Origin of the sequence: Arthrobacter sp. E44 (assembly GCF_041877125.1) — a bacterium.
In the GTDB taxonomy this organism is placed as follows: domain Bacteria; phylum Actinomycetota; class Actinomycetes; order Actinomycetales; family Micrococcaceae; genus Arthrobacter.
In genome coordinates, this window is sequence record NZ_JBHDJA010000011.1 from 111526 (window position 1) to 153757 (window position 42232).

The following is a 42232-nucleotide window of genomic DNA, read 5'->3' on the forward strand; positions in this document are numbered from 1 at the left end:
CGTGGACACCGCTGCCGCCGAAGCCTTCGAACAGGCCAACCCCAAGGAAGCCCGCGCCATCAACCGCAAGATCAAGCGCCTGCTCGGCGGGGCCTGGGAACTGTGGTGGCTCAAGACCCCCATCGAGGGCGTGGTGTGGTGCAACGCCCCGCACATGACCGGCTTCGACGGCGTGGATCCGGCAGACATGACCGCCGCAGAGTTCGCCGCCCGGGACAAGATCTCCGAGGCCGTGGACTACGTCCGGGCCAACCTCCCCGGCTTCGAAAAGTGCTACATGCTCGATGTCGCCTCCCAAATGGGCGTCCGCCAGACCCGCCTTCTGCAGGGCGAGTACGTCATGACCAAGGAAGACGTCACCTCCCGCCGCCACTTCCAGGACAGCGTGGCCCGCGGCCGCGACTACTACTACCCCTACCGCTCGCTGCTGCCCAAGGAAGTGGACCAGCTCCTGGTGGCCGGCCGCCACTACTCCGCCACCCCCGAGGCGCAGAAGATGTCCCGCGAAATCCCGCCCTGCATGGCCATGGGACAGGCCGTCGGCGTCGCCGCAGCGCTCGCCGTCGAGTCCGGCGTGCTGGTCCGCGATGTGGCGGCAGCGGACATCCAGCAGGGCATGCGCCGGCACGGCGCGGACCCGGGCGACGTCCCGTCGTCGAACGCCACCCTGGACGCCGAAGCAGCGGTGCCGGCGTGAGCGCGGCAACGGTAGAGCGGGTGGAACGCCCGACGGCGGCGGGCGCCAATGCGGCTGCCTCACCCGTGCCCCTTCCGCTGGAAGGCATCCGGATCGTGGACTTCACCCAGGTGTTCATGGGCCCGTCCTGCACCCAGCTGCTGGGCGACTACGGTGCGGACATCATCAAGGTGGAGCGCCCGGGCGCGGGTGACATCTCCCGCAACTCGTTCCCGGACCAGGACGGCCAGGACAACCCGATCTTCCTGTCCATCAACCGCAACAAGCGCAGCGTCTCGGTGGACACCCGCACGGAGGAAGGCCGCGAGGTGCTGCACCGGATTCTGGCCGACGCGGACGTGGTGGTCAGCAACTTCCGCTCCGGCGTCATGGAGCGGATGGGCTTCGGCTATGAGCACCTGAAGGCGAAGAACCCGGGCATCATCTGGGCCTCCGGCACCGGGTTCGGCCCGGTGGGACCGTACTCGCACAAGGGCGGGCAGGACGCGATCGCCCAGGCCTACTCGGGCGTGATGTGGCGCCGCGAATCGGATGACCAGAAGCCGGCCATCTACCCCACCACCCTCTGCGACTACATCACCGGCATGCACCTCATGCAGGGCATCCTGCTGGCGCTGCGCACCCGGCAGGCATCGGGCGTGGGGCAGAAGGTGGAGGTGACCATGTACGACTCCATGCTGCACCTGCAGATGCAGGAGGCGTGCATGCAGCTCAACCGCGGCTACGAGGTCAACTGGGGCGCCATGCCGCTGAGCGGCGTCTTCGAAACCACCGACGGCGCCGTGTGCATGGTGGGCGGCTTCACCCCCGACCCGCTGGCGCGGATCTCCGACGCCCTGGGCCTGGACGAGGACCTGACCGAGCGGCCCGGGTTCGCCACCCTGGAGCAGCAGTTCAAGAACAAGCCCGCCCTCCAGGCCATCTTCCAGGAGCACTTCGCCACCAACACCACCGAATACTGGACCGGGAAACTGGAGGAACAGGGGCTCCTCAACGCCCCCGTCCACACCCTGGAACAGGCGCTCGCCGACGCCCAGACCGAGGCCAACGGCATGATCGTGGAGGCCGAACACCCGCGGGTGGGCACCGTGAAAATGCTCAATGCGCCCATCCGGCTCTCCGCCACCCCGCCCACGGTCCGCCGCGTGGCGCCCCGCCTCGGCGAACACAACGTGGAGGTCCTGCTGGAAAACGGCTTCGACGCCGAAACGATTGAACGCCTGCAGCAGTTGGGGGTCCTGCGGTGACGGCCCTGGCGGAGCGGGTAGACGAAGTCACTCTCAGCATCAACGACGGCGTCGCAACCGTCACCATCGACCGCCAGCACGTCCTCAACGCTGTTGACGGCACCGCGCAGGCCCGGCTCAACGACATCTGGGACCAGCTGGAGCAGGATCCGTCCGTGCGGGCTGTGGTCGTCACCGGGGCAGGGGCACGCGCGTTCTGCGTGGGCGCGGACATGTCCGCCTCCGCCGTGGACAAGACCGGCCTGGAGTACTGGGCCGGCCTGGACCCCAACGGGTTCGGCGGCCTGAGCCTGCGCACCACCCTGGACATCCCCGTGATCGCCAAGGTCAACGGCTACGCATTGGGCGGCGGCATGGAGATCGTGCTGGGCGCGGACATCGTGGTGGCGGCGGACAGCGCCAAGTTCGGATTGACGGAGCCCCGGGTTGGGCGGTTGGCGCTCGACGGCGGCATCCACCAGCTGCTGCGCCGCGTCCCCTACACCCAGGCCATGGGCATGCTCCTCACCGGCCGGAAAGCCGGCGCGGCCGAGATGCAGGCCATGGGCCTGGTCAACGAAGTGGTGCCGGCCGAGGAGCTCGACGCCGCCGTGCAGCGCTGGGTGGACCAGATCCTCGCCTGCGCCCCCACCTCCGTCCGGGCGGTCAAGCAGATGGCTGCCCGGACTTCGCACCTGACGGCCGCCGAAGCGCGCGGCCTCCGGCTCCCGGCCCTCATGGCCGCCCTGGACAGCGAGGACTCCGCCGAAGGCGTCCGGGCGTTCCAGGAAAAACGGCAGCCGGTGTGGCCGGGCCGCTGACCGGGCCGCCGCCGTCGAACCTCTTCCCGCTTCATCTTCCTTGAAAGGAAACAACCATGCCGCAATCCGCCGCGCCTGAAAAGCGTGAATCCCTGGCCCCGGGCGTGTGGGGCGTCGTCGCCACCCCGTTCCAGGGCAGCACCCTGGACGTGGACCTGGACAGCCTCTCCGACCTCGTGGAGCGCTACGAAACCATCGGTGCCACCGGCCTCACCGTCCTGGGTGTGTTCGGCGAAGCAGCTGCACTTGCGGCGGAGGAGCGGCGGCAGGTCCTGGAAATCGCCGTCGAATGCACCAGCCTGCCGCTGGTGGTGGGCGTGACCGCCCTGGCCACCCGGCCCGCCATCGAGGAGATCCGTGCTGCCCAGGAGGCTGCCGGCCAGCGTCTCGCCGCCGTTATGGTGCAGGCCAACTCGCCAAAACCTGAAGTTGTCGCCGCCCACCTGGACGCCATCCTCCGTGCCACCGGCGCCAAGGTGGTGCTGCAGGACTACCCCCTGGCCAGCGGGGTCACCATCTCCACGGAGGCGCTGATCGCGGTGGTCAGGGCAAGCCCGTCCGTTATCGCCATCAAGGCCGAGGCGCCGCCCACCAGCGTGGCCATCGCAACCCTCAGCGCCGCCACCGGCATCTCGGTGTTCGGCGGCCTTGGCGGCCAGGGCCTGCTGGATGAACTCCTGGCCGGGGCCGCAGGAGCCATGACCGGATTCTCCTATCCGGAAGCTCTGATTGCCTGCGTCCGGGCCTGGCAGCGGGAGGGCTACGCGGCGGCCGCCGCCCAGCTGGTGCCTTACCTGCCGCTCATCAACTTCGAGCAGCAGGCCAAGGTGGCCCTGGCCATCCGCAAGGAATGCCTGCGCGAACGCGGCTGGATCAAGGACTCCGGCGTCCGCGCCCCGGCGCCGGGCTTCCCGGAGAACCTGCGGCACGCCATGACGGCGCACCTCCGCGAAGCGGCCACGGCACTGAAACTCACCCGGACGCCCGTCCCGGCCGGGAGCCTCTGATGGATCTGGGCATTGCGGGACGCACAGCGCTGGTGGCGGCCTCCACCGGCGGACTGGGGCTCGCCGTGGCGCGGGCACTCGCAGCGGAAGGAGCCAAGGTGGCCATCGTGGGCCGGCGACATGACCGGGCCCAGGAGATCGTGGGCGAACTGCACGCAGCATACGGTGACCTCCCAGGGTTCGGCGCCATTGCCGTCGAGGCCGACCTCACCGCCCCCGGGGGAGTGGAAGCGGCAGTGGCGCAGACCGAAGCCGGCCTGGGCCAGATCGACATCCTGGTCCTCAACGGGCCCGGACCCAAACCCGGCGCCGCAGCGACCCTGGGCTCCGAGGACATCGCCGCAGCGTTCGACGCCCTGGTCAAGCCCCACCAGGCCCTGGTGGCCCTGGCCCTCCCGGGAATGCGCGAGCGGCGGTGGGGGAGGATCCTGGCCGTCGGGTCCAGCGGGGTGGCCGCGCCCCTGCCCAACCTGGCCATCTCCAACACCGGCCGCGCAGCCCTGGCCGCGTACCTCAAGACCCTCGCGGCGGAGGTGGCGCTGGACGGGGTGACCGTCAACCTGCTCCTGCCCGGCAGGATCGCCACCGACCGCGTCACCGAACTGGACCAGGCAGCCGCCAAGCGCCGCGGCACCACCCTGGAGGAGATCCGGCTCGAATCCCGCAAAACCATCCCCGCGCGGCGGTATGGGGAACCCGCCGAGTTCGGTGCCGCAGCCGCCTTCCTGTGCAGCGCACCGGCGTCGTACATCACCGGCGTGGCACTGCGGTGCGACGGCGGCCTCATCCGCAGCCTCTAGCCCCACCCACCATCTTCCCAAGGAACGCCATGACCTCCTCCGCCCTGGACCCCCAAACCACTGCCCACGCACACCTGACCGCCCAGCACCTCATCAATGGCCAATGGCTGGGCGAGGCAGAAACCCGGCGCATGAACCCCGCCCGGCCGGACGAGCTCGCCGCACTGTCACCCAGCGGCACCGCCGAGGACGTGGACGCCGCTGTCACCGCAGCAGCAGCCGCGCAGCCCGCCTGGGCGGCGCTGCCCGCACCATCCCGCGGCGCCGTCCTCCTGGCCGCCGGAAACCTGCTGATCGAACGGCAGGCGGCCATTGCCGAGGACCTGGTCCGCGAGGAAGGCAAGACCCTGGCCGAGGCCAAGGGCGAAGTGAAGCGCGCCTCCGACGTGCTGCGGTTCTTCGGCTCGCTCGGCTGGGCCGCGACCGGTGAGGTGCTGTCCAGCGGGCTGCCTGACACCACCATCACCACCCGGCGCGAGCCGCTGGGCGTGGTTGGCCTGATCACCCCTTGGAACTTCCCCATCGCCATCCCGGCCTGGAAAACGGCGCCGGCACTGATCAGCGGCAACGCCGTGGTCATCAAGCCCGCCGAGCTCACGCCGCTGTCCGCCACCCACCTGGCCCGCGCCCTGCAGGACGCGGGACTGCCGGCCGGCGTATTCAACGTGGTGCACGGCAAGGGCCGCGTGGTGGGCGATGCCCTGGCCCGCGATCCGCGCATTGCCGGAATGTCCTTCACCGGTTCCACCAAGGTGGGCCTGGGCCTGCAGGAGATCCTCAACGGCCGGCGCGCCCGGGTGCAGCTGGAGATGGGCGGCAAGAACGGCGTCCTGGTCCTGGACGACGCCGATCCAGCGAAGGCCGCACAGGTGGTGGCGGCAGGCGCCTTCGGCCTTACCGGCCAGGCCTGCACGGCCACGTCGCGCGTTTACGTCACCCCCGGCATCCGCCCCGCGTTCCTGGAGGCGCTGGTGGCAGAAGCCGCCAAATACACGCCGGGCGATGGCCTGGAGTCTGCCATGGGGGCCGTGGTGAGCCAGCAGCAGTTCGAGCAGGACCAGGCAGCGGTGCGTGGCGCCGTCGAACGCGGTGCCACCCTCCTGCATGGAAGGTACGACGGCGATTCCTCCGGAGCGCTGTCCTTCCCCGCCGCCGTGCTCACCGACCTGGCCTTCGACGATCCGGCCGTGACCGAGGAAATCTTCGGCCCCGTGGTGGCCGTCCTGGAAGTGCCAGGCTACGAGGCCGGACTGGCCGCCATCAACGACTCCCGCTACGGCCTCACCGCCGGTATCTGCACCGACTCGCTGGCCCTGGCCACCGATTTCTCCGCCAGGGCGCAGGCGGGCGTCATCAAGGTCAACCGGCCCACGGCGGGACTGGACCTGAATGTGCCGTTTGGCGGCGTCAAGGACTCCTCCACCAACACATTCCGCGAGCAGGGCAGGTCCGCCCTGGAGTTCTTCACCTGGGGCAAGACCGTCTACACGGGTGTGTAGCTGCCATGACGTACGTGATCGCCCAGCCCTGCGTGGACGTAAAGGACAAGGCCTGCATCCAGGAGTGCCCGGTGGACTGCATCTACGAGGGCGAACGCTCGCTCTACATCCACCCGTCCGAATGCGTGGACTGCGGTGCGTGTGATCCCGTGTGCCCGGTGGAAGCCATCTACTACTCCGACGACGTGCCGGACGAGTGGGCAGACTACGTCCGCGCCAACGTGGAGTTCTTCTCCGACCTGGGGTCACCGCAGGGGGCCTCGGCCTTGGGGAACCTGCACCGGGACCACTCGGTAATCGCCGCGGAACCTGTTCCTGCGAGATAAGCCCTCCAGCACATCCCTGCCGTTGAATGGCCGCCAAGCGCTCCCGCTTGGCGGCCATTTCTGCGTTGAAGCCCAAGTTCCGCTCTTGTTTACAACCCCGTTGCCTTCGATGCAACGAGTTGGATCGTTTTGGTGTGGACTCTGAAGTGTGCGACTTCCGGTCCATCCATCCGATGGGCGCAGGATTAATCATTCCAAAACCTATTGACTGTGTTGCGCATCACGGCCTATCTTGAAACAACCACGTTGCAAGCAATGCAACTCCAACTTTCAATTGGTGGTTTCATGAGTACCCAACAAAACTCACCCCGGGCCGGAATCGTTGCCGCTGACGCCAACGGTCCCGCCCGGGCTGGCAATGCTGCGGACAGTACCATTGCCAGCAAGGACGTCCGACGCCGGGTGGTCACCGCGAGCTTCATCGGCAACTTCGTCGAATGGTTCGACTACGCCGTGTACGGTTACCTGGCAGCAGTCATCTCCTCGGTGTTCTTTCCCGAAGCGGACAGGCAGACCGCGCTCCTGGCAACCTTCGCAGTCTTTGCCATTTCCTTCTTCGTCCGTCCCTTGGGCGGCTTCTTCTGGGGCCACATTGGTGACAAGCTGGGCCGCCGCAAAGCGCTGTCCCTCTCCATCGTCATCATGTCCGTCTCCACCTTCTGCATCGCACTCATCCCCGGCTACGGCACCATCGGCATGCTGGCCCCGATCCTGCTGCTCCTGGTCCGCGTGGTCCAGGGATTTTCGGCCGCAGGGGAGTACGCCGGAGCCTCGGCCTTCCTGGTGGAATACGCACCGGCCAACCGCCGCGGCCTCTATGCCGCCGTCGTTCCGGCCAGCACCGCTGCTGGCCTGCTCCTGGGCTCACTGATCGCGGCACTCCTCAGCTCGGTGCTCAGCACCGAACAGCTGCACGACTGGGGCTGGCGGCTGCCGTTCCTCCTGGCAGCCCCCATGGGCCTGATCGGGCGCTACATCCGCACCAAGCTGGAGGACACCCCGGCCTTCCGCGCCCTGGCCGACCAGGAGGAAAACGCCCCCAAGGCTCCCGCGCTGGACATGTTCCGGACGTACCGCAAGCAGCTGGTCATCGCGTGCGGCGCGGTGCTGCTCAACGCCGTCGGCTTCTACGTCATCCTCAGCTACATGCCCACCTACCTGTCCGAGGAACTGGGCTTTGGACCCACCGAGTCCTTCCTGGCCACCACCATCGCCCTGGCCAGCTACATCGGCTTCATCTTCCTGACCGGCATCGCCTCGGACCGGTTCGGCCGGAAGCGCATGCTCATCACCGCCTCGGTGCTCTTCATGGTCCTGACCGTCCCTGCCTTCATGCTGCTGGACACCGGCAACTTCCTGGTGATCGTCCTGGTCCAGATCCTGCTGGGCGGCATGCTCACCCTGAATGACGGGACCCTGCCCAGCTTCCTGGCCGAACTGTTCCCCACCAAGGTCCGGTACAGCGGCTTCGCCGTCAGCTTCAACCTCTCCAACGCGCTCTTCGGCGGCACCGCACCGTTCATGGCCACCCTCCTGATCGGCATGACCCAGAGCAAGCTCGCGCCCGGCTGGTACCTGGTGGCCGCGTCCGCAGTGTCCCTTGTAGCGGTGCTGTTCGCCGCCGAGACTTCCCGGAAACCCCTCAAGCACCTCTGACCAAGAGGTCTTCCCAAGACCAACCTCATCACGCAAACCAACACCGGCTGCAGCAGCTGCCGGCACCCATTAGAAAGGCACACCTTCGTGACTATCACCGCTGACAACGCGTCCTCCATTGCCGAACTCGAGCGCCTCAAGGTCCTGCACATCGGCTCCAAGGGCAAGCTGACGTTCTCCGACGCGGAGTTCGAGCGCCGCCTGGGCGGCCTGCGCCAGATCATGGCCGCCAAGGACCTGGACGCCGTCATCCTCACCAGCTACCACGGCATCAAGTACTACTCCGACTTCCTGTACACCACGTTCGGCCGCAACTACGCCCTGGTGGTCACCGCCGACGACTCGGTCACCGTCACCGCCAACATCGACGCCGGCATGCCCTGGCGCACTTCCTACGGCGAAAACATCGTCTACACCGACTGGCGCCGGGACAACTTCTACTTCGGCCTGCAGGAAGCGCTGCGCCAGCGCGGCGTCAAAGCCAACCGGATCGGCGTCGAGGATGACTTCCTCCCGGGCCTGACCCGCGAAAAGATCGCCGCCGCCTTCCCGGGCGCCCAGCTCCTGGACGTGTCCCAGGACGCCATGCGCCAGCGCATGATCAAGTCCGCCGAGGAAATCGAAGTCATCAAGCACGGCGCCCGCATCGGAGACCTGGGCGGCGAGGCTATCCGCAACGCCATCCGCGAAGGCATCAGCGAGTACGAGGTTGCCCTGGTTGGCACCGAGGCCATGGTCCACGAGATCGCCAGGACCTTCCCGCACCGCGAGGTCCGGGACACCTGGGTGTGGTTCCAGTCCGGCATCAACACCGACGGCGCGCACAACTGGGCCACCACCCGGAAGCTGCAGCAGGGAGACATCCTCTCGCTCAACTGCTTCCCCATGACTTCCGGCTACTACACCGCCCTGGAGCGCACCCTCTTCCTGGGCCAGCCGGACGAGCGCTCACTGGAGCTGTGGAACATCAACGTGGAGGTGCACCGCCGGGGCCTGGAACTCATCAAGCCCGGCGCCGTCTGCAAGGACATCGCCGCGGAGCTCAACGAGATCTACATCAGCCACGGCCTGCTGGCCAACCGCACCTTCGGTTACGGCCACTCCTTCGGCGTCCTCAGCCACTACTACGGCCGCGAAGCCGGCCTGGAGCTGCGCGAGGACATCGACACCGTCCTGGAACCGGGCATGGTGGTGTCCATGGAGCCCATGATCACGGTTGCGGACGGCCTGCCCGGCGCCGGCGGCTACCGCGAGCACGACATCCTGGTCATCGGCGAGGACAACTCTGTCGAGAACATCACCAAGTTCCCGTTCGGTCCTGAGCACAACATCATCAAGGGATAACCCACTGAACAGCCAGAGCGGCGCCGTGGACTGAGCAGCTCAGGCCACGGCGCCGCTTTCGGCGTCTGCCGCCAACGATAGGGAAAGATGGTATCCACCATGACTCCTGCAAAGACCCCCGACAGCAACGGCAACGGAAGCGGCACCAACGGCGGGCCGGACGCGAAGGGCGCCTCCGTCGTCGTCAATGCCATCGCCGTCCTGCGCACCTTCACCGCGGATGAGCCGCTGCTGGGCGTTACGGAAATCGCCAACCGGGTGGGCATGCACAAGAGCAGCGTGTCCCGGATCCTCGCCACCTTCGAGCAGGAAAACCTGGTGGAACGGGACCCGGAGACCAAGCGCTTCCGGCTGGGCCTTGGGCTCATCGCCGTTGCCGGGCCGCTGCTCGCCGAGATGGAGGAACGCCGGGTGGCCTACCCGGTCCTGCGGCAGTTGACGGAGCAGACGGGGGAAACCAGCGCGCTCATGCTGTGGAACGGCGACGAAGCCATCTGCGTGGAACAGATCGCCAGCCACCACCAGATCAAGCACACCACCCCGCTGGGCGCGCGCTACCGGGACGCCATGAGCGCGTCCGTCCAGGTCTTCCTGTCCACCCTGCCGGCGGAGCGGGTGCGGGAGCTGTTGAGGAGTGGCACCATCACTTTTCCAGGCATGGACGACGCCGGCCTTGCCGCCTACGAGGCCCGGCTCCAGGATGTTGTGCGGCGGGGGTGGGCGGGCAACTACGGGGAATCGTCCATGGACGAGGTGGGCGTGGCAGCGCCCGTCCGCGACCACCGCGGCGACGTGGTGGCGGCCGTGTTGATCCCGGCACCCCGGTTCCGGGTATCCAAGGAGCAATTCGAGAGCCTGGGCGAGGCCTGTGTGACCGCCGCAGCGAAGGTAACCACACGGCTGGGCGGGCGGACGGCAAGCTGACCTCGGCAGGTCTGTACAACTAGCCGTGGCCCACGGGAGACTGGCGCCATGCGCAAACTGGCCTTTGGCATGAACGTGAGCCTGGACGGTTACATCGCCGCGCCCGGCGACGACATCGCCTGGAGCACACCGAGTGACGAACTGTTCCAATGGTGGTCCGACCGGGTGGGGGCGACCGGCCTGGCGCTGTATGGGCGCAAACTTTGGGAGACGATGAGCTCCCACTGGCCTACCGCGGATCAGCAGCCTGACGCCACACCGGCACAGGTCGAGTTCGCCCATCGCTGGCGCGATATGCCGAAGGTGGTTTTCTCTTCGACGATCAGCGCGGTCGACTGGAACGCCCGTTTGGTCTCGAGCGATGCGGTTGCCGAGATCACCCGGCTCAAGGACGGCGACGGCGGTCCCATGGATATCGGCGGCGCCACACTCGCCGCGGCGGCTATGCGGGCTGGACTGATTGACGAGTATGCGGTGGTCACCCATCCGGTCCTGGTAGGCGGCGGCACACCGTTCTTCACAGCCCTGGACAACTGGGTGAACCTGGCCCTGGTGGAGACCCGCACGTTTCCCGGCGGTGTGGTCCTAACGAGGTACGAGGCCAGGCGTTGAGCCGTACGACAACCGCGTCCACGAGTCTGTATAGCTGTAAAACCGGACGATGCCTTAGGTGCCGTCGGCTAGCTTTTTCATTCGCAGACGCTGCTCTTCCCACTGATCGGGCGTGAGGTCTGGAATGTTCGGCGCGGATGGGCGCCAACCGATGAAACCGTCCAACTGCTCGCGCACGATGTCCAGGTGTCCGGCATGACGGTGAGACTCGGCGATCATATGCACCAGAAGGCGTTCGACCGTAGTGTGCCGATGCTTTACCCACCACTGCACCACGGCCGGTGAATCCAGCTCCATTTCGTCGAGCACTGCATCCGCCGCGACGTTTGTCTCCCGATAGACCTTAACCGTATCGATCAGCGTCATATTCGGCGGCGGGAGGAAGTCTGCCTGAGGGTCCTCGGCGTCGATAACGCCCCGGATAATGGGGTTCTCAATTTTGCGTCCAAGACATGAAATGAAGTACTGGGATTCGGTGACGGCCAGGTGGAGCAGTAGGCCCATGACATGGGTGCCTGTCGGAGTAAGGGGAGTACGTGCCTGGGCATCACTCAGGCCCTCACATTTCCACAGGATTGCTTCGCGGGCATCGTTCAGATATTCACGAAGCTGTGCACCTCTGTCATTTCTATCGATTGGCATGAACTGAACGTTATGTCCTTTTTAGAAGCTGACTGCACAACCTTCCGCAGACTTCCTGGTTTCACGGCAGCCCGGCCACCCGGGCCGCCAGGTGCAGTGCCGCCAGCCGGCCCGTGCCGCGCGGATCGCCCCCACACAACTCGAAAATCCGCTGCAGCCGGTGGTGCATTGACTGCCGTTCCAGATGCAGTTCGCGGGCAGACTGCGCCGTGTTGCAGCCGGAGTCCAGCCACACCTGCAGGGTCTCCAACAATTGGGACTGCCGCTGCGCATCATGCTCCAGCACGGCCCGCAGCTGCCGGTTGACGAACGCGTCACGGGCTGAGGCATCGAGGCAGGTCAGGGCGAGGCTTTCAACGGCGGTGTCCTGGGCATCAACCACCACCAGGCCGCGCGCCGGAAACCGCCTGCGCGCCGAGGCATTGCGCCGCCGGATCTGTCGCACGTCCAGGGCACGGCGCGCCTCCGCCAGCGACCAGGCCGCCTCCGCAACACGGCCTACCGGCGGTCCCAGGGCTATCACGGCATCATGGTCGCCCTCCAGCCCCCGCAGGGATTCCAGAAGCTCCCGCCGCTCGCCCGGGGGCTCGGTGCAGGGCAAACCGATCATCACCACCAGCTCTGCGTCGTCCAGGTAAGCGGCGCACGGAATCCTGCGCGAGCTCAGGAAGCTTTCGACGGCCCCACGCAGCTCCTGCGGCGCCGCAGCATGAATGGCCGCCACCACGGCCGGGGAGTCTGTCGGAAAGCCGGCACCTGGAGCAAGTTGTTCAAGCCGCCACTCGGGAGCGGAATTGAGCACTGCGCGCATCAGTTCAGCACCTGCCAGGGCATGCAGCCCGGGAGGCGTATGCTGCAGCAGGGCCAGGCCCAGGATGTCGACTGCGCGTTCCCCGGCCACCTGTGCCAGTGCCGTGTCGGCTACCTCCGGCACCAGCACCTCCAACCGGCCCATGAGGACGCCGCGCACGGGGATGTCCACGCTGAGCACTCTTCCAGCAGGAGTCCCGCCGAAGTTGGCATCCCCGCCCGGCCCGGAGCCGGCGTCGTCCGCTGCTCCTTCCTCGGCCGCCCCGGCCGCGCCATCCGCACTAACCTCGCTGCTCCACCCCTCCGGCACCGCGCTCCCCATGGTGACGCCCCACGGGGAGGTGAGCTTCACGGCGGAACCGGTGATCCCCGCCAGCACGGCCAGGATCTTGTCCAGCGAGGCGCCGTGGGCCAGCTCCGAAGCCATGGCGCGGGTGGCGGCATCCGCTTGCTGAAGGTGGCCCACCGACTCGCTCACCAGCATGGAGTTGATGGCCTGCATGACGCCCACAAAGGGCACCACCTTGCGCAGCTCCACCACTGGCAGGCCGAACTCCTCAGCCTTCTGCAGCATGTCGGCAGGAATCTCCGGCAGTGCGCCGCCGGTCTCGATGGCCAGCGCGGCAATGCCGCGCTGCGCCAGTTCGCGGACATACTCCTCGCGTTTGGCGGGCGTGGCGGTGGCAAGTGTGATGCCGCCGCAGAGCAGCAGCTCGCCGCCGCGGAGCAGGGGAGCGATGTCCAGCACCTCGCTGGAGTGGACCCAGCGGACCGGCTGGCTATCCGCGGCTACCCCAAGGGGATGGACCACGGGGTCTGCGGCGGCGAGCGCGGGATGGGCGAGTATTTCGCCAAGAAACACTGACACGACATTCCGTAACGTAGTAGGAGAATCTATTCGACAGATCGTATCTTGTTCCTTGTGATGGGGGCCACATAGCCTTTTGGTACTTATCCACCTCACGGAGGCCCCCATGCAAGAAAAGCTTTCAACAGCCACGCACGGCCAACCTGCCCAGGCACCCGAGGACCACAACGCCGTGGACCACGAAGCCTGGCTGCAGCCCATTCCCGAATCAGCGAGAACACGCAAGGTATCCGGCCAGTTCTGGATCTGGGCGGGCGCCAACCTGGCGCCCATCAACTGGGTGCTGGGGGCACTCGGGATCCAGCTGGGACTCGGACTCGCGGACACCATCACCGTCCTGGTGCTGGGCAACCTGATCGGCATGCTGCTCTTCGGCTGCTTCGTCCTCCTGGGACAAAAGACCGGAGCCACCGGCATGGTCCTGGCCCGGGCGGCGTTCGGCCGGCGTGGCAACTACCTGCCGGCCGCCATCCAGGCCCTGCTGGTCATCGGCTGGTGCGCGGTGAACACGTGGATCATCCTGGACCTGGTCATGGCACTCTTCGGAACCCTCGGCTGGGTTGACCCGGAAGCACCCAACTACGGCTGGAAGATCGGCGTCGCCACCTTCATCATGGCCCTCCAGGTGGCCATCGCCTGGTTCGGCTACAAAGCCATCGCCGCCTTCGAAAAATGGACCGTTCCGCCCACCATCCTCATCCTGGCCGTCATGTCCGCCGTCGCCTGGTTCGGCATGGACATCGACTGGAGCTACGCCGGCCCGGCCGGCGCCATCCTGGAAGGCTCCGAAAGGATCGCCGCCATGAGCGCCGTGATGAGCGCCATCGGCATCGGGTGGGGCATCACCTGGTTCACCTACGCCGCTGACTACTCCCGGTTCGTCAGCACCAGCGTCCCCAAGAAAAAGGTCTACTTGGCCTCAGTGCTGGGCCAGTTCATCCCCGTGGTGTGGCTCGGCGTCCTGGGTGCCAGCCTGGCCACCAACAGCGGCGAGATCGATCCCGGCAAACTCATCGTCCTGAACTTCGGCGCCATGGCGCTGCCCGTACTGCTCATGGTGCTCCACGGCCCCATTGCCACCAACATCCTGAACATCTACACCTTCTCAGTGGCCACCCAGGCTTTGGACATCTCCATCAGCCGCCGCAAGCTCAACCTGTTCGTCGGCGTCTTCTCACTCGCCGCCGTCGTCTTCTTCATCTTCCAGGAAGACTTCGCCGCGGTGCTCGACGCCTGGCTGATCGGCCTGGTGGCCTGGGTGGCCGCCTGGGGCGGGATCATGCTGGTCCACTACTTCTGGCTGGACAAGCGCTGGCCGGGTGCGCCGGAGCGCCTGTTCGACGGCGTTGGCACCAAGCGACTGCCCGTCGTCAACTGGGCGGGAGTCATCTCCCTCGTGGCCGGGATTTTCGCGACGTGGCTGTTCATGTACGGCCTGATCCCCATCATGCAGGGCCCCATTGCGGTGGCCCTGGGCGGCTGGGACCTGTCCTGGCTGGCCGGCGGACTGACCAGCGCCGGGGTGTACGCCATCCTTGGGCCGCGCCAGCACATCCGCTACCTCGCCCTGGAGCCCCGCATTCAAGCTGAAGCAAAGAGCCCGGCGGCGGACACCACTCCCGCCCTTCCTGCCCTCTGATCCCTTCCCCTCCCTGAACCTGGCGGGCGCACTGCGCCCGCCAGAAAGGATTTTCCCGTGAACCAGCCCGCCATTGCGGACGCCCTGCACAGCATCACCTGGCCCAACGGTGCCAAGGCCGCCGCGTCCTTCACCTTCGACGTCGATGCCGAATCCTGCACCATCGCCCACGATCCCACCAGCACCCGGCGCATGTCGCTGATGACCCACCAGTCCTACGGCCCCAAGATCGCGGTGCCGCGGCTGCTGAAGATCCTGGAGCGCCAGGACATCAAGGCCACGTTTTTCATCCCCGGCTTCACCGCAGAGTCCTACCCTGATGTGGTGCGCCGGATCGTGGCCGACGGACACGAGGTGGCCCACCACGGCTACCTCCATGAACCCATGCAGGGCATCAGCGCCGCCACCGAGGCCAGCTACATCGACCGCGGCCTGGAGGCCCTGGCAAAGGTGGCCGGGATTCGGCCCGTGGGCTACCGGGCACCGTGGTGGGAGCTGAACTGGCACTCGCCGGGCCTGCTGGCGGACCGCGGCTTCCTCTACGATTCCAGCCTGCTCGACGGCGACGCCCCCTACCGCTTCGCCGTCGCCGCCGATGATCCCAGGGACCTCGTGGAGATTCCCGTGGACTGGACCCTGGACGACTGGGAACAGTACGCCTTCTACCCCGGCGTGACCGGCAGCGGCGTGATCGAGAGCCCGGCCAAGGTGCTGGAAATGTGGACGCTTGAAGCCGAGGCACACCACTCCCAGGGAAGCTGCTTCGTGCTGACCAACCACCCGTTCATCTCCGGCCGGCCGTCCAAGGCTGTGGCCCTGGAGCAGCTGATCGAGCGGGTGAAGAGCATGGACGGCATGTGGGTGACCACGATGGAACAGATCGCCTTGCACACCAGGGCCACCGTGAACGAGGTCCACACCCACGCCCGGATCGACGTGCCGGTATTCCCGGGCGCGGGTGCACAGTTTCAGCCGGCCGTGGTGCGGCAGGGGGTGCTGGCCTAGAGTGGCCGAAGAGGCCGGCGCCGCCGGCCGGGAGGAGCTCCGCATGGACGTCAGGGACAGCAGCTTCGAGCAGGAACTGGCATGGCAGGTACCGCTCTACGAGCAGATCCACCGGAACCCCGAGCTTGGCCTTGCCGAACACGCAACATCCGCGGCCGTCGCGGCGAAGCTGGCCGGCTGGGGCTTTGACGTCCGGCACTTCGGCGGTACCGGCGTCGTAGGCGTTCTTGCCAACGGCGCCGGTCCCTGCGTCCTGGCCCGGGCGGACATGGACGCCCTCCCCGTCACCGAGGCCACCGGCGCATCGTACGCCTCCGCCGTTCCAGGGGTGATGCACGCCTGCGCGCACGACATGCACGTGGTGGCCCTGCTGGGCGCGGCAAAGTACCTCGCTGACCACCGGGACACTTGGCAGGGCACCTACGTTGCCCTGTTCCAGCCGGCGGAGGAGACGGCAGCGGGTTCCCAGGCAATGCTCGACGACGGCCTGGCCGCCGGAATCCCGCGGCCGGACATTGCGCTGGCCCAGCACGTCATGCCCACCGAGGCGGGAACCATCGGCACCACGCCGGGACCCGTGCTGTCCGCCGGCGATTCCCTCCGGATCACCGTCCACGGCCGCGGAGCCCATGGATCCATGCCACACAAGGCGGTGGATCCCGTGGTGCTGGCAGCCTCGATCGTCCTTCGCTTGCAGACCGTGGTGTCCAGGGAAACCACGCCGGGGGAGTTCGCCGTGCTGACCGTTGGATCGGTGAACGCCGGGGCCACCGCCAACATCATCCCGGACCGCGCCGAACTGCTGCTCAACCTGCGGACCTACAGTATGGCGACCCGGAGCCAGATGATTGCAGCCATCGAACGCATTGTCCGCGGCGAGTGCGCTGCGGCTGGCTCGCCGCAGGAACCCGGGTTCGAGTACTACGACCAGTACCCGCTGACCAGCAACGATCCGGAGGCCAACACCCGGGTCACCGCGGCCTTCACCAGGTCCTTCGGGTCGGATGCCGTCTACCGCACCGCCCCGCAGACGGCGTCCGAGGATTTCAGTCGCATCCCCGACGCTTTCGGGAGTCCCTACGTGTACTGGATTGTCGGTTCCGTTCCCCGGGACCTTTACCGCCGGGCCGTGGAAGCGGGGACTGTGGACACGGACATTCCGGCCAACCACTCGCCGTTCTTCCTGCCGGCCGTGGACCCCACCCTGCGCATGGCCACGCAAGCACAGGCCACCGCGGCCTTGGCTTACCTTGGCACCGGCGCCGGTTAGCCGGCGGCAGCCATCAGGGACTGCATCTGCGCGGCGGCGTCGCTGCCGGGGGCCGGCGTGTAGACCACGATGTGCAGGTCCGGCCGGTCCGACGGGGACACCTGGTGGTGCTCCAGCTGCAGCACCCCCACCGCGGGGTGGTGGAAGAGGCGCTCGCGGGATTCAAAGCCCAGGATGTCGTAGAGGTCCCAGCCCTGCCGGAACTCCGGGCTCGCTTCCTTGAGCCGCTCCACCTGGTACTGGATGTCGGGATCGCCCAGCCGCTGCCCGGTCTCGGCCCGGAACTCGGCAAGGAACCTCTTGCTGGTGGTTTCCCAGTCGGGGAGCAGGTCCCGGACATAGGGGTCCGTGAACACCAGCCACAGCAGGTTCCGGTCCGCCGGCGTCACGGTGTCGATGTTGGGGTAGAGAGCTGCGTAGGCCCTGTTCCACCCGGCCACGCCCCAGTCCGGGAACAAGGCGAAAGCCGGATTGGGATCCAGCGCATCCATCAGTCTTTGGATGTGGGGCGGTGCCGTATCGGCGGCGGGGCTGGCGGGAGCGGCCGACGCGTATCCGCCAAGGGACAGCACATAGCCAAGGCCTGTACTTGAAAGGTGCAGTGCGCGGCTGACCGCTTCCAGGACCTGGCGGGACGGGCTAATGTCGCGGCCCTGTTCAAGCCACGTGTACCAGGTCACGCTGACGCCGGACAGGAAGGCAACCTCTTCACGCCGCAACCCCCGCTCACGGCTGCGGCCAATCGGGGGCAGGCCATAGTCGGCCCGCAGCGCCTGGTCGCGCCGGGCCCGCAGGAAGAGGCCAAGTTCTTTGCGCCGCCCGGGATCATTCACCCGTAAATACTATTACTCTGGTACTCCCACTACTAGGAGCAGCGCTGTCTTCCGCGTCACTCCCCGACCAAGCAGGATGGTACACATGCCTGCACTCCGCTCTAAAACAGTCACCCACGGCCGCAACATGGCCGGCGCCCGCGCACTGCTGCGCGCCTCCGGCGTCGCCAACTCGGATATCGGCAAGCCGATCATTGCCGTGGCCAACAGCTTCACCGAATTCGTCCCCGGCCACACCCACCTCGCCCCCGTGGGAAGGATCGTCTCCGACGCGATCCTCGCCGCCGGCGCCGTGCCGCGGGAGTTCAACACCATTGCCGTGGACGACGGCATCGCCATGGGCCACTCCGGCATGCTCTACTCGCTGCCGTCCCGCGACCTGATCGCCGACTCCGTGGAATACATGGTCAACGCCCACTGCGCCGACGCCCTGGTCTGCATCTCCAACTGCGACAAGATCACTCCCGGCATGCTCATGGCCGCGCTGCGCCTGAACATTCCCGTGGTGTTTGTCTCCGGCGGCCCCATGGAAGCCGGCCGCGTGACCCTGACCGACGGCTCCGTGCGCTCCCTGGACCTGGTGAACGCGATCGCCGACGCCGTGGACGAGTCCATCTCCGACGCCGACATCAACCTCATCGAAGAGAACGCCTGCCCCACCTGTGGATCCTGCTCCGGCATGTTCACCGCCAACTCGATGAACTGCCTCACCGAGGCCATCGGCCTGTCCCTGCCCGGCAACGGCTCCGTGCTGGCCACCCACACCGCCCGCAAGGCGCTGTACGAGAAGGCCGGCGCCACCGTCGTCGACCTGGTGAAGCGCTATTACGACGGCGACGACGACTCCGTGCTGCCGCGCTCCATCGCCACGGCCAAGGCGTTCGACAACGCCATGGCCCTGGACATCTCGATGGGCGGCTCCACCAACACCATCCTGCACCTGCTGGCCGCAGCCCAGGAGGCTGGTGTGGACTATGGACTGGCCGAGATGGACGCCAAGTCCCGCCAGGTCCCTTGCCTGGCAAAGGTGGCGCCGAACGTTGCCAAGGACAAGACCTACTACATGGAGGATGTGCACCGCGCCGGCGGCATCCCTGCGCTGCTCGGCGAGCTGAACCGCGGCGGCCTCCTGCACAAGGACGTCCACTCCGTGCACTCCGCCGACCTCGACGGCTGGCTGGATGACTGGGACATCCGCGGCGGCAAGGCCACGGAGGAAGCCAAGGCCCTCTGGCACGCGGCCCCCGGCGGGGTCCGCTCCTCCACCGCTTTCTCCCAGTCGAACGAATGGACCTCCCTGGACACCGACGCCGCAGGAGGCTGCATCCGCTCCGTGGAACACGCCTACTCCAAGGACGGCGGCCTGGCCGTGCTCCGCGGCAACGTGGCCGTCGACGGCGCCGTCGTGAAGACCGCAGGCGTGGATGAGTCCATCTGGACGTTCTCCGGCCCGGCCGTGGTGTGCGAGTCCCAGGACGAGGCCGTGGAAAAGATCCTGAACAAGTCCATTAAGGAAGGCGACGTGGTGGTCATCCGCTACGAGGGCCCCAAGGGCGGACCGGGCATGCAGGAAATGCTGTACCCGACGTCGTTCCTCAAGGGCCGCGGCCTGGGCAAGAAGTGCGCCCTCATCACGGACGGCCGCTTCTCCGGCGGTACCTCCGGCCTGTCCATCGGGCACATCTCCCCGGAAGCTGCCTCCGGCGGCGCCATCGCCCTGGTGGAGGACGGCGACATCATCAGCATCAACATCAGCGAGCGCTCCCTGCAGTTGGAGGTCTCCGATGAGATCCTTGCTGAACGCCGCGAGAAGCTGCTGATCAACGGCGGCTACAAGCCCAAGGACCGGGACCGCCAGGTGTCTGCCGCGCTGCGTGCGTACGCCGCGATGGCCACGTCCGCGGACAAGGGGGCTGTCCGGGACGTGTCGCTGCTGGAGCAGTGACTCCTTCCCCGGGTGGGGGAGGGCAGGTCCTCCGGCCCTCCTCCACCCGGGGGAACCGCGCCACACTTAAGGGGTCAACGTCAGGCCCAAGGAGGGTGTGGTGCGCAGGTTCGTGGCAGCCCTTGTACCCGTAGCCCTTTTCCTTGCCGCGTGTGCGCCGCAGTTGGGAAGCCAACAGCCCACTGCTTCAGCTTCCGGCCCTGCCAGTACCTCCGCGATGGCGCCGAGCGCGCCGGCCGCGCCAACGCCGTCGAGCGTTCCCCCTGCGCAGGTTCCGACGGCGCCCGGCAACGCCGGGGAAAGATGGACCACGTTTACGACGGCGGATGGCACCATGGCGTTCGACCTCCCCGACGCCTGGAGCGTCAAGGATCCGGCGGGGGAACTGGCCGAAGGCGGCGGGGCGTTTGCGGAGGTGCGGAACCAGGCCGGCAAGGTGATGGCGACGCTGCGGACCAACATGGCCACGGGATCCACGTGCACCGAGAGGTTCCCCTATGAGGTCCTGGACAGCGCAGACCTCCCCGTACTGGCCCAGGGCGGCGTGGTGCCACACTTCATTTTCGAGACGAGGGGCAACGCTGCCATCCCCGGTCCGCCCTACACCCCGGCGGCCGGCTACGGCATCACGTCGGGCCCGATGCCAGGCGGCCCCGACGCCTGCCCCATCTTCCAGTTCTTCACATGGCCGCCGAACAGTGCCATGTTCGGCGCGTTCTACGACCCGGCCAACAACGCCACGCCGGGGGACCCGTCGCTGCCTTATCTGGAGCAGGCAAGGAAGTACCGGGATACGGCCGAGTACGCGCACATCAGGAAGATGATCATCTCGCTGCGGCCTGTTGCCAAGTGACCCAGCTACCGGCACGGGCGAGCTACCACAACGGGCCGAAGGGCCCATCCGCTGTCATACCCCTCCGGTACTCTTTTCCCATGGTGCAGGGAGTTGCCGATTACCGGGCAGAAGGCATAATGCTCGCCGGGGCGGGACGCGCCATCCTGCTGCAGCTTGCCAACCCTGCCATCGGCCGCGGCGTCGCGGCACACAGTACCTTCACGCAACGCCCGGTTAACCGGCTCAAGGGCACGCTCACGTACGTCTACGCCATCACCTACGGAAACGATGAGCAGGTGAGGGAAGTCCGGCGCAGGGTGAACCGGGCCCATGTACCCGTCCGCCGCGGTGCCGACGAATCGTCCGCCGGCTACAACGCCTTCGATCCGGCGCTGCAGCTGTGGGTGGCAGCAACTCTTTACGACACAGCGCTCACCATCATCGAGAAGATTCACGGCCCGCTCGACGACGAGACCGCCGATGCGATGTACCAGGACTATGCGCGGATCGGTACCGCCCTTCAGCTTCCGCCGGGGATGTGGCCGAAAGACAGGGCGGCCTTCCGCCACTACTGGGAGGAGCAAGTGTCTGCCCTCCGCGCTGAGGAAGAGGGCGTCCGCGTTGGACGGGGCCTGCTGTTTCCCAGGCGTACGGCCCTTTGGTACCGCGCCATCATGCCACCGGCCCGGTTCCTCACGGCCGGGCTCCTTCCCGCCCAGCTACGGCAGGACTTTGGCCTGGAATGGAGCGATCGCCACCAGCGCAGGTACGACCGGTCCTGGCGCGTTATTGCCGTGGCCTACCCCAGGCTTCCGCGCGGCATCAGGCACTGGTTCAAGGACTACTGCCTGGCAGAGCTCGAAAAAGATTTGCGCAGGAACCGCCAGCCAAGCCGGCACCAGGGGATCAGTGCGTAATTCAACTTCAGTTGAGCAGCGGATCGACGAACGGGCCCGCCGCTTCCTGGCCGCGGCCCCCGCCGGTGGTGCCAAAGCGAAGCTGACAGAGTTCGTTGTCTTCGCCCTCAAGCAGGGCTGGGCCTGCATCTTCGGCGCCGCGCTGCTGGCGGTGCTCATGGCGGCCAGGCTCTGGTACCCGGACCACGCCGGCCTGGCGCGCAATGATTTCCTGACCGTCGCCGCCGTCGTTATCCAGATCCTGATGGTGGCGTTCAGGCTGGAAACCCTGCGCGAGCTGCGGGTGATCGTCCTGTTCCATCTGGTGGGGACCGTGATGGAGCTGTTCAAGACCGATATGGGTTCCTGGTCCTACGAGGCCGAAGGCGTCCTGCGCATAGGTGCCGTGCCGCTCTTCAGCGGGTTCATGTACGCGGCCGTTGGCTCGTACATGGTGCGCGTCTACCGGCTCTTCGACCTCAGGTTCGCGGGCTATCCCCGCCGCTGGATCACGGCCATCCTGGCCTCCGCCATTTACGCCAACTTCTTCACCCACCACTACATCTGGGACCTGCGCTGGGTGCTGCTCGCCGCCGTCACGGTGGTGTTTGGCCGGTGCGTAATGCACTTCCGGGTATTCCGCCGGGAGTTCCGGATGCCTCTGGTGGTCGCGTTCCTGCTGGTGGCATTGTTCATCTGGCTCGCAGAAAACATCGCCACGTGGTCCGGCGCCTGGCTCTACCCCAGCCAGGTGGACGAATGGCACCCCGTCGGCCTGGAGAAACTGGTGGCCTGGTTCCTGCTGATGATCATCTCCGTGGTGCTGGTCGCCTGGGTCTACAAACCACAGCCGCCGGAAACAGACAACATACCGCGGCGGGAAGCTCCGTCAACGGCCGTGCTCCCCTAAGGAGGGTCTGGCAAAACCCGTTTCAGCAGGGCCCTCGCTACGACTTTGGCAGCGCGGTTTGATGGAAACCATGGCCCCCGAAGCAACAGTCACAAATATCAGTGCGCCCCAAAAACCCGACGGGCAGCACCCTGCGCACTGGGGCGGCGTGTATGCGATGTCGCTGTGCGTCTTCGCGCTGATCGCCTCCGAGTTCATGCCTGTAAGCCTGCTGACGCCAATGGCCGCCGAGCTCCAGGTCTCCGAAGGGATGGTGGGGCAGGGCATTGCGATCTCCGGCCTGTTTGCAGTCCTGACCAGCCTTTCGGTGGCCACGCTGGCCGGCAGCATGAACCGGAAGACCCTGCTGCTGGGACTGACCGGGCTCATGGCCCTCTCCGGTGCCCTCGTTGCGTTGGCTCCGGGATACCTGCTCTTCATGGTGGGCCGCGCCCTCATTGGCGTGGTGATTGGCGGGTTCTGGTCCATGTCCGCGGCAACTGCGATGCGGCTGGTGCCTGCCTCCAAGGTGCCCCGGGCCCTGGCGGTCTTCAATGGCGGCAATGCCCTCGCCACAGTCCTGGCCGCACCGCTGGGCAGCTATTTGGGCTCCATTATCGGCTGGCGCGGGGCATTCTTTTGCCTGGTCCCCGTGGCGCTGCTGGCACTCGTCTGGCAGTGGATCAGCCTTCCATCCATGCCGGGCGGGACACGTCCTGCGGGAACCGGGGGCATCTTCGCGGTTTTCCGGGAGCTCAAGAACAAACCCGTCGCCTGGGGGATGGCCGCCTGCGGGTCCTTCTTCATGGGGCAGTTCGTCCTGTTCACCTACATCCGCCCGTTCCTGGAGACGGTGACCCGCGTCGACGCGGCCACGGTATCCCTGGTTCTCCTGGTGATTGGTGCCGCGGGATTTGCGGGCACCCTGCTGATCGGCCGTTATTTGGGGAAGCGGCTGTACCGGACGCTGGTTGCCATCCCGGTGCTCATGGCGATCATCGCCGCCGCCCTCGTTCCTACCGGTGACTGGCTCGCCGCCGTCGTGGTTCTCCTGGGACTTTGGGGCCTGATGTCCACCTCCGCGCCGGTGGGGTGGTGGAGCTGGATCGCCAAGGCCATGCCGCACAACGCCGAGGCCGGTGGCGGATTGATGGTGGCCGTCATCCAGACCTCGATCGCCCTCGGTTCAACTCTGGGCGGAGTCCTGTTCGATTCTGCCGGCTACCGCGGCACCTTCCTGGCCGCTGCCGCAATCCTTGCGGCGGCGACCGTCCTGGCGTTCATGACGTCCCGCGTTACAGACCGAACTGCCGGGACATCCAACACACTGTCCAGCAACCCCGACTAACAGGAGGAGAACATGAAGTACACCAAAAGCGGCGGCCAGACCGGCGCCGGACCGGCGGAATGGTTCACCGGAACCGTGCAGATCGACGGCATCCGGAACCCTGACGAGCAGTCGGCCATCGGCTGTGCGCATGTGCGGTTCGCCCCCGGTGCCCGCACCGGTTGGCACCACCATCCCAAGGGCCAGACCCTCTACGTGACCGACGGGGTTGGGCTCGTGGCCCGGCGCGGCGGCGAAATCCAGGAGATTCGTCCCGGCGATGTGGTCTACATCGAGCCGGGCGAGGAGCACTGGCACGGGGCCACCCCGGAGCGGTTCATGGCACACATCGCCATGCAGGAGGCCGATGCGAATGGGCAGGTGGTCACGTGGCTCCACCACGTTACCGACGAGGAGTACGGCGCCTGACCCTTTCGCCGAAGAAAGCGGGCGGACGACGGCGGGAGGTCCCGCCGTCGTCCGCCCACCTTTGCTGCGCGGTAGGTCAGTCCTCGTAGGTGTTCGCGATGTAGACATCGCACGGGGCGTTGTGCGCCACGCTGTTGGCCACACTGCCCAGGAGCCGGCCGATGCCGCGCATCCTCCGGTTGCCCACCACGATCACGCGGGCATCCAGGCGGACGGCTTCCTTGATGAGGGAATCGGCCGGCTTGCCGCGCTGCGAAGTGCGTGATTTCCACTCCCGGATGCGATGCGGCCAGGGACTTGGCCACCATCTCCGAGCTGTCGGCGTTGGAGATCCGGACCTTGTCCGATCCCACGCCAAAGGTCTCCGCGTTTTCAATTTCAAAACCAGTCACCACGTGCAGTGACGCTCCCAGCGACTGGGCGAGGTCCAGCGCCACCTCCGCAGCCTTCCGTGCCGACTGGCTGGCATCCACACCTACAACAACTACATTGGCCATGCGCCCGCTCCTTCGTATAGTCCTGCTAAACGTCCATCTGTCAGTCTAGGGACTACCCGCGTGGAGCCTCTTGTACTCACACGGCGCTGTGTCAGGAAAATCAATGCACCGCAGCCCCGACCCTGTCTGCCTTCTTCGCATACTGGCTGTTGGGCCGGTCGAGGCCGAAGTGCTCCCGCAAAGTCCGGCCCGTGTACTCGGTGCGGAACAATCCGCGGGCCTGGAGGATGGGAACCACCTCATCAGCGAACGCCTCAAAGCCCCCGGGCAGCCACGGCGGCATGATGTTGAATCCGTCCGCGGCGCCGCCCCCGAACCAGCGCTGGATCTCGTCCGCCACCTGCACGGGGGTTCCGGCGAATACATAATGCCCGCGGGCGCCGGCGAACCGGTGCAGCACCTGGCGGACCGTGAGGTTTTTGCGGCGGATGATGTCCAGCACCAGCTGGCTGCGGCTGCCTGCGTTGCCGGCCGCGGCCAGCAGATCCGGTGGGAATTGCCCGTCCAGCGGCACGCCGTCCAGGTCGATACCCAGCAGCTTCCGCAGGATGCCCAGCCCGTACTCCGGCTGGGTCAGTTCATCGAACTCCTGCTTCAACGCCCGGGCTTCGGCCTCCGTGGAGCCCAGGTAGGGGCTGATTCCGGGGAGCACCAGGAGGTGGCCTGGGTCGCGGCCGAACGCCGCCGCCTGCTCCTTGATGTCGGAGTAAAAGAGGCCAGGGACTGGTGCGCGGTGAACACGGCTTCGGCGTGTTCGGCCGCGAAAGCCTTCCCGTCCGCAGAGGACCCGGCCTGGACGAAGACCGGACGGCCCTGCGGGGACCGCGGGGTGTTGAGCGGACCCGCCACCCGGAAGTACTTGCCCTCATGGCCGATTTTGTGGATCAGGGACGGGTCGGCGAAAAGTCCGCTGCCGGCGTCGGCCACCACGGCGCCGTCCTCCCAGCTGTCCCACAACTTGCCAACCACGCGGACGAACTCGTCGGCCCGGGAGTAGCGTTCAGCGTGCGGTGGGTGTTCATCCAGTCCGAAGTTCTGCGCCGCACGCTCCGCGCCGGTGGTCACGATGTTCCAGCCTGCGCGGCCCTTGCTGAGGTGGTCCAGTGAGGCGAACAGCCGGGCGGCGTTGTAAGGCTCCAGGTAGGTGGTGCTGGCCGTGCCAATCAAGCCGATTCGTTCAGTGGCCACCGCGACGGCGGACAGCCACGTGAAGGGTTCGATCCGGAACCGGGTGGCGTACTGCACGTTGCTTTCCAGTGCCGGCCCGTCCGCGTAGAACACTGCATCCAGCTTGGCGGCCTCCGCCCGCTGCGCCAGCTCCTGGTAAAAACCGATGTCCAGCAGCCGGTCCGTCTGCGACTTCGGGTGCCGCCACGCAGCCTCGTGGTGGCCGCCCGGGTAGATGAAGAGGTTGAGCTTCAACTGCCGGCCCATCAGAACGCCGACCCAATGGACGCCAACTCCGGCACCGCAGCACCCTCGTACTGGTTTTCCGGCCGGCCCAAACCGTAGTGCTCCCGCAGCGTTTTTCCGGCGTACCCGGTCCGGAACAGGCCTCGCTCCTGCAGGATGGGCACCACCTGGTCCACGAAGGTTTCCAAGCCGGACGGGAGCACCGGCGGCATGATGTTGAAGCCGTCCGCCGCGCCGCCGTCGAACCATTCCTGGATGGCGTCCGCCACCTGCACGGGGGTCCCCGTGAAGGTCCGGTGCCCGCGGCCGCCGCCCAGCCGGCCGATCAACTGGCGGACAGTGAGCTGCTCGCGGCGGGCCAGCTGCACGATGAGCGTATAGCGGCTCTTGGCTCCTTCTATCTCGTCCTCGCTGGGCAGGTCTTCCGGCAGCTGGCGGTCCAACGGCAGGTCCTCGGGGTCCACGCGAAGAGTCCTGGCAAGCTGGATCCGCGCGTACTCGGGTTTAATCAGGCGGTCCAACTCCCGCTCGAGCTCCAGTGCCTCTTCCCCGGTGGCGCCGATGACCGGCACAATTCCCGGGAGGATCTTGATGGTTTCCGGGTCCCGCCCGGCGGAAGCGGTGCGGGCCTTCAGGTCGCGGTAGAACTCCTGCGCGTCCGCGAGGGTCTGGTGGGCGGTGAAGACGGCGTCGGCGTACTTCGCGGCCAGGCCCTTGCCGTCTTCCGACGATCCCGCCTGCACGATCAGCGGGTGTCCCTGTGGGGAACGCGGAACATTGAGCGGGCCACGGACCTTGAAGTGTTTGCCTTGGTGGTCGATGGCGCGGATTTTTTCCCCGTCGCCCCACACGCCCTCCGCCTTGTCCGCCAGCACGGCGTCGTCCTGCCAGCTGTCCCACAGCTTCTGCGCCACCTCGATGAATTCGGCAGCACGCTCGTACCGGACGGCGTGGGCGGGCTGGTCGTCCACGCCAAAGTTGCGTGCGGCGTCCGGGCCAGCAGTGGTCACCACGTTCCAGCCGGCCCGCCCGCTGCTGGCCCAGTCCACCGACGCGAAGCGGCGGGCCAGGTTGAAGGGTTCGTTGTAGGTGGTCGAGGCAGTGGCGATCAGCCCGATGCGCTCCGTCGCGCCGGCGATGGCGGTGAGCAACACCGTGGGTTCCAGTTTGCCGGCCGGGCGCCTGCCCACCTCGCCGAAGAGGACGGGGGAGTCGGCAAAGAAGATTGAGTCCAGCTTACCGCGCTCGGCGGTACGTGCCAGCTGCTTGTAGTGCTCCACGTCGGTGCTGGCCTGCGGGTCGCTCTCCGGCAGCCGCCACGATGCTTCATGGTGGCCCGTGCTCATGAGGAAGGCGTTGAGGTGGAGTTTGCGGTTTTTGGGCTGGCTATGGGAAGTCATGGGAGTCCTTTTCAGCTATCAGCGGCCGACGGCGGCCGGTTCAGGGGTGTGCGCGGGCTCGACGCCCAGCGCGGTGAGGAGGTCGCGGCGGAGGGCTTCATGCCCTGCGGCGTCCGCGGAAGAGCGGATTTCCGGCGACACCGGGCGGACGGTGGCGATGCGGCCGTGGTCCAGGACCACGATCCGGTCGGCCAGCGCGATGGCCTCGTCCACATCGTGGGTGACCAGCAGAACGGCGGGCCGGTGTGCGGCCACCAGGTCCTGGAGCAGGCCGTGCATCTTGATCCGGGTCAGCGCGTCAAGGGCGCCGAAGGGTTCGTCGGCCAGCAGCAGCTGCGGTTCGCGGACCAGGGACCGCGCCAGCGCCACGCGCTGCTGCTCGCCGCCGGAAAGCTGGTGCGGCCAGGCCTTTTCCCGCCCGGCGAGTCCCACCTCGGCGAGGGCCTTGCGGCCCCGGGCCTCGGCGTCGTGCTCCCGGATACCCAGGGTGACGTTGCCCAGCACGGTGTCCCAGGGCAGCAGCCGGGAGTCCTGGAAGACCACGGAGACGCGCTCAGGCACGCTGATCACGCCGCTGCCGCGGACGTCGTGATCCAGCCCGGCGAGGGCGCGCAGCAGGGTGCTCTTGCCGCAGCCGCTGGGGCCAAGGAGGGCCACGAATTCGCCCGGGTCGATGTCCAGGTCCACCCCGTTCAGAACGCCTTTCGGGCCGAAACCGCGGATGAGGTCCCGGACGGAAACTGCGGAGGCGGTGGTCAGCCCGCCAGGGTGCGCTGCCATGAAAGGGCCTTTCGTTCGATGAAGCGGACAATGCCGTCGGAGAGCAGGCCAAGGATGCCGTAGACGGCCAGGCCCAGGACGATGATGTTTGTTTGGCCGTAGGTGCGGGCGAGCTCCATCATGTAGCCGATCCCGCTGGTGGCATTGATCTGTTCCACCACCACCAGGGATACCCAGGCGCCGGTGACCGCGAAGCGGAGGCCCAGGAAGAACCCGGGAAGCGCGCCGGGGAGGACCACCTTGCGGATGAAGCCGGCCCGGCTCAGGCCCACCGTCTGGGCGAGCTCCACGAAGCGCAGGTCGATCCCGCGCAGCCCTGCGTGGGTCTGCAGGTAGACCGGGACGAAGACGCCGAGGGTGATGGTGAGGACCTTCATGGTTTCGTCGATGCCGAACCAGAGGATGAGCAGCGGGATCAGGGCCAGGCCCGGGATGGCGCGCTTGATCTGCACCGGCCCGTCGATGAGCGCCTCACCCACCCGGCTCAGCCCGGACAGGAGCGCCAGGGCGGCGCCCACCAGGATGCCGAAGAACAAGCCCAGGCCGGCGCGCTGGGCGGAGATGGCCAGGTTTTCCTGCAGCTTGCCGTCCGCGATCAGTTCACCGGCGGTGGCCACCACAGTCCAGGGTTCGGACATGATCCTGGGGTCAAGGAGCCCCGTGGCGGAAAAGACTGTCCAGAGCAGCAGCAAAACGGACGGACCCACCCAGGCGAGCCGCCGTCGTCGTCCGGGCCCCAGCTTCTTGGCCGCGGGCCGGACGTCTTCCCGCCCGGACAGCACCGGGTCCTGGTGCGGCGCCACGGTGGTGCGCTCCAGTACGGCGCTCATGCCGCACCTGCCTTTCCGGCGGAAGCAAACGCAGTGCCGGCAATGGACTCGAAGCGGGTGTCATAGAGGTCTGCCGCCTTCAGTTGTGGCTTCTTCTGCTCGCGGGACAGGAGATCGACGGTTTCCTGATGCCGTTCGATCGCGTCGGTCCACGAGGTGGGCAGGTCGCGCTTGCCCGTTGCGTCGATCAGGTACTGGCCGTCCTCCCGGGACAGGCCCTGGTCCTTGACGTAGTAGCCCTCCAGCCACTCGGCCGGGTGGTCCTCGATCCAGCGCTGCGCCTTGCCCCACACCTTCGCATACGCGGCAAGGGCTGCCGCCTTCGCGGGATCGGCCAGGACCTTGGCGGGGGAATAGAGGAGGCTGGGATCATCCCGAAGGCCGTGGCGGAGGGTGGTGGCGCCGTCGGCCCTGTATTTGGCCAGGTACCGCTTGATCTGCACGCCGCCCAACGGAGCCGCGTCCACCTGCTTGCTGGCCAGGGCGGTGGCGTAGGCGTCCCCGGTGCTGGGCAGTTCCACCAGCTTGACGTCCTCCTGTTTGAGCCCGGCCTTGTCCAGGATCCGCAGGACCAGGGCACCCTGCGCCTGGCCCGGGCTGTAGGCCACCTTTTTGCCGCGCAGGTCCTCAAGCCGGCTGATGCCCGCTCCCGGTGCCACGCCGAGTTCGTAGATGGGGTGGTTCACCGCATCCTGCCGGTAGCCGGCCGCGATGACGCGCACGTCCAATCCGGTCCAGGTGGCGTGGATGGGCGGAATATCCGCCACGGAGCCCACGTCCAGGGCGTTGGCCCGGAAAGCTTCGGTGGTTTGCGGACCGCCGGAGATGTTGGCGAACTCCACGGTGAAGCCGTCAAGGTCCTTGATCAGGCCGGACAGTTCCAGTGCGACCTTGATGCTGGGATCGCCCACCTTGATGCTGGTCCCCGCGGGCACTGAGGCGGCCAATGGTTCCAGGGCGCTTTGGCTGTTGCGCTGGCTGCCTGCGGTTGCCGTTCCCCCGCAGGCAGCCAGCAAGCCGGCGCCGGGGACCGCCAGGAGAGCCACCAGGGCGCGGCGGCGGGTGAAGGACGGGGCTTGTTGGCGGGAGCGGGGCGGCGGGGATGACGGGAAGGACATGGTGTTCCTTTCGGGAAAGATTCCGGGTACGACGACGAGACCCGGGATGTGTGCCCGGGTGGACGTGCAAGGTGAGTGGGTCCGCCTTGAACGGCGGGGTGCGCGAGCTTGTGGGTGGTGCTTCGTGGTGCTGCATGCGGCCTGGCCGGTGCCGTGACAACACCTAAACACGGCCCGCCGGGCATTGGCCAGCGTCACGCAACGGACGCTAAACGCGGCGAAATGGCACTACTTATGGCGCCATCCGGAAGACAAATTGGGACCAACGAGGACAATCAGGGCAACCCGGCGCCATAAACCGCAACCCGGGCTCACGTGACTGGCCGTGCCGTGCAAGCAGGCCCTTGGCGACGGGAGAGGCTCCCCGGCCGCGGGCGGACCCCGGTGTCTGTAGGCTGGCGGAATGACCGCACCCCAGATCTACGTCAGCTTTCCCGGCACGGCGCGTGAGGCACTCGGATTCTATGCGTCCGTTTTCGGTGGTGAGCTTACCCTCCACACAAATGCGGAGTTCGGCCGGACGGATGGTGCCCCGGATGCGATAGCGCACGGCGAACTCAGCGGCGTTGTTGCCTTGGCGGGGTCGGACACGCCTCCGGGCGGGACGAGCGCCCGGTTTGAAGGCCTAATGCTCTCCTTGCTCGGTACCGCTGAGCCTGCAGTTCTCCACGACTGGTTCAACAAACTCAGCCTTGGCGGCCGGGTGGTTGACCCTCTTGCGGCCAAGCCTTGGGGCGCCTCTGATGGCCAGGTCATCGACCGCTACGGGCTCCACTGGCTCATTGGCTATGAGCCCGGCGCCGACGCTTAGTGCCAGCCCAAGGGCTGCGGGCCGGGGCAGGTTCCTAGCTGCCCACCTTTGCCTGCGCCGTTTCCACAATGTTTTCAGTGACCGCCCACGACGCCAGGAGCTTCAGGGCCTCAGCGGACGGGCTTCCGGGTGTGGCCGGATAGACCGTAAGGGTATGTCCGGGGTCCTCTTCCAGCCCCAGGACCTGGTAGTTCAGCTCAAGAAGGCCCACCACGGGGTGCTGGAAGAACTTGGTCCCGGCGTAGTGGCGGCGGACGTTGTGGGCGGCCCACAGGGTGCGGAACTCGTCGCTGCGCATGGACAGCTCCCCAATCAGTTCGGCGATGCCCTTGTCATGCGGGTTGCGGCCGGCCTCGCGGCGGAGGATGGCCACGTTGGTGTTAGCCGCCCGGTCCCAGTCCGTGTAGAAATTGTGGGCGCGCGGATCCAGGAAGATGAACCGGGAGTGGTTGGCCGGCCGGGACGGATTGCGGTACATGTCCGAGTAGAGGGCGTAGCCCAGGGTGTTGGCGGCCACGATGTCCAGCCGGTTGTTGCCGATGAAGGCCGGCGCGTCCGTGATGGCGTCCAGGAGGTACTGCAGCTCCGGCCGAACCTTTGACGGGGACGCGGCACCCGCGCTCGCCGCCCGCTTGCGGCCCGATGTGTTGGCCGCGCGGGCCAGGTCGTAGAGGTGGTCGTGCTCGGCGCGGTCCAGTTCCAGCGCGCCGGCAATGGCATCCAGGACGCTGTCCGAAACACCGCTGAGGTTTCCCCGTTCCAAGCGCGTGTAGTAGTCCACGCTGACACCGGCCAGCCGCGCCACCTCCTCGCGCCGCAGCCCCGGCACCCGCCGCCGGCCACCGTACGGTTCGATGCCTGCCTGCTCCGGGGTGATGCGTCCACGGCGTGAGGACAGGAACTGTCGGACCTCGGCTCGGTTATCCATATGGAACACGTTACGGCGCCCGCGGCGGCGCTAAGGAGGTTCTGCCAGAACCAGTTTCAGCAGGGCCCTCGCAAACGGTTCCCGCGCCGGGTTTGATGGGAGTGTCCGCTTTCAGCCTTTCACCCTTTGGAGGAGTCAGCATGCGCGCAACCATCATGCACGCCCCCGGCGACGTCCGCGTCGAGGACCGGGACAAGCCCGCCATCCAGCAGCCCACGGATGCCGTGATCAAGGTTGTTGCCGCCTGCGTCTGCGGGTCGGACCTGTGGCCCTACCGCGGCGCCGACACCCTGCACGAACCCAGGCCCATGGGCCACGAGTACGTGGGGATGGTCGAAGAGGTGGGCGCGGACGTGAAGAATGTGCAGCCGGGCCAGTTCGTCGTCGGCTCCTTCTTTGCCTCGGACAACACCTGCGAAATCTGCCGCTCCGGCTACCAGAGCGGCTGTGTCCACCGGCAGGGCGTAGGCGGCGCCCAGGCCGAGTACCTGCGCGTCCCGCTGGCGGACGGCACCCTGGTGGCCACCCCGGGAACGCCCGACGCCGGGAAGGTTCCGTCGCTGCTGGCCGCCTCCGATGTGTTGGGAACCGGATGGTTCGCCGCCAAGGCGGCCGAGGCGGGACCCGGCAAGACAGTCGCGGTAGTGGGCGACGGCGCCGTGGGACTTCTGGGCGTCCTCGCGGCGAAGCAGATGGGTGCCGAACGGATCATCGCCATGTCCCGGCACGCGGACCGGCAGGCCCTGGCCCGGGAGTTTGGCGCCACCGACATCGTGGAGGAGCGGGGGGACGCAGGCGTGCAGAAGATCAAGGAGCTCACGGATGGGCTCGGTGCGCACTCCGTCATCGAGGCGGTGGGCACGCAGGAATCGATGATGCAGGCCATCCACGCCACCCGCGCCGGAGGCCACGTGGGGTTCGTAGGAGTATCCCACGATGTGGCGCTGCCCGGCCGGGACCTGTTCTCCTCGCTCGTGCACCTGCACGGCGGGCCCGCTCCCGTCCGGCAGTACCTGCCCGAGCTGATCGACCTGATCCTGGGCGGTGGGATCAACCCTGGAAAGGTGTTCGACCTCGAGCTCCCGCTTGACCGGGCCGCAGAGGGGTACAAGGCCATGGATGAACGCCGCGCCATCAAGGTGCTCCTCCGCCCGTGACAAGTTAGTCCGAATGAAGTCCGCGTCCCATCACTTCTGCCAAAGGTAGGACTCAGAAGACCAGGCACAACAGGGCCACCCTTGCCCGCCCATTTCCGGGGTTTGCTCCGAACAACCCCGGTAGCATTTAGAAGTCCCCCAACAGATCACAGGAGAACCATGACTACCGTCAAGGCTTATGCATCCCCGTCCGCCACGGAGGACCTGGTGGCAACCACCATCGAGCGCCGCGAAGTGGGTCCTCACGATGTCCTGATCGACATCAAGTTCGCCGGCATCTGCCACTCGGACATCCACACCGTCCGCGGTGACTGGGGCCCGCAGCAGTACCCCCTGGTCCCCGGCCACGAAATCGCCGGCATCGTCACCGAGGTCGGCTCCGAGGTGACCAAGCACAAGGTAGGCGACCGCGTTGGTGTTGGCTGCATGGTCAACTCTTGCCGGGAGTGCGTCAACTGCCAAAAGGGCGAGGAACAGTACTGCCTCAAGGGCAACGTTGGCACCTACGGCGCCGTTGACCGCGATGGCACCATCACCCAGGGCGGCTACTCCACCCACGTCGTGGTGACCGAGGACTTCGTCGTGACCATCCCCGAGGGCATCGACCTCGACGTCGCCGCACCGCTGCTGTGCGCCGGCATCACCACGTTCTCACCCCTGCGCCACTGGGGTGCCGGCCCCGGCAAGAACGTTGCCGTCGTCGGCCTTGGCGGGCTGGGCCACATGGCCGTCAAGCTCGCCCACGCCATGGGCGCCGAGGTGACGGTCCTGTCGCAGTCCCTGAAGAAGCAGGAAGACGGCCTGAAGCTGGGCGCTGACCACTACTACGCCACCAGCGACGAGAACACCTTCTCCGAGCTCGCCGGCTCCTTCGACCTGATCATCAACACCGTCAGCGCCTCCATTGACATCAGCTCCTACCTTGGCCTGCTGAAGCTCGACGGCGCCCTGGTGAACGTCGGCGCTCCCGCCGAGCCGCTCCCCGTCAACGCCTTCGCACTGATCGGCGGCCGCCGTTCCTTCGCCGGTTCCATGATCGGCGGCATCCGTGAAACCCAGGAGATGCTCAACTTCTGCGCCGAGCACGGCCTGGGCGCTGAGATCGAGGTCATCCCGGCCGAAAAGATCAACGAAGCCTACGAGCGCGTCCTTGCCTCGGACGTCCGGTACCGGTTCGTGATCGACACCGCCACCCTCTAAGGCACCACGCACGCATGGCGGGCCGGCTCCCAAAAGGGGCGGGCCCGCCGTCGTGCTTTAAGGAGCGGACGACGGCGGGCCAAGCCTTTCGGCAGGGCTTACGGCGCGAGGCTCTTCAGGATTGACGCCGCCGGGCCCTCCACGACGTTCCGGTAATTGATGCCGGCCCACAGATTCAGCCAGTCCGGTTCCCCTGCCGCCGCAGCCGCGGCGCGCAGGGGAGTGGTGAGGTGGTGGATCTCGGGATAGCCGTAGGGGGCGTCGCCATCATGGCGGCGCATGAACTCGTTGTGCAGGCCCCTGGCGTTGCGGCCGGAGAAGACCCGGGTGACGGCCGTGGTGGTGAAACGGTGCGACGACGTCAATGCGGCCCGGTGGGCGGCCTTGGTTCCGGCTTCGTCCGCGCAGAGGAAAGCGGTGCCGGCCTGGACCGCCGCGGCACCGACGGCGAGTGCGGCACGGGTGTGCTCCGCAGTGGCGATGCCGCCGGCGGCAATGAGCGGCACCTCAAGGTCGGACAGCTCGCCCAGGATCCCGTGCAGGGGCACCAGCGGGGGAGGCGCGTCGGCCTTGAATGTGCCACGGTGGCCGCCGGCCTCGGGGCCCTGCACGCACAAGGCGTCGGCGCCTGCCGCCAGCGCCCGAAGCGCCTCTTCACGGCCCGTGACCGTGGCTATCACGTACATCCCGCGCTTCCGGAGTTCCTCCACCACACTGGATTCGGGGAAATCGAAAGTGAATGAGACCACGGCCGGTGCGAGCTCCAGGAGTACTTGGAGCTTTTGGTCCCAGTCGTCATCGTCGTGCTTGGGCTCTCCCAGGCTGACACCAAACCGCTCAGCGTCAGCCGCCAGCAAATCGGCGTACTGCTGCAGGGCTTCGGGGCTGATGACCGAGGGCTGGGGGACAAAGAGGTTGACACCGAAAGGGTGCGTTGTGAGCGACCTGACTGCTTCGATCTCTGCACGCATGGCCGCGGCACTCTTGTAGCCCGCCCCAAGGAAGCCGAGCCCGCCGGCGGAGCTCACCGCAGCCGCCAATTGGGCTGTGGAGGGTCCGCCGGCCATCGGGGCCTGGACGACGGGCAGCGCCAATGACTTGAGACTGAACCTTTGGCCGTGGTGCTGCGTGTCCATCTGCCCTCCCAATCGTCTGCGCGTACCTGACGAATGCTACGCCGCTACGCTCTTTCGTTCGACGAGGCAGGGGCCTGTCGCCACGATCAGCTTTGGCCGGCTTCGACCAGGAGCTTGAGGTTCTCGAGGGTCTGTTGGCGCGCCCGTTCCTGCATGCGCTCAATGATCAGTTCATCAGCGAACTTCCCCACGGCGCTGCCCGGAACGTTGTAGTCGAACTCTGCGGTCACCATGGTGGTCCCGTTTCCGTCCGGGGTGTAGTCCCATGTTTGCCAGCCCTTGAGCGGGCCATCGAACTCCAGCCGCAGTCGCTGTCCACCGTTCGGAGTCTGCTCCCTGCCGGTCACGCGGGTGGTCACGTGGAACGGGACACCCGCCATGAGGTACTTGTGCTCGACGACGGTTCCCACACCGCCGTCGCCCTCAATCTTCTCCGCCTCACCGAGGTTGACCCACCACGACGCCCAGTGCTTCGGGTCCGACGCAACCTCGACAACGCGGTCCACCGATGCGTTGATCGGCGTGCTCACCTTGATATGGCCCATGGGAATCTCCTCGTGCTCGCGGCCGGATAGTTGGTGATGAGCAGACGCTATCGGCAGCCTGCCGGGCCAAACAGGGGCCAAAGCCCCGATGGGGCCCTTGGGCGCGGGCAGCAAAAAGGACGCGGACGACGGCGGGTGGGTCCCGCCGTCGTCCGCGTCCTCTGTTTGGGGCTGCTTACAGCGCCAGTGCCGGCTCGTCCCCGCGCACGCTCAGCGTGAAGGTGTTCGGTCCGCTGCAGTGGACTGCAATGCGGCACGTGGTGGTGTTGTGACGGGAAGAGAGGTCGGAGACCGCGGAATCAAGGGTCTCGTGGAGCGACGCCCGGTCCCAGATCTTAAGCGTCACGGATTCGGCAGTGTTAAACGTCATTGTTCAGTACTTTCCTGTGTCTAGCCGGTTGTCTGCCGGCGGTGGCCTGTCCGCGCTTGGAGGGTCGGTGGCCTGTGCTCACCGGTGGGCCTCGTTGCGTCACCAGGATGTCAAGGGCGGATGGTTCCCGCCCTGCCCATCCATAGTGCCCATGCCGAAAGGCGAGACTCAACCGGACGGCACAGTTATTGCGAGTGTTTCTCATCACGTGTGAGCCACGCCACAGCTTCTATTCCTCGAAGTGGGTGGTGATGCGTTCTTCCCCCGAGATGGAAGCGATGACCATCGCGGCAACATCGCGGAGCTTGACGTTCCTGGTGCTCGAGGCCCTGGTCAGGATGTTGAAGGCCGTGTCCCGGTCGCATCGGTTCTCGGCCATGATGGCGCCCACTGCCATGTCGATCACGGTGCGGGACTGCATGGCCGCTGCAAGGTCATTCCTCGCATCACTGAGCTGGGTAATCCGCAAAATCAGCCGCAACGAACTCGCCGCCTGGCCGGCAAATGACTCCACAAGGGCGATGTCCTGCGATGAGAACCCGTTGCTGCGGCCTGAGTACAGATTGAGCACCGACTCGGCGTCCCCGGCCAGGTCCAGGGGAACGGCAAGGATGGAGTACACGCCGTGCTGCATCGCAGTCCGTACATAGGGACCCCAACGGGTTTCGGCGGCCAGGTCCGGCACAAGGAGCGTGGTCTTGTGCCGGAGCGCGGTGAGGCACGGCCCCTCGCCAAACCCGTTTTGCAGCTCATCGAGGGCCTTGGCTGCAGCATCACTGGAAGCTACTGCCTCCGGCTTCTTGCGCCGGAGGACGGTGACCCCGCTGTGGATGGTGTTGCCCGGGGCGGACAGCCGCGCCGAAGCCAGGATGGCCAGTTCCCCGAGGAAGCCCTTGATGCTGGGGTTTTCCAGGACCAGCCGCTGCAGCGAAACTTCCGGTTCAGCTGCGGCCAAGCCATCAGTTTCCCGGAAGGGACCCTCGTCGGCGCTCATTCGTCCTCATTTGCGCTTAATTCCGTCATGGCCGTGGTGATCAGTCCCACCTGGGCAGCCGGGAGGTGCAGCGCCTCATTGAGGTACGCATCCAGTGACATCTCGTCGGCATCTCCGCCGAGGCCGAAATAGTACGTCCACAGCTTGACCAGGGGGACCTCACCCTGGTGGAAACGCTGTGCCACTGCCCGGCGCTGTTCGTCTGCTTCCAGCAGGTTGTCCGGGCCGCCGGTCCAGTCGGCGTTCATGGCCGGCCTCCGTTTGCTGAAGCGGCCACTGGCACCACCTTTGGCGGGGCCTGGCGCAGCGGGGCGCCGCAGCTGATAAAGGAATCTTGGGGCAGAAGCTCCGGGAACCCCTCACGGACTCCTGGTGGATGGTAGCTGGCCATAAGGCCTCAATCCCTGATTACGCCTGAAGGTTTAGGCCCCGGCTGGCGGCCGCCGCTCTTGGCGCGGACGGCCCGTACATTCAACCCCTGGACCTGCGCGCAATCCCGAAATCTCCTACCTTTGACACTACGCGCCTTGGCGGATTTCTGATACAGGAACTTATTCGCCTCCGGTTCACCTCCGTTTCGCCCGGCCGGAGCACGCCCGTGGCCGCTTGAACTCAAGTAAGCTGGGCGAATGTTGAGTTCATCGGACCACGAATCTGTACAGGTACTTCAAAGTATTCTGGTGGGCTCAGAGAACGGGGTCGAGTTCCTTTCGGGACTGTCCAGCCTTGCCGCTGCTGCGGTGTCTGAAGCGGCCGGGGACACGATTGAGTGCGCTGTCACGCTGAAAATGCAACGTAAGCCTGCAACCGCTGCCGGCAGTAGCGCACGGGCTATCGAGATTGACCATATCGAGCAGGAGTTGGGCGACGGCCCCTGCGTCCGGGCGCTCAGGGAGATGGCCCCGGTAATCATCGATGACGTGGACAGGGATCCGCGCTGGCAAACGCTGAACCAGAAGCTGGCTGAGTACAATGTGCACAGTACTTTGGGTGTGCCGCTGGAGATCACCGACAATGCCAGAGCTGCGCTGAACTTCTTCGCCACAAAACCGGGGGTGTTCACAGCTGACGTGTACGACAAAGCAGTTGGCTTCGCCGCTGCCGCCCACAACACCCTGAACCTTTCCGTTCGAATCAACAACGCGCAGAGCAGGGCGGACGACCTCGAAGCGGCAATGCAAAGCCGCACCGCCATCAACCTGGCATGCGGGGTGATCATGGCGCAGAACCGGTGTTCACAGGAAGAAGCGATGGAAATCCTCACCAAGGTCTCCAGCAACCGCAACAGGAAGCTCCGGGATGTGGCCAGCGAGCTGATCGAGCAGTTGTCAGGAAGCAGCGCCAGGACGCACTTCGACGGATAACCCGGCTGCACCGGGAATTAGCCCCGCGCCGTCGCTTTAACCGGGCCAGTCAGCTCAGTCGCCTTTCAGTACGGAGACCGAAGTGGCCGCGCCGCCGGTGCCCCGGATGTCCCAGCAGTTTCCGGCACCAATGACCCTGTAGTCGACGTCGCCCGCTGATTCCACCACCACTGCTGTGTTCTCGTCGATGGCCACTGCCCGCTCCGCCAGTCCGGCTGCCACGGCACCAAGTGCACGGCTCAGCGTACCGGCCTGGGCGGCGTGGACATCCACTGTGAACGGGACCAGCCCCAGGCCCTTGCGGAGATCCACGGAATCCAGGCCTTCTGAACACTCCTCCCCGCAGACCTCTACCCCATCGATCCGGTATCCGCCGATCAGTGCCAGGCGCGGTGCCATCATTGCCCCGGCGGAAAAACCCAGGTAGGGCACGCCGGCAGTGACGAGGTTGGATATGGCGCTGGCCGCGGGGTGGAGCCATTCCCAGTAGCCGGGCGTCAGCCCGCCACCCACCACCAAGCCGTCGACTCCATCAAATGTGGCCGGATCCGCAGGCTTGCCCGGCGCCAGCGGTACAACAACGATCCGGCAGTCGATCCGGCCCTGCAGGGGTTCCGCGTAAGCTGCCACGAGGTCCTGCAGGTTGACCCCCGTGCCATGCACGGCGACGGCGACATGGGCGGGCCGGCGCTGCCCGGCCTGCTGCCGGACTTGAGCTGCAAACGCGTCGAAGACGTCCGGAAAGGCATCCGGATCCGGGCCCGCTCCGGCGAGGAAGATGGTCATGCGGCCCAAGATACCGTGACCGGCTCGCGTCCTCCCGGCAGCGGGGCATGTCCACGCAGAAAACCCATTGACGCCAGTGAGCGGGCGGACTAATCTACAACCAAATGGTTGTAGATCAGCTCCGTGAGACCGAAGTGGATCGCCTCTTCCAGGCGTTCGCGGATTCCACCCGCCGGGACATTGTCCGCCGGGTCACCGTCGGCGAGTACTCCATCTCCGGCCTGACAGCCCTCTACGCCATGAGTTTTGCCGCCGTACAGAAGCATGTGGCGGTGTTGGAGCGCGCATCCCTGGTCAGCAAGGAAAAGCGCGGAAGGGAGCAGATCGTGCGGGGCAATCATGAAGGACTGCAAAAGGCCCGGCGGCTGCTCGACGAATATGAACAGGTCTGGCGGCAGCGCGCCGCCAAGATGGCAGACATTCTCGCTGAAGGTTAGGACGGCATTGCCATGACAGTCATCAGTACGGAAAAAAATCCTGAGGCCCTGAGCCTTACCGTTGTCGCCGAGTTTGACGCCGGAGTCGAACGCGTCTGGCAGCTCTGGGAAGACCCCCGCCAGCTTGAGCGGTGGTGGGGACCGCCCACCTATCCGGCAACCTTCTACCTGCATGATTTCGTGCCGGGCGGCAAGGCCAAGTACTACATGACAGGGCCTGAAGGGGATAAGGCGCACGGCTGGTGGGAGTTCACCAGCATTGAGTCACCGCGCAGGCTGCAGTTCGACGACGGGTTCGCGGACAATGACGGCAATCCCACCGGGGAATACGGCACTGCCCACGCCACGGTGACGCTGGAAACAGTGGGGGAGTGGACGCGCATGACCATCCTGTCCACTTTCGAATCCGAGGAACAGCTGGAGCAGATGGTGCAGATGGGTATGGAAGAAGGCATGAAGCAGGCAGTCGGACAGATTGACAGCATCCTCGCCGAGCACGCCAACGCCTGACTGCACAGCATCAACCAGGAACCTTTCCACGGCGCCAGGTGGAGCGGACGACGGCGGCACGTCCCGCCGTCGTCCGCTCGCCCTGGGCGTTGAACGTGCAAGCTGCCCGCTGAATACTGGAAGGTGGGGATTGAGCGAGGGAAGGCGGTGGCAGCGATGAACGGCGGCGCAGGGGATTTCCGGAAGCGGCTGGAGCGGGCGTCGGAGCTGCGTTCATACCGCGGCGCCGGCATCAGTGCCGAGGAAGAAGCAGCGCTGGATGCCCTCGAGGCGCAGGAGCGGGAGAAGCGCCGGAAGGTCAGCGACGCGGCCCGCGCCGAATACCTGGTCCGGGACGCCATGGCGCAGGGCAAGTTCGACAACCTCAAGTACGCGGGCAAGCCGATTCCAGGCCTGGGCGAAAGCTATGACCCCGACTGGTGGGTCAAGGGATTGATCCAGCGCGAGAACATCAGCGGCCTGGGCCCGGCCGCCATCCTGCTCCGCACCGAGGACGCGGAACTGGATGCAAAGCTGGACGTCCAGTACACGGAGCAGCAGGTCCGGGACGTTTTGCAGGACTTCAACCGCCGGGTAATCGATGCCCGCCGCCAGCTGCAGGGCGGACCGCCGGTGATCACCAAGACCCGCGACGTCGAGGAGGAAGTGCAGCGCTGGCGTGGCAGGCGGGCCGCGCGCGTTGAGGACGCTCCCGCCGAGCCCGAGCCCGAGCGGTCCTGGTGGAAGCGGCTCTGGAAGGGAACCGGCTAGGAGCCCGGGTTCATGCCCTCAAAAAGCTCGCATACGGCGTTGTAGTACATGTCCGTCTGCCCCCGGTGGCTCAGCCCGATCCTGGTGCACACCCGCTGTGAGGCTGCATTCGCGGGGTTGGTGACCGCAACAACCCGTGGCAGGCCGCGCGCGAAGGCATGGTCGAGGACCACCCGGGCGGCCTCGGTAGCGTAGCCCTTTCCCCAGTGGTCCGGGTGAAAATGCCATCCGATCTCCGTGTCGCCCGAGGGCTGGAGCGGCAATTCGCTACCCGACGCCGGAATGGACTTGAGGAGCAACGTTCCGGCGAGCTGGGGCTTTGCCGACCCGGGCTGGGAGGGCTCCGGTCGGGCGAGCCCGGGATGGGTCTTGAGCTCGACAGCCCAGATCCCGTGGACGGGGTGGTCAAGTGCGCGCCATTTCCCTATAAGTTCCACAGCATCGCCCATGCCCACCATGACGCGGGGCTGGTTGCCAATGAAACGCTGCACTTCCCAGCGCGAGTATAGGTCAAGCACGAATTCCGCGTCGTCCGTATGCCAGGGGCGCAGAATGAGCCGCTCAGTCTCCAGGATCGTCACGCCACCCATCGTGCCAGAGTAATCGGAACGGCTGACTTTGCGTTTTCCACATAGGGGTTTTGGGTGGCTGTCGATGTCACACCTTGGTGGGGGACTGTGGAATTAACGGTGTATCCGGCTCGACACGCCAGGCGGTCTGCTTGGCAGGAATGAGCTGGATATGCCGGTGACACTGGATGCCGTGAAGACTGCGGACACCACTGGGAAACCGAAGGAAGATTCGGAGGCTGAGGCCGCCCGTGAGCTGGTGAGGATGGCCCGTGAACAGGGATTGTCTCTGACTGGTCCGGACGGGCTGCTCAAACAGCTGACCAAGACGGTCATA

Annotated in this window: 44 protein-coding genes and 2 pseudogenes (1 of these 46 cut by a window edge); 28 read left to right on the forward strand and 18 right to left on the reverse strand. The window is 66.5% G+C overall.

Features of this window, described 5'->3' with window-relative positions:
• The 11 genes from ACETK3_RS11850 to ACETK3_RS11900 all read left to right on the forward strand — a co-directional run.
• Positions 1-697, forward strand: the 3' portion of a protein-coding gene (locus tag ACETK3_RS11850) for an FAD-dependent oxidoreductase (protein ID WP_236820516.1). Its footprint begins 668 nt before the window's first position; the window shows 697 of its 1365 coding nt (coding positions 669-1365); its start codon lies beyond the left edge, outside the window; the stop codon is at positions 695-697.
• Entirely contained in the window at positions 694-1944 is a 1251-nt protein-coding gene (locus tag ACETK3_RS11855) for a CaiB/BaiF CoA transferase family protein (RefSeq protein ID WP_373992957.1), read from the forward strand. The genes ACETK3_RS11850 and ACETK3_RS11855 overlap by 4 nt, the downstream gene beginning before the upstream one ends.
• Complete coding sequence (locus tag ACETK3_RS11860; protein ID WP_373992958.1) at positions 1941-2744, forward strand: enoyl-CoA hydratase-related protein; 804 nt, start codon at positions 1941-1943, stop codon at positions 2742-2744. The genes ACETK3_RS11855 and ACETK3_RS11860 overlap by 4 nt, the downstream gene beginning before the upstream one ends.
• A 56-nt stretch (positions 2745-2800) precedes the next feature.
• Positions 2801-3751, forward strand: coding sequence for a dihydrodipicolinate synthase family protein (locus ACETK3_RS11865; protein ID WP_373992959.1), 951 nt, complete (start codon positions 2801-2803; stop codon positions 3749-3751).
• Positions 3751-4551 (forward strand): SDR family oxidoreductase, encoded by an 801-nt coding sequence (locus tag ACETK3_RS11870; RefSeq protein WP_373992960.1) that lies wholly within the window; start codon positions 3751-3753, stop codon positions 4549-4551. The genes ACETK3_RS11865 and ACETK3_RS11870 overlap by 1 nt, the downstream gene beginning before the upstream one ends.
• 29 nt (positions 4552-4580) lie before the next feature.
• A complete protein-coding gene (locus ACETK3_RS11875; RefSeq protein WP_373992961.1) occupies positions 4581-6050 on the forward strand; it encodes an aldehyde dehydrogenase family protein in 1470 nt (489 codons plus the stop codon).
• A gap of 5 nt (positions 6051-6055) precedes the next feature.
• Positions 6056-6376, forward strand: coding sequence for a ferredoxin (gene fdxA / locus ACETK3_RS11880; protein WP_373992962.1), 321 nt, complete (start codon positions 6056-6058; stop codon positions 6374-6376).
• Positions 6377-6661: 285 nt separating this feature from the next.
• Positions 6662-8032 (forward strand): MFS transporter, encoded by a 1371-nt coding sequence (locus tag ACETK3_RS11885; protein WP_373992963.1) that lies wholly within the window; start codon positions 6662-6664, stop codon positions 8030-8032.
• An 87-nt stretch (positions 8033-8119) separates the two neighbouring features.
• Complete coding sequence (locus ACETK3_RS11890) at positions 8120-9376, forward strand: aminopeptidase P family protein (protein WP_373992964.1); 1257 nt, start codon at positions 8120-8122, stop codon at positions 9374-9376.
• 87 nt (positions 9377-9463) lie between these two features.
• On the forward strand, positions 9464-10300 hold the full coding sequence (locus ACETK3_RS11895) for an IclR family transcriptional regulator (RefSeq protein ID WP_373992965.1): 837 nt from the start codon (positions 9464-9466) through the stop codon (positions 10298-10300).
• A 48-nt stretch (positions 10301-10348) separates the two neighbouring features.
• Positions 10349-10912, forward strand: a complete 564-nt coding sequence (locus ACETK3_RS11900) for a dihydrofolate reductase family protein (protein ID WP_236820510.1) — start codon at positions 10349-10351, stop codon at positions 10910-10912.
• A 54-nt stretch (positions 10913-10966) separates the two neighbouring features.
• Here ACETK3_RS11900 and ACETK3_RS11905 read toward each other — a convergent pair whose 3' ends face one another.
• Together ACETK3_RS11905 and ACETK3_RS11910 are read right to left on the reverse strand one after the other, a co-directional pair.
• On the reverse strand, positions 10967-11554 hold the full coding sequence (locus ACETK3_RS11905; RefSeq protein WP_236820509.1) for a DinB family protein: 588 nt from the start codon (positions 11552-11554) through the stop codon (positions 10967-10969).
• A gap of 61 nt (positions 11555-11615) precedes the next feature.
• Positions 11616-13232 carry a PucR family transcriptional regulator ligand-binding domain-containing protein gene (locus ACETK3_RS11910; protein ID WP_236820508.1) on the reverse strand — a complete coding sequence of 539 codons (1617 nt, stop codon included), beginning with the start codon at positions 13230-13232 and terminating at the stop codon, positions 11616-11618.
• A 106-nt stretch (positions 13233-13338) separates the two neighbouring features.
• Here ACETK3_RS11910 and ACETK3_RS11915 point away from each other — a divergent pair, with 106 nt between their 5' ends.
• From ACETK3_RS11915 to ACETK3_RS11925, 3 genes are read left to right on the forward strand one after another with little or no spacing between them, the layout of a single operon-like run.
• Complete coding sequence (locus tag ACETK3_RS11915; protein WP_373992966.1) at positions 13339-14871, forward strand: cytosine permease; 1533 nt, start codon at positions 13339-13341, stop codon at positions 14869-14871.
• Between the two features lie 57 nt (positions 14872-14928).
• A complete protein-coding gene (locus ACETK3_RS11920) occupies positions 14929-15876 on the forward strand; it encodes a polysaccharide deacetylase (protein ID WP_236799694.1) in 948 nt (315 codons plus the stop codon).
• Positions 15877-15919: 43 nt separating this feature from the next.
• Entirely contained in the window at positions 15920-17146 is a 1227-nt protein-coding gene (locus ACETK3_RS11925; protein ID WP_373992967.1) for an amidohydrolase, read from the forward strand.
• Here ACETK3_RS11925 and ACETK3_RS11930 read toward each other — a convergent pair.
• Complete coding sequence (locus tag ACETK3_RS11930; RefSeq protein ID WP_236799692.1) at positions 17143-17979, reverse strand: helix-turn-helix transcriptional regulator; 837 nt, start codon at positions 17977-17979, stop codon at positions 17143-17145. The genes ACETK3_RS11925 and ACETK3_RS11930 overlap by 4 nt on opposite strands.
• A gap of 85 nt (positions 17980-18064) precedes the next feature.
• Between ACETK3_RS11930 and ilvD the strand changes: the two genes are divergently transcribed.
• From ilvD to ACETK3_RS11960, 6 genes are all read left to right on the forward strand, one after another.
• On the forward strand, positions 18065-19924 hold the full coding sequence (gene ilvD, locus ACETK3_RS11935; RefSeq protein ID WP_236820505.1) for a dihydroxy-acid dehydratase: 1860 nt from the start codon (positions 18065-18067) through the stop codon (positions 19922-19924).
• A 334-nt stretch (positions 19925-20258) separates the two neighbouring features.
• Positions 20259-20777 (forward strand): hypothetical protein, encoded by a 519-nt coding sequence (locus ACETK3_RS11940; protein ID WP_236820503.1) that lies wholly within the window; start codon positions 20259-20261, stop codon positions 20775-20777.
• 80 nt (positions 20778-20857) lie between these two features.
• Entirely contained in the window at positions 20858-21676 is an 819-nt protein-coding gene (locus tag ACETK3_RS11945) for an oxygenase MpaB family protein (protein ID WP_236799689.1), read from the forward strand.
• Positions 21669-22565 carry a DUF817 domain-containing protein gene (locus ACETK3_RS11950; RefSeq protein WP_236820502.1) on the forward strand — a complete coding sequence of 299 codons (897 nt, stop codon included), beginning with the start codon at positions 21669-21671 and terminating at the stop codon, positions 22563-22565. Before ACETK3_RS11945 ends, ACETK3_RS11950 begins: the two co-directional genes overlap by 8 nt.
• A gap of 61 nt (positions 22566-22626) precedes the next feature.
• Positions 22627-23892: an MFS transporter gene (locus tag ACETK3_RS11955; RefSeq protein ID WP_236820501.1), complete on the forward strand. Its 1266-nt coding sequence runs from the start codon at positions 22627-22629 to the stop codon at positions 23890-23892.
• A 12-nt stretch (positions 23893-23904) separates the two neighbouring features.
• Entirely contained in the window at positions 23905-24300 is a 396-nt protein-coding gene (locus tag ACETK3_RS11960; protein WP_236820500.1) for a cupin domain-containing protein, read from the forward strand.
• A gap of 76 nt (positions 24301-24376) precedes the next feature.
• Here the strand turns inward: ACETK3_RS11960 and ACETK3_RS11965 are convergent.
• From ACETK3_RS11965 to ACETK3_RS11995, 7 genes and pseudogenes are all read right to left on the reverse strand, one after another.
• A pseudogene (locus ACETK3_RS11965) lies at positions 24377-24797 on the reverse strand (universal stress protein).
• A gap of 100 nt (positions 24798-24897) precedes the next feature.
• On the reverse strand, positions 24898-25449 hold the full coding sequence (locus ACETK3_RS11970) for a hypothetical protein (RefSeq protein WP_336885535.1): 552 nt from the start codon (positions 25447-25449) through the stop codon (positions 24898-24900).
• Positions 25392-26231 (reverse strand): NtaA/DmoA family FMN-dependent monooxygenase, encoded by an 840-nt coding sequence (locus ACETK3_RS11975; protein WP_336885534.1) that lies wholly within the window; start codon positions 26229-26231, stop codon positions 25392-25394. The genes ACETK3_RS11970 and ACETK3_RS11975 overlap by 58 nt, the downstream gene beginning before the upstream one ends.
• On the reverse strand, positions 26231-27610 hold the full coding sequence (locus ACETK3_RS11980; RefSeq protein WP_373992968.1) for an LLM class flavin-dependent oxidoreductase: 1380 nt from the start codon (positions 27608-27610) through the stop codon (positions 26231-26233). The genes ACETK3_RS11975 and ACETK3_RS11980 overlap by 1 nt, the downstream gene beginning before the upstream one ends.
• A gap of 18 nt (positions 27611-27628) precedes the next feature.
• A complete protein-coding gene (locus ACETK3_RS11985; protein WP_236820499.1) occupies positions 27629-28390 on the reverse strand; it encodes an ABC transporter ATP-binding protein in 762 nt (253 codons plus the stop codon).
• Positions 28366-29220, reverse strand: coding sequence for an ABC transporter permease (locus ACETK3_RS11990; protein ID WP_236799682.1), 855 nt, complete (start codon positions 29218-29220; stop codon positions 28366-28368). The genes ACETK3_RS11985 and ACETK3_RS11990 overlap by 25 nt, the downstream gene beginning before the upstream one ends.
• Positions 29217-30338 (reverse strand): ABC transporter substrate-binding protein, encoded by a 1122-nt coding sequence (locus ACETK3_RS11995; protein WP_236820498.1) that lies wholly within the window; start codon positions 30336-30338, stop codon positions 29217-29219. Before ACETK3_RS11995 ends, ACETK3_RS11990 begins: the two co-directional genes overlap by 4 nt.
• 403 nt (positions 30339-30741) lie before the next feature.
• On the opposite strand from ACETK3_RS11995, the gene ACETK3_RS12000 reads away from it, so the two are divergent.
• Positions 30742-31149 carry a VOC family protein gene (locus tag ACETK3_RS12000; protein WP_236799680.1) on the forward strand — a complete coding sequence of 136 codons (408 nt, stop codon included), beginning with the start codon at positions 30742-30744 and terminating at the stop codon, positions 31147-31149.
• Between the two features lie 34 nt (positions 31150-31183).
• On the opposite strand, the gene ACETK3_RS12005 is transcribed toward ACETK3_RS12000, so the two are convergent.
• Positions 31184-32077, reverse strand: coding sequence for a helix-turn-helix transcriptional regulator (locus ACETK3_RS12005; RefSeq protein WP_236799679.1), 894 nt, complete (start codon positions 32075-32077; stop codon positions 31184-31186).
• Positions 32078-32217: 140 nt separating this feature from the next.
• On the opposite strand from ACETK3_RS12005, the gene ACETK3_RS12010 reads away from it, so the two are divergent.
• The gene (locus tag ACETK3_RS12010) at positions 32218-33234 is read left to right on the forward strand and encodes a zinc-dependent alcohol dehydrogenase family protein (RefSeq protein WP_373992969.1); all 1017 of its coding nucleotides are present in this window, start codon (positions 32218-32220) and stop codon (positions 33232-33234) included.
• Positions 33235-33393: 159 nt separating this feature from the next.
• A complete protein-coding gene (locus tag ACETK3_RS12015; protein WP_236799677.1) occupies positions 33394-34434 on the forward strand; it encodes an NAD(P)-dependent alcohol dehydrogenase in 1041 nt (346 codons plus the stop codon).
• Between the two features lie 98 nt (positions 34435-34532).
• Here the strand turns inward: ACETK3_RS12015 and ACETK3_RS12020 are convergent, their stop codons facing one another.
• The 5 genes from ACETK3_RS12020 to ACETK3_RS12040 form a co-directional block, all read right to left on the reverse strand.
• Positions 34533-35570 (reverse strand): nitronate monooxygenase, encoded by a 1038-nt coding sequence (locus ACETK3_RS12020; RefSeq protein WP_373992970.1) that lies wholly within the window; start codon positions 35568-35570, stop codon positions 34533-34535.
• Positions 35571-35656: 86 nt separating this feature from the next.
• Positions 35657-36115 carry an SRPBCC family protein gene (locus tag ACETK3_RS12025; RefSeq protein ID WP_373992971.1) on the reverse strand — a complete coding sequence of 153 codons (459 nt, stop codon included), beginning with the start codon at positions 36113-36115 and terminating at the stop codon, positions 35657-35659.
• 175 nt (positions 36116-36290) lie between these two features.
• Positions 36291-36485, reverse strand: coding sequence for a hypothetical protein (locus ACETK3_RS12030; protein WP_142132572.1), 195 nt, complete (start codon positions 36483-36485; stop codon positions 36291-36293).
• 229 nt (positions 36486-36714) lie between these two features.
• Entirely contained in the window at positions 36715-37479 is a 765-nt protein-coding gene (locus tag ACETK3_RS12035) for a GAF and ANTAR domain-containing protein (RefSeq protein ID WP_236799673.1), read from the reverse strand.
• Positions 37476-37727, reverse strand: a complete 252-nt coding sequence (locus ACETK3_RS12040; protein ID WP_236799672.1) for a hypothetical protein — start codon at positions 37725-37727, stop codon at positions 37476-37478. Before ACETK3_RS12040 ends, ACETK3_RS12035 begins: the two co-directional genes overlap by 4 nt.
• 381 nt (positions 37728-38108) lie before the next feature.
• Here ACETK3_RS12040 and ACETK3_RS12045 point away from each other — a divergent pair, with 381 nt between their 5' ends.
• A complete protein-coding gene (locus ACETK3_RS12045; RefSeq protein WP_373992972.1) occupies positions 38109-38843 on the forward strand; it encodes a GAF and ANTAR domain-containing protein in 735 nt (244 codons plus the stop codon).
• Positions 38844-38897: 54 nt separating this feature from the next.
• Here the strand turns inward: ACETK3_RS12045 and ACETK3_RS12050 are convergent, their stop codons facing one another.
• Positions 38898-39629 carry a Type 1 glutamine amidotransferase-like domain-containing protein gene (locus tag ACETK3_RS12050; RefSeq protein WP_373992973.1) on the reverse strand — a complete coding sequence of 244 codons (732 nt, stop codon included), beginning with the start codon at positions 39627-39629 and terminating at the stop codon, positions 38898-38900.
• 104 nt (positions 39630-39733) lie between these two features.
• Here ACETK3_RS12050 and ACETK3_RS12055 point away from each other — a divergent pair, with 104 nt between their 5' ends.
• From ACETK3_RS12055 to ACETK3_RS12065, 3 genes are all read left to right on the forward strand, one after another.
• Positions 39734-40066: an ArsR/SmtB family transcription factor gene (locus tag ACETK3_RS12055; protein WP_373992974.1), complete on the forward strand. Its 333-nt coding sequence runs from the start codon at positions 39734-39736 to the stop codon at positions 40064-40066.
• A 12-nt stretch (positions 40067-40078) separates the two neighbouring features.
• On the forward strand, positions 40079-40576 hold the full coding sequence (locus ACETK3_RS12060; RefSeq protein ID WP_373992975.1) for an SRPBCC domain-containing protein: 498 nt from the start codon (positions 40079-40081) through the stop codon (positions 40574-40576).
• 156 nt (positions 40577-40732) lie between these two features.
• Positions 40733-41326 (forward strand): DUF1992 domain-containing protein, encoded by a 594-nt coding sequence (locus ACETK3_RS12065; protein WP_373992978.1) that lies wholly within the window; start codon positions 40733-40735, stop codon positions 41324-41326.
• Here the strand turns inward: ACETK3_RS12065 and ACETK3_RS12070 are convergent.
• Entirely contained in the window at positions 41323-41916 is a 594-nt protein-coding gene (locus ACETK3_RS12070; RefSeq protein WP_373992976.1) for a GNAT family N-acetyltransferase, read from the reverse strand. The two genes, ACETK3_RS12065 and ACETK3_RS12070, sit on opposite strands and share 4 nt — an antisense overlap.
• Before the next feature lie 151 nt (positions 41917-42067).
• Here ACETK3_RS12070 and ACETK3_RS12075 point away from each other — a divergent pair.
• A pseudogene (locus ACETK3_RS12075) lies at positions 42068-42232 on the forward strand (IS256 family transposase); the annotation flags it as partial.

What these genes read in the sequence shown, in the direction of transcription:
- ACETK3_RS11900 (WP_236820510.1), top strand. Translation starts at nt 10,349, where the DNA reads ATGCGCAAACTGGCCTTTGGCATGAACGTGAGCCTGGACGGTTACATC.
- ACETK3_RS11865 (WP_373992959.1), top strand. Translation starts at nt 2,801, where the DNA reads ATGCCGCAATCCGCCGCGCCTGAAAAGCGTGAATCCCTGGCCCCGGGC.
- fdxA (WP_373992962.1), top strand. Translation starts at nt 6,056, where the DNA reads ATGACGTACGTGATCGCCCAGCCCTGCGTGGACGTAAAGGACAAGGCC.
- ACETK3_RS12035 (WP_236799673.1), bottom strand. Translation starts at nt 37,479, where the DNA reads ATGAGCGCCGACGAGGGTCCCTTCCGGGAAACTGATGGCTTGGCCGCA.
- ACETK3_RS12010 (WP_373992969.1), top strand. Translation starts at nt 32,218, where the DNA reads ATGCGCGCAACCATCATGCACGCCCCCGGCGACGTCCGCGTCGAGGAC.
- ACETK3_RS11995 (WP_236820498.1), bottom strand. Translation starts at nt 30,338, where the DNA reads ATGTCCTTCCCGTCATCCCCGCCGCCCCGCTCCCGCCAACAAGCCCCG.
- ACETK3_RS11990 (WP_236799682.1), bottom strand. Translation starts at nt 29,220, where the DNA reads ATGAGCGCCGTACTGGAGCGCACCACCGTGGCGCCGCACCAGGACCCG.
- ACETK3_RS11925 (WP_373992967.1), top strand. Translation starts at nt 15,920, where the DNA reads ATGGACGTCAGGGACAGCAGCTTCGAGCAGGAACTGGCATGGCAGGTA.
- ACETK3_RS12050 (WP_373992973.1), bottom strand. Translation starts at nt 39,629, where the DNA reads ATGACCATCTTCCTCGCCGGAGCGGGCCCGGATCCGGATGCCTTTCCG.
- ACETK3_RS11895 (WP_373992965.1), top strand. Translation starts at nt 9,464, where the DNA reads ATGGTATCCACCATGACTCCTGCAAAGACCCCCGACAGCAACGGCAAC.
- ACETK3_RS11940 (WP_236820503.1), top strand. Translation starts at nt 20,259, where the DNA reads ATGGCGTTCGACCTCCCCGACGCCTGGAGCGTCAAGGATCCGGCGGGG.
- ACETK3_RS11915 (WP_373992966.1), top strand. Translation starts at nt 13,339, where the DNA reads ATGCAAGAAAAGCTTTCAACAGCCACGCACGGCCAACCTGCCCAGGCA.
- ACETK3_RS12065 (WP_373992978.1), top strand. Translation starts at nt 40,733, where the DNA reads ATGAACGGCGGCGCAGGGGATTTCCGGAAGCGGCTGGAGCGGGCGTCG.
- ACETK3_RS12005 (WP_236799679.1), bottom strand. Translation starts at nt 32,077, where the DNA reads ATGGATAACCGAGCCGAGGTCCGACAGTTCCTGTCCTCACGCCGTGGA.
- ACETK3_RS12055 (WP_373992974.1), top strand. Translation starts at nt 39,734, where the DNA reads ATGGTTGTAGATCAGCTCCGTGAGACCGAAGTGGATCGCCTCTTCCAG.
- ACETK3_RS12045 (WP_373992972.1), top strand. Translation starts at nt 38,109, where the DNA reads ATGTTGAGTTCATCGGACCACGAATCTGTACAGGTACTTCAAAGTATT.
- ACETK3_RS12030 (WP_142132572.1), bottom strand. Translation starts at nt 36,485, where the DNA reads ATGACGTTTAACACTGCCGAATCCGTGACGCTTAAGATCTGGGACCGG.
- ACETK3_RS11955 (WP_236820501.1), top strand. Translation starts at nt 22,627, where the DNA reads ATGGAAACCATGGCCCCCGAAGCAACAGTCACAAATATCAGTGCGCCC.
- ACETK3_RS11985 (WP_236820499.1), bottom strand. Translation starts at nt 28,390, where the DNA reads ATGGCAGCGCACCCTGGCGGGCTGACCACCGCCTCCGCAGTTTCCGTC.
- ilvD (WP_236820505.1), top strand. Translation starts at nt 18,065, where the DNA reads ATGCCTGCACTCCGCTCTAAAACAGTCACCCACGGCCGCAACATGGCC.
- ACETK3_RS11870 (WP_373992960.1), top strand. Translation starts at nt 3,751, where the DNA reads ATGGATCTGGGCATTGCGGGACGCACAGCGCTGGTGGCGGCCTCCACC.
- ACETK3_RS11875 (WP_373992961.1), top strand. Translation starts at nt 4,581, where the DNA reads ATGACCTCCTCCGCCCTGGACCCCCAAACCACTGCCCACGCACACCTG.
- ACETK3_RS12015 (WP_236799677.1), top strand. Translation starts at nt 33,394, where the DNA reads ATGACTACCGTCAAGGCTTATGCATCCCCGTCCGCCACGGAGGACCTG.
- ACETK3_RS11980 (WP_373992968.1), bottom strand. Translation starts at nt 27,610, where the DNA reads ATGACTTCCCATAGCCAGCCCAAAAACCGCAAACTCCACCTCAACGCC.
- ACETK3_RS12025 (WP_373992971.1), bottom strand. Translation starts at nt 36,115, where the DNA reads ATGGGCCATATCAAGGTGAGCACGCCGATCAACGCATCGGTGGACCGC.
- ACETK3_RS12060 (WP_373992975.1), top strand. Translation starts at nt 40,079, where the DNA reads ATGACAGTCATCAGTACGGAAAAAAATCCTGAGGCCCTGAGCCTTACC.
- ACETK3_RS12040 (WP_236799672.1), bottom strand. Translation starts at nt 37,727, where the DNA reads ATGAACGCCGACTGGACCGGCGGCCCGGACAACCTGCTGGAAGCAGAC.
- ACETK3_RS11945 (WP_236799689.1), top strand. Translation starts at nt 20,858, where the DNA reads ATGGTGCAGGGAGTTGCCGATTACCGGGCAGAAGGCATAATGCTCGCC.
- ACETK3_RS12020 (WP_373992970.1), bottom strand. Translation starts at nt 35,570, where the DNA reads ATGGACACGCAGCACCACGGCCAAAGGTTCAGTCTCAAGTCATTGGCG.
- ACETK3_RS12070 (WP_373992976.1), bottom strand. Translation starts at nt 41,916, where the DNA reads ATGGGTGGCGTGACGATCCTGGAGACTGAGCGGCTCATTCTGCGCCCC.
- ACETK3_RS11885 (WP_373992963.1), top strand. Translation starts at nt 6,662, where the DNA reads ATGAGTACCCAACAAAACTCACCCCGGGCCGGAATCGTTGCCGCTGAC.
- ACETK3_RS12000 (WP_236799680.1), top strand. Translation starts at nt 30,742, where the DNA reads ATGACCGCACCCCAGATCTACGTCAGCTTTCCCGGCACGGCGCGTGAG.
- ACETK3_RS11975 (WP_336885534.1), bottom strand. Translation starts at nt 26,231, where the DNA reads ATGGGCCGGCAGTTGAAGCTCAACCTCTTCATCTACCCGGGCGGCCAC.
- ACETK3_RS11905 (WP_236820509.1), bottom strand. Translation starts at nt 11,554, where the DNA reads ATGCCAATCGATAGAAATGACAGAGGTGCACAGCTTCGTGAATATCTG.
- ACETK3_RS11960 (WP_236820500.1), top strand. Translation starts at nt 23,905, where the DNA reads ATGAAGTACACCAAAAGCGGCGGCCAGACCGGCGCCGGACCGGCGGAA.